The sequence below is a fragment of the Aliikangiella coralliicola genome (assembly GCF_007004725.1).
Lineage (GTDB): Bacteria > Pseudomonadota > Gammaproteobacteria > Enterobacterales > Kangiellaceae > Aliikangiella > Aliikangiella coralliicola.
Genome location: NZ_ML660166.1, coordinates 173,015 through 230,685, shown reverse-complemented (window position 1 = coordinate 230,685; position 57,671 = coordinate 173,015). Strand labels below are relative to the sequence as shown.

48 protein-coding genes and 5 tRNA genes (2 of these 53 running past the window's edge) are annotated in these 57,671 nt (G+C 42.0%); 30 read left to right on the top strand and 23 right to left on the bottom strand.

Annotated features, from left to right (window positions below):
• Positions 1 to 361, bottom strand: partial view of a DUF2058 domain-containing protein gene (locus FLL46_RS16490; protein WP_142932432.1) — the 5' portion only. It extends 176 nt beyond the left edge of the window; the window shows 361 of its 537 coding nt (coding positions 1-361); its start codon is at positions 359 to 361; the stop codon falls past the left edge of the window.
• A 276-nt stretch (positions 362 to 637) separates the two neighbouring features.
• Complete coding sequence (gene ald, locus FLL46_RS16485; RefSeq protein ID WP_142932431.1) at positions 638 to 1,756, bottom strand: alanine dehydrogenase; 1,119 nt, start codon at positions 1,754 to 1,756, stop codon at positions 638 to 640.
• Between the two features lie 172 nt (positions 1,757 to 1,928).
• Here ald and lrp point away from each other — a divergent pair, with 172 nt between their 5' ends.
• The 6 genes from lrp to serS all read left to right on the top strand — a co-directional run bounded on the left by lrp (position 1,929) and on the right by serS (position 9,027).
• Complete coding sequence (lrp, locus tag FLL46_RS16480) at positions 1,929 to 2,393, top strand: leucine-responsive transcriptional regulator Lrp (RefSeq protein WP_142932430.1); 465 nt, start codon at positions 1,929 to 1,931, stop codon at positions 2,391 to 2,393.
• 180 nt (positions 2,394 to 2,573) lie between these two features.
• A complete protein-coding gene (locus tag FLL46_RS16475) occupies positions 2,574 to 4,877 on the top strand; it encodes a DNA translocase FtsK (RefSeq protein WP_142932429.1) in 2,304 nt (767 codons plus the stop codon).
• A 109-nt stretch (positions 4,878 to 4,986) separates the two neighbouring features.
• Positions 4,987 to 5,715: an outer membrane lipoprotein periplasmic chaperone LolA gene (gene lolA, locus FLL46_RS16470; protein WP_142932428.1), complete on the top strand. Its 729-nt coding sequence runs from the start codon at positions 4,987 to 4,989 to the stop codon at positions 5,713 to 5,715.
• Between the two features lie 99 nt (positions 5,716 to 5,814).
• Positions 5,815 to 7,188, top strand: a complete 1,374-nt coding sequence (locus FLL46_RS16465) for a replication-associated recombination protein A (RefSeq protein ID WP_210418729.1) — start codon at positions 5,815 to 5,817, stop codon at positions 7,186 to 7,188.
• Between the two features lie 58 nt (positions 7,189 to 7,246).
• Positions 7,247 to 7,648: a fluoride efflux transporter CrcB gene (gene crcB, locus FLL46_RS16460; protein ID WP_142932427.1), complete on the top strand. Its 402-nt coding sequence runs from the start codon at positions 7,247 to 7,249 to the stop codon at positions 7,646 to 7,648.
• 95 nt (positions 7,649 to 7,743) lie between these two features.
• Positions 7,744 to 9,027: a serine--tRNA ligase gene (serS, locus tag FLL46_RS16455; RefSeq protein WP_142932426.1), complete on the top strand. Its 1,284-nt coding sequence runs from the start codon at positions 7,744 to 7,746 to the stop codon at positions 9,025 to 9,027.
• Positions 9,028 to 9,107: 80 nt separating this feature from the next.
• Here the strand turns inward: serS and FLL46_RS16450 are convergent, their stop codons facing one another.
• From FLL46_RS16450 to tusD, 5 genes are all read right to left on the bottom strand, one after another.
• Positions 9,108 to 9,710 (bottom strand): MlaC/ttg2D family ABC transporter substrate-binding protein, encoded by a 603-nt coding sequence (locus tag FLL46_RS16450; RefSeq protein ID WP_168204199.1) that lies wholly within the window; start codon positions 9,708 to 9,710, stop codon positions 9,108 to 9,110.
• 240 nt (positions 9,711 to 9,950) lie between these two features.
• Positions 9,951 to 10,277: a TusE/DsrC/DsvC family sulfur relay protein gene (locus FLL46_RS16445; protein ID WP_142932424.1), complete on the bottom strand. Its 327-nt coding sequence runs from the start codon at positions 10,275 to 10,277 to the stop codon at positions 9,951 to 9,953.
• A 2-nt stretch (positions 10,278 to 10,279) separates the two neighbouring features.
• Positions 10,280 to 10,573, bottom strand: a complete 294-nt coding sequence (locus FLL46_RS16440) for a DsrH/TusB family sulfur metabolism protein (RefSeq protein WP_142932423.1) — start codon at positions 10,571 to 10,573, stop codon at positions 10,280 to 10,282.
• Complete coding sequence (tusC, locus tag FLL46_RS16435; RefSeq protein WP_142932422.1) at positions 10,573 to 10,941, bottom strand: sulfurtransferase complex subunit TusC; 369 nt, start codon at positions 10,939 to 10,941, stop codon at positions 10,573 to 10,575. Before tusC ends, FLL46_RS16440 begins: the two co-directional genes overlap by 1 nt.
• Positions 10,942 to 11,008: 67 nt before the next feature.
• The gene (gene tusD / locus FLL46_RS16430; protein ID WP_142932421.1) at positions 11,009 to 11,407 is read right to left on the bottom strand and encodes a sulfurtransferase complex subunit TusD; all 399 of its coding nucleotides are present in this window, start codon (positions 11,405 to 11,407) and stop codon (positions 11,009 to 11,011) included.
• A gap of 237 nt (positions 11,408 to 11,644) precedes the next feature.
• On the opposite strand from tusD, the gene gdhA reads away from it, so the two are divergent.
• Positions 11,645 to 12,991: an NADP-specific glutamate dehydrogenase gene (gdhA, locus tag FLL46_RS16425; protein ID WP_142932420.1), complete on the top strand. Its 1,347-nt coding sequence runs from the start codon at positions 11,645 to 11,647 to the stop codon at positions 12,989 to 12,991.
• A gap of 96 nt (positions 12,992 to 13,087) precedes the next feature.
• Here gdhA and FLL46_RS16420 read toward each other — a convergent pair whose 3' ends face one another.
• A complete protein-coding gene (locus FLL46_RS16420) occupies positions 13,088 to 13,771 on the bottom strand; it encodes a Bax inhibitor-1/YccA family protein (RefSeq protein WP_142932419.1) in 684 nt (227 codons plus the stop codon).
• Positions 13,772 to 14,015: 244 nt separating this feature from the next.
• On the opposite strand from FLL46_RS16420, the gene FLL46_RS16415 reads away from it, so the two are divergent.
• A tRNA-Ser gene (locus FLL46_RS16415) sits at positions 14,016 to 14,106 on the top strand.
• Between the two features lie 164 nt (positions 14,107 to 14,270).
• Here the strand turns inward: FLL46_RS16415 and FLL46_RS16410 are convergent.
• Complete coding sequence (locus tag FLL46_RS16410) at positions 14,271 to 14,450, bottom strand: hypothetical protein (protein ID WP_142932418.1); 180 nt, start codon at positions 14,448 to 14,450, stop codon at positions 14,271 to 14,273.
• Positions 14,451 to 14,853: 403 nt separating this feature from the next.
• Here FLL46_RS16410 and FLL46_RS16405 point away from each other — a divergent pair, with 403 nt between their 5' ends.
• The 4 genes from FLL46_RS16405 to FLL46_RS16390 all read left to right on the top strand — a co-directional run bounded on the left by FLL46_RS16405 (position 14,854) and on the right by FLL46_RS16390 (position 21,100).
• Entirely contained in the window at positions 14,854 to 16,707 is a 1,854-nt protein-coding gene (locus tag FLL46_RS16405) for a bifunctional diguanylate cyclase/phosphodiesterase (protein WP_142932417.1), read from the top strand.
• A 158-nt stretch (positions 16,708 to 16,865) separates the two neighbouring features.
• Positions 16,866 to 18,665, top strand: coding sequence for an assimilatory sulfite reductase (NADPH) flavoprotein subunit (locus FLL46_RS16400; protein ID WP_168204198.1), 1,800 nt, complete (start codon positions 16,866 to 16,868; stop codon positions 18,663 to 18,665).
• A 2-nt stretch (positions 18,666 to 18,667) separates the two neighbouring features.
• Positions 18,668 to 20,371, top strand: coding sequence for an assimilatory sulfite reductase (NADPH) hemoprotein subunit (gene cysI, locus FLL46_RS16395; RefSeq protein ID WP_142932415.1), 1,704 nt, complete (start codon positions 18,668 to 18,670; stop codon positions 20,369 to 20,371).
• A gap of 9 nt (positions 20,372 to 20,380) precedes the next feature.
• Positions 20,381 to 21,100, top strand: coding sequence for a phosphoadenylyl-sulfate reductase (locus FLL46_RS16390; RefSeq protein ID WP_246119334.1), 720 nt, complete (start codon positions 20,381 to 20,383; stop codon positions 21,098 to 21,100).
• Positions 21,101 to 21,199: 99 nt separating this feature from the next.
• On the opposite strand, the gene amrA is transcribed toward FLL46_RS16390, so the two are convergent.
• Together amrA and amrB are read right to left on the bottom strand one after the other, a co-directional pair.
• Complete coding sequence (gene amrA / locus FLL46_RS16385) at positions 21,200 to 21,766, bottom strand: AmmeMemoRadiSam system protein A (RefSeq protein WP_168204197.1); 567 nt, start codon at positions 21,764 to 21,766, stop codon at positions 21,200 to 21,202.
• A complete protein-coding gene (gene amrB, locus FLL46_RS16380; RefSeq protein WP_142932412.1) occupies positions 21,753 to 22,598 on the bottom strand; it encodes an AmmeMemoRadiSam system protein B in 846 nt (281 codons plus the stop codon). Before amrB ends, amrA begins: the two co-directional genes overlap by 14 nt.
• A gap of 518 nt (positions 22,599 to 23,116) precedes the next feature.
• On the opposite strand from amrB, the gene amrS reads away from it, so the two are divergent.
• The 5 genes from amrS to fadJ all read left to right on the top strand — a co-directional run bounded on the left by amrS (position 23,117) and on the right by fadJ (position 30,721).
• Complete coding sequence (gene amrS, locus FLL46_RS16375) at positions 23,117 to 24,190, top strand: AmmeMemoRadiSam system radical SAM enzyme (RefSeq protein ID WP_210418728.1); 1,074 nt, start codon at positions 23,117 to 23,119, stop codon at positions 24,188 to 24,190.
• Between the two features lie 426 nt (positions 24,191 to 24,616).
• Positions 24,617 to 25,399: a glutamate 5-kinase gene (gene proB, locus FLL46_RS16370; protein WP_142932410.1), complete on the top strand. Its 783-nt coding sequence runs from the start codon at positions 24,617 to 24,619 to the stop codon at positions 25,397 to 25,399.
• Between the two features lie 72 nt (positions 25,400 to 25,471).
• Complete coding sequence (locus FLL46_RS16365; RefSeq protein ID WP_142932409.1) at positions 25,472 to 26,737, top strand: glutamate-5-semialdehyde dehydrogenase; 1,266 nt, start codon at positions 25,472 to 25,474, stop codon at positions 26,735 to 26,737.
• Positions 26,738 to 27,044: 307 nt separating this feature from the next.
• Positions 27,045 to 28,535 (top strand): acetyl-CoA C-acyltransferase FadI, encoded by a 1,491-nt coding sequence (gene fadI, locus FLL46_RS16360; RefSeq protein WP_142932408.1) that lies wholly within the window; start codon positions 27,045 to 27,047, stop codon positions 28,533 to 28,535.
• Positions 28,535 to 30,721, top strand: a complete 2,187-nt coding sequence (gene fadJ / locus FLL46_RS16355; RefSeq protein ID WP_142932407.1) for a fatty acid oxidation complex subunit alpha FadJ — start codon at positions 28,535 to 28,537, stop codon at positions 30,719 to 30,721. Before fadI ends, fadJ begins: the two co-directional genes overlap by 1 nt.
• A gap of 137 nt (positions 30,722 to 30,858) precedes the next feature.
• Here the strand turns inward: fadJ and FLL46_RS16350 are convergent, their stop codons facing one another.
• Together FLL46_RS16350 and FLL46_RS16345 are read right to left on the bottom strand one after the other, a co-directional pair.
• The gene (locus FLL46_RS16350; protein WP_142932406.1) at positions 30,859 to 31,749 is read right to left on the bottom strand and encodes a GGDEF domain-containing protein; all 891 of its coding nucleotides are present in this window, start codon (positions 31,747 to 31,749) and stop codon (positions 30,859 to 30,861) included.
• Between the two features lie 400 nt (positions 31,750 to 32,149).
• Complete coding sequence (locus FLL46_RS16345) at positions 32,150 to 32,893, bottom strand: YciK family oxidoreductase (protein ID WP_142932405.1); 744 nt, start codon at positions 32,891 to 32,893, stop codon at positions 32,150 to 32,152.
• Between the two features lie 661 nt (positions 32,894 to 33,554).
• Here FLL46_RS16345 and uvrY point away from each other — a divergent pair.
• From uvrY to FLL46_RS16310, 7 genes are all read left to right on the top strand, one after another.
• On the top strand, positions 33,555 to 34,199 hold the full coding sequence (gene uvrY, locus FLL46_RS16340) for a UvrY/SirA/GacA family response regulator transcription factor (RefSeq protein WP_142932404.1): 645 nt from the start codon (positions 33,555 to 33,557) through the stop codon (positions 34,197 to 34,199).
• A 178-nt stretch (positions 34,200 to 34,377) separates the two neighbouring features.
• The gene (gene uvrC, locus FLL46_RS16335; RefSeq protein WP_142932403.1) at positions 34,378 to 36,195 is read left to right on the top strand and encodes an excinuclease ABC subunit UvrC; all 1,818 of its coding nucleotides are present in this window, start codon (positions 34,378 to 34,380) and stop codon (positions 36,193 to 36,195) included.
• 135 nt (positions 36,196 to 36,330) lie between these two features.
• Positions 36,331 to 36,936 carry a CDP-diacylglycerol--glycerol-3-phosphate 3-phosphatidyltransferase gene (gene pgsA / locus FLL46_RS16330; RefSeq protein ID WP_142932402.1) on the top strand — a complete coding sequence of 202 codons (606 nt, stop codon included), beginning with the start codon at positions 36,331 to 36,333 and terminating at the stop codon, positions 36,934 to 36,936.
• 103 nt (positions 36,937 to 37,039) lie between these two features.
• A tRNA-Gly gene (locus tag FLL46_RS16325) sits at positions 37,040 to 37,115 on the top strand.
• A 209-nt stretch (positions 37,116 to 37,324) separates the two neighbouring features.
• A tRNA-Cys gene (locus tag FLL46_RS16320) sits at positions 37,325 to 37,398 on the top strand.
• 168 nt (positions 37,399 to 37,566) lie between these two features.
• Positions 37,567 to 37,653, top strand: a tRNA-Leu gene (locus tag FLL46_RS16315).
• A 43-nt stretch (positions 37,654 to 37,696) separates the two neighbouring features.
• Positions 37,697 to 37,772 (top strand) — tRNA-Gly (locus tag FLL46_RS16310).
• Positions 37,773 to 37,957: 185 nt separating this feature from the next.
• Here the strand turns inward: FLL46_RS16310 and FLL46_RS16305 are convergent.
• The 5 genes from FLL46_RS16305 to FLL46_RS16285 form a co-directional block, all read right to left on the bottom strand.
• Entirely contained in the window at positions 37,958 to 38,644 is a 687-nt protein-coding gene (locus FLL46_RS16305; protein ID WP_142932401.1) for a glutathione S-transferase family protein, read from the bottom strand.
• Positions 38,645 to 38,648: 4 nt separating this feature from the next.
• Positions 38,649 to 39,194, bottom strand: coding sequence for a thioredoxin family protein (locus FLL46_RS16300; protein ID WP_142932400.1), 546 nt, complete (start codon positions 39,192 to 39,194; stop codon positions 38,649 to 38,651).
• Between the two features lie 25 nt (positions 39,195 to 39,219).
• Positions 39,220 to 39,954 (bottom strand): SDR family oxidoreductase, encoded by a 735-nt coding sequence (locus FLL46_RS16295; RefSeq protein WP_142932399.1) that lies wholly within the window; start codon positions 39,952 to 39,954, stop codon positions 39,220 to 39,222.
• A 156-nt stretch (positions 39,955 to 40,110) separates the two neighbouring features.
• Complete coding sequence (locus FLL46_RS16290; protein ID WP_142932398.1) at positions 40,111 to 40,677, bottom strand: carboxymuconolactone decarboxylase family protein; 567 nt, start codon at positions 40,675 to 40,677, stop codon at positions 40,111 to 40,113.
• Positions 40,678 to 41,014: 337 nt separating this feature from the next.
• Entirely contained in the window at positions 41,015 to 41,596 is a 582-nt protein-coding gene (locus FLL46_RS16285) for a TetR/AcrR family transcriptional regulator (RefSeq protein WP_142932397.1), read from the bottom strand.
• A 235-nt stretch (positions 41,597 to 41,831) separates the two neighbouring features.
• Here FLL46_RS16285 and FLL46_RS16280 point away from each other — a divergent pair, with 235 nt between their 5' ends.
• Both FLL46_RS16280 and FLL46_RS16275 read left to right on the top strand, forming a co-directional pair.
• On the top strand, positions 41,832 to 43,433 hold the full coding sequence (locus FLL46_RS16280) for a tetratricopeptide repeat protein (protein ID WP_142932396.1): 1,602 nt from the start codon (positions 41,832 to 41,834) through the stop codon (positions 43,431 to 43,433).
• Between the two features lie 67 nt (positions 43,434 to 43,500).
• Entirely contained in the window at positions 43,501 to 44,094 is a 594-nt protein-coding gene (locus FLL46_RS16275) for a hypothetical protein (protein WP_142932395.1), read from the top strand.
• Positions 44,095 to 44,142: 48 nt separating this feature from the next.
• On the opposite strand, the gene FLL46_RS16270 is transcribed toward FLL46_RS16275, so the two are convergent.
• Positions 44,143 to 45,042, bottom strand: coding sequence for a hypothetical protein (locus FLL46_RS16270; protein ID WP_142932394.1), 900 nt, complete (start codon positions 45,040 to 45,042; stop codon positions 44,143 to 44,145).
• Positions 45,043 to 45,432: 390 nt separating this feature from the next.
• Here FLL46_RS16270 and FLL46_RS16265 point away from each other — a divergent pair, with 390 nt between their 5' ends.
• A complete protein-coding gene (locus FLL46_RS16265) occupies positions 45,433 to 45,879 on the top strand; it encodes a hypothetical protein (RefSeq protein ID WP_142932393.1) in 447 nt (148 codons plus the stop codon).
• A gap of 180 nt (positions 45,880 to 46,059) precedes the next feature.
• Here the strand turns inward: FLL46_RS16265 and FLL46_RS16260 are convergent, their stop codons facing one another.
• Positions 46,060 to 48,228, bottom strand: a complete 2,169-nt coding sequence (locus FLL46_RS16260) for a tetratricopeptide repeat protein (RefSeq protein WP_142932392.1) — start codon at positions 48,226 to 48,228, stop codon at positions 46,060 to 46,062.
• Positions 48,229 to 48,464: 236 nt separating this feature from the next.
• Positions 48,465 to 49,007: a hypothetical protein gene (locus tag FLL46_RS16255; RefSeq protein WP_142932391.1), complete on the bottom strand. Its 543-nt coding sequence runs from the start codon at positions 49,005 to 49,007 to the stop codon at positions 48,465 to 48,467.
• Positions 49,008 to 49,347: 340 nt separating this feature from the next.
• Between FLL46_RS16255 and prfC the strand changes: the two genes are divergently transcribed.
• The 3 genes from prfC to tfpB all read left to right on the top strand — a co-directional run bounded on the left by prfC (position 49,348) and on the right by tfpB (position 53,927).
• Complete coding sequence (gene prfC, locus FLL46_RS16250; RefSeq protein WP_142932390.1) at positions 49,348 to 50,919, top strand: peptide chain release factor 3; 1,572 nt, start codon at positions 49,348 to 49,350, stop codon at positions 50,917 to 50,919.
• Between the two features lie 321 nt (positions 50,920 to 51,240).
• On the top strand, positions 51,241 to 52,020 hold the full coding sequence (locus FLL46_RS16245; protein ID WP_142932389.1) for a TatD family hydrolase: 780 nt from the start codon (positions 51,241 to 51,243) through the stop codon (positions 52,018 to 52,020).
• 137 nt (positions 52,021 to 52,157) lie between these two features.
• The gene (gene tfpB, locus FLL46_RS16240) at positions 52,158 to 53,927 is read left to right on the top strand and encodes a type IV pilus assembly ATPase TfpB (protein ID WP_142932388.1); all 1,770 of its coding nucleotides are present in this window, start codon (positions 52,158 to 52,160) and stop codon (positions 53,925 to 53,927) included.
• A 468-nt stretch (positions 53,928 to 54,395) separates the two neighbouring features.
• Here tfpB and FLL46_RS16235 read toward each other — a convergent pair whose 3' ends face one another.
• Both FLL46_RS16235 and FLL46_RS16230 read right to left on the bottom strand, forming a co-directional pair.
• Positions 54,396 to 57,224, bottom strand: a complete 2,829-nt coding sequence (locus FLL46_RS16235; RefSeq protein ID WP_142932387.1) for a valine--tRNA ligase — start codon at positions 57,222 to 57,224, stop codon at positions 54,396 to 54,398.
• A 53-nt stretch (positions 57,225 to 57,277) separates the two neighbouring features.
• A protein-coding gene (locus tag FLL46_RS16230) for a DNA polymerase III subunit chi (RefSeq protein ID WP_142932386.1) crosses the window boundary here: on the bottom strand, positions 57,278 to 57,671 show its 3' portion. The gene runs 32 nt beyond the window's last position; only the last 394 of its 426 coding nucleotides appear in the window; its start codon lies beyond the right edge, outside the window; it ends in the stop codon at positions 57,278 to 57,280.

Sequence of the window (57,671 nt, the reverse complement as noted above, 5' to 3'; positions counted from 1 at the left end):
CATTGGTTAGATATCGATGAACTTCATTGGATACTTCCAGCTTCTTTATCGAGCCACAGTCTGAAAAGTTAAACGAAACAACGGGTTTGCCTGTGACTTGCTGATTAACTTCAATCAATTGTTTTATTTGCGCCACAATCGCTTTTTCTTCAGCTTTCGCATTCTTTTCCTGATTTAACTGTCGCGCGCGTTCAGCTTGTTCAGCAAGTGCTTTTTCTGCCTCAAGCTTATTTTCGTCAACCTGTTCAATTTTGTGTTTTCGATTAATTTTATTTTGTTTACGTTTGGCGCTATTGACCTTGTTGACTTTATCTTTGCTGGTAAGGCCGGCTTTAAGTAATTGTTCTTGAAGAGACGACATAGAAAGACCTTAAGTTTGATTCTCAATTCTAAAAATATAAGCGATTAGCGAACAGTTAACAAATTCGATCCGCTGGACTGCTGCTAACATGGGGGCATGATAGTCGAATTTCAATTACTAATTCGCCTACTCGAATTTTTTCGTTGATTATTATGTCTACTGAATTAGAAAAGCATGTCTACAGAATTAGAAAAGCCCCAATGATGGGGCTTTATTGCGCTTAGCTATTGGCTTTCAGATTAACGAGAAAGCTTGTGCAAATGAGTTTTGATAGGCTTACACATTAAGGGCATCAGCAGGCTCAACATATTCGAAGCCAAGATTATCAGCGACACTTTTACAGGTGACCATTCCTTTATGGACATTTAAGCCGTTTAACAAGTGAGCATCATCCTCTAACGCGGTTTTGTAGCCTTTGTTTGCGATATTGATAATGAAAGGAAGTGTCGCATTGTTCAGTGCAAATGTTGAAGTTCTTGGCACAGCGCCCGGCATGTTAGCAACACAGTAGTGAACGACATCGTCAACAATGTAAGTTGGTTCCGCGTGTGTTGTTGCTTTTGAGGTTTCAAAACAACCGCCCTGATCAATAGCAACGTCGACGACTGCTGAGCCTGGTTTCATTTTCTTGATCATCTCAGCAGTCACTAATTTAGGAGCTGCTGCACCCGGAATCAGAACGCCACCAATCACTAAATCGGCTGAAAGCACATGTTTTTCCAGCGCATCTTTGCTCGAAAATACTGTCTCTAACTGAGCGCCAAACTGAGCATCAAGACGACGAAGTACATCAATTGAGCGATCCAGGATCACGACGTTCGCGCCCATCCCAATAGCCATTTGAGCTGCATTACTCCCAACAACGCCACCACCGATAATGACAACTTTAGCGGGCGATACGCCGGGTACACCACCAAGAAGCATGCCACGACCTGATTTTGATTTTTCCAGGCATTGGGCACCGGCTTGAATTGACATACGTCCTGCAACTTCAGACATCGGCGCTAATAATGGCAGACTTCCTTGATTGCTGGTGACGGTTTCATAGGCAATACAAATTGACTTGCTTTTAATCAGATCTTCAGTTTGTGGTAAATCAGGTGCCAAATGAAGGTAAGTAAATAGAATTTGATCTTCGCGCAGTTTGGCGCGTTCTTCTGCTAAAGGCTCTTTAACCTTAACAATCATTTCCGCTTCAGCGAAAATTTTGTCAGCTGAATCTCTGATTTCCGCACCTGCAGCGATGTAATCTTCATCACTGAACCCGATACCAACGCCGGCATTGGTTTCAATAATTACCTGGTGGCCATGGCTAACCACTTCGCGGACGCTAGCTGGAACCATACCGACACGATATTCGTGGTTTTTTATCTCTTTTGGTACACCGATCAACATGAAAACACCTCCAAAACGGATTTAATTCTGCTATTTATTTAGCTGTAAAATTTTGTGCTAGTATAGCGTCACTTTTGTAGAATAACTTGCTTATATTTGGCTTGTTGCAGTAGAATTAACTAAATAATTTAACTTTAATGGTTTAATATACCGATCATGAAAGCTGGGTCCTATGGAACTTGACCGTATCGATAGATCAATCTTACGCGAATTACAGAAAGACGGACGTATGGCTAACGTGGAGCTTTCCCGGCGAGTCGGCCTTAGCGCGACACCTTGTTTAGAAAGAGTGAAGCGTTTGGAGAAGAAAGGGTATATAAAAGGGTATACTGCGTTGGTGGCACCTGAGAAGTTAAAAGCGGCGCTTTTAGTGTTCGTTGAAATCAGGCTTACCCGAACGTCACCAGACGTTTTTGAGGACTTTAAAAAATCTGTTATTGATTTACCTCAGGTGTTAGAGTGCCACCTTGTATCGGGCGATTTCGACTACCTGGTAAAAGCTCGCGTGGCTGACATGGTCGCCTATCGTAATTTGTTAGGCGAAACCCTGTTAACATTGCCCGGCGTCAGTGGCTCTCGGACCTATGTAGTGATGGAAGAAGTCAAAGAAAGCGGAATCATTGAGATACCCGCTTAGAAATTGCGTTGAGTGGGCAAGTTTAGATTTAGCGCTACTTATATTAGAACCGTTTTTTACTATCAATTATAGAAGAGTCGGTATTCATAAAGATTCTTCGAAAGGGTATTTTTCAGTGATTATTTTTGCTGAAGCTTCTTTAAGTCAATATCGGGATTATTTAAGGGTTATTAGATTTCAATGAGTAAAAATAACGATCATCAACAAGTCGTTAATATTTTGATGGTACGCGTCAAAGAGGGTGGCTTCATCTTGCTGATCGCCCTGGCATTATTTCTTTTTATTTCGCTTTGGAGCTTTTCATCGCAGGATCCCGGCTGGACCAAGGCCGGAGACGTTATTGAAATTCAAAATGCATCGGGTCGTGCGGGCGCCTGGTTTGCGAGCTTTTTCCTTCATTTGTTCGGTTATCTAGCGTTTTTGTTTCCATTTATGGTGATCTATTCCGGTTATCTGCTTTTTCGAGAAAGAAAAAATACACTACCCAATAGTTTTGCGTTTTGGTCTTTTCGATTATTCGGCTTAATTTTTACATTACTTTTAGGTGCTGCGATCTCTTCGCTACATTTTGCCGAGCCGCAAATGGCGGATGCTTATTTATCGGGTGGCGTACTAGGCAAGTTGCTTGGGGATTTGTTAGTTAGCTGGTTTAATTCTGTTGGAGCAACGCTCATCTTGTTAGCCGCATTTTTTGCTTCAATGACCTTATTTACGGGTATTTCCTGGTTTCAGCTAATGGACTGGGTTGGCAAAATGACGCTCGATGGAATTGCCTGGATTTCACAAAAAAGTATGGAATTGCTTGATCGGATTAAAGACAAACGAACTCAAAAGGAAATCAAGCAACAAAGAGAAGCCGTATTTAAGCAAGAAAAAGTCAAAATTGAAAAGCGGGCGCCAGTTCAAATTAGCCAGGAAGTTAAGCGAATTGAACCGAGTGTGAGAACAGAGAAAGAGAAGCAGGTGAGCCTGTTTGATGATACGCCGGTAGAAGGCGAATTGCCGCCGGTTAGGTTGCTTGATGAGCCAAAACCTCATACGAATAGCATGTCTAACGAAGCCCTGGAGGCGCTATCACGCTTAGTTGAGTTAAAGCTAGCGGACTTTAAGGTTGAGGCACAGGTAGTAGCGGTTCATCCTGGACCGGTTATTACCCGGTTTGAACTCGACCTTGCTGCAGGTGTTAAAGTTGCCAGAATTACCAATCTGGCCAAAGATTTATCCAGAGCCCTTTCAACCACAAGTGTCAGGGTCGTGGAAGTGATTCCAGGAAAGCCCTATATTGGAATCGAGGTGCCAAATGAGAATCGAGAAATAGTCAGGCTTAAAGAAGTCATCGCCAGTCGTGCATTTGATGATTCACGTTCAAATTTGAGTATGGCGCTTGGTAAGGATATTTCAGGTGCGCCTACTGTCATCGATTTAATAAAAATGCCGCATTTACTCGTTGCTGGTACGACAGGCTCGGGAAAATCTGTTGGCTTGAACGCGATGATCGTGAGTATTTTATATAAGTCGACACCAGAAGATGTACGCCTGATTATGATCGATCCGAAGATGCTCGAATTATCCGTTTATGAAGGTATTCCTCATTTGTTAACGCCGGTCGTTACCGATATGAAGGAAGCGGCAAACTCGCTTCGCTGGGCGGTCGCCGAAATGGAGCGCCGTTATCGATTAATGTCCGCTCTTGGCGTGAGGAATCTGGCAGGGTTTAATCGTAAAGTTAACGATGCCATCAAGCGCGGAGAGCCTATTAGAGATCCATTGTGGCAACCTCAGGATTCGATGGATGAGCAAGCGCCAGAACTTGAGCCATTGCCTAAGATTGTCATTGTTATCGACGAGTTGGCCGATATGATGATGATTGTCGGTAAAAAGGTTGAAGAGTTAATTGCGCGTATAGCACAGAAAGCAAGGGCTGCTGGTATCCATCTGTTGTTGGCGACGCAGCGTCCGTCGGTTGATGTTATTACGGGATTGATTAAGGCGAATATTCCGTCTCGAATTGCGTTCCAGGTATCATCGAAAATTGATTCTCGAACCATTCTCGATCAGGTCGGGGCAGAGCAGTTGTTGGGTCAGGGGGATATGTTGTACCTACCTGGAGGCACAAGTATTCCAACTCGTGTTCATGGCGCATTTGTTGATGATGATGAAGTACACCGCATTGTGGGTGATTGGAAGAAACGAGGCGAGCCTGTTTATGAAGACTCTATTACTTCCGGTGCTTCTGATGTTGAGATCCCGGGAATGCCTGGCGCTGCTGATGAAGGCGGTGAAAAAGATGAACTTTATGATCACGCCGTACAAATTGTTACCGAAACGCGCAAGGCATCAATATCTGGTGTACAACGTCGCTTGAAAATAGGCTATAACCGGGCGGCGCGTATGATTGAAGAAATGGAAGCTGCGGGCATTGTCAGCGAGATGCAATCAAATGGCTCCAGAGAGGTCTTAGCGCCACCTCCACCACCTGCTTAACAATAGCCGATGAGCTTGAAATTCATTTTTCATTCAGCAGCGAATGATAAAATTGGAATGATTATAATAGTTTTGTCGAATTGAAAAATTCGCAATTTGGGAATAAGACATGTTGAAAAAAATAGTAGTACCCGTTTTACTGGCTGTTAGCCTGACATCGTTAAATTGTTACGCTGCAGATGATTCTGATTCGGTCCTAAAAAGCGAAAAAGAAGACGTGAAAAAAGGCGCTAAAAAAGAAAGCTCTTCGGTACAGAAATTTGCTGAAAATATTGAAAATCTGCGTACCTACCAAGCCGATTTTGAACAACGTGTGCAAAATGAAAACGGCAAAGAAATTGATTTTTCATCCGGCCGGTTTTCTATTCAGCGACCCAATCATTTTCGATGGGAAGTGAAACTCAATTTTGAACAGTTGATCGTTGCAGACGGCGACCACGTATTTACCTATGATCCTGAGTTGGAGCAGGTTACTGTGCAAAATCAAAGTAAGCTTCTCGCTGATTCTCCGTTGTTGTTGATGACCAGTGATGCTGAAGCTTTAGCGGAAGCATTTAATATTACTACCGTAGACTTGGCAGATAAGCCTGATAGCGAATTATTTCAGTTAACGCCTAAAAAAGAAGGCAATATTTTTGATTCTGTGCATATTTTATTTGAGAAAAATAAAATAGCTGAGTTACTGATGGCTGATACACTGGGTCAGAAAACAAGCGTTAAGTTTTCCAATATACAAGTGAATCAAAAGTTAGATTCGGCACAATTTAGTTTTGTCATTCCTGAAGGTGTTGATGTTATCGATTCTCGCGAAGTGCCATTAGAAAACGGTTCGGAGTAAAAATGGTTCGAAATAAAATCATTCACGATAGAGTGATAAGTTAAAGTAAAGAACGACTGAAAAAACGCGAATAAGTCTAACCACGAAGAAGCATGATTAATGCAAGATCTTTTTAATGACGAACCACAACCAACGAGTGACGCCGCTACTCAAAATGATTTGATGCTGCCGTTGGCCGCGCGAATGCGGCCGACGGCATTGAAAGATTATGCCGGTCAATCCCACCTGTTCGACCCGGATAAACCGCTTTACCAGGCAATTGCCCAGGGAAAGCTACATTCAATGTTATTTTGGGGGCCGCCGGGAACCGGGAAAACCACGTTAGCTAGAATGATCGCTGCTCAATGTGATTGTCATTTTATTTCGATTTCTGCGGTGCTTGGGAGCGTTAAAGATATTCGAGCGGCTGTGGAACAAGCACTGCTTCATCAAAAAATCGGTAAGAAGACTTTACTGTTTGTCGACGAAGTCCATCGTTTTAATAAGTCGCAACAAGATGCTTTTTTACCTTACGTTGAAGACGGTACTTTTATCTTTATTGGAGCAACAACAGAAAACCCATCCTTTGAAGTTAACAACGCTTTGTTGTCACGTGCACGGGTTTACGTCCTAAAATCTCTCGATGATAAAGCGCTAAAAGATATTCTCAATCGCGCGATAACGGAACCAGAGAAAGGGCTCGGTAAACTCAAGCTTAATGTGACAGACGCAGCTAAAGATCTTTTAATTAATATTGCCGACGGTGACGCCAGGCGATTATTAAACTTGTTAGAAATGGCGAGTGATCTTTCTGATGTTGGCGGGCAAGAAGGGAATGCAAGCGAAACCGATGAATCAACTAGAACGATCGATGAAAAGTTAGTTGCGGATATTGTCGGTGAAAATATTCGGCGCTTCGACAAAGGTGGTGAAGCATTTTACGATCAAATTTCAGCATTGCATAAATCCGTTCGCGGCTCAAATCCAGACGCGGCACTCTATTGGTTTTGCCGAATGTTAGACGGCGGTTGTGATCCTCTGTATATCGCCAGACGAGTCGTTAGAATGGCGAGTGAAGATATTGGTAATGCCGACCCCAGGGGTCTGCAGTTGGCGATAAACGCTTGGGATGTTCAGCAAAGACTGGGCAGTCCCGAGGGAGAGTTGGCCGTTGCTCAAGCTGTGGTTTATTTGGCGGTTGCGCCGAAAAGTAACGCTGTTTACAAGGCTTTTAAAAACTGTTTAGCAGAGGTCAAGGCCGAAGCTAGCTTCGAGGTTCCGCTGCATCTAAGAAATGCACCGACTAAATTAATGAAGGAGCTGGACTACGGAACTGCCTACCAATATGACCATGATGAGCCAGACGCATTTGCCGTGTCCCAAAAGCACTTTCCTGCCGAAAAAGGAGAAACGGAATACTATCACCCGGTTGACCGTGGCATGGAAAAGCAAATTGCAGAAAAATTAAACCGGCTGAGAAGTCTAAAGGAATGATCGTATTTTCGCTTCCGGGTATTGACCGTCAATTATCATCTAAGGTGTCAATTTGGAAATGCTTATAACAAAACTCGCACCGACGTTGTTTGTTGCCCTTGGTGGAGCATTAGGGGCAAGCGCGCGTTTTTGGGTTCGAGAATATCTACCTGCGATTACCGGCACCGAATTTCCTTTTAGCACTTTAGTTGTGAATGTTGTTGGGTGTTTTTTAGCTGGATTGGTTTACATGTGGCTTGAAAGTAGTGACGCTCACTGGAATGTAGGGAAATTATTGTTCTTTTTTGTTGGATTTCTCGGTGCCTTTACAACTTTCTCAGCCTTTGCGTTAGACAGTCTATTGCTGTTTAACCAGGGAGAATCTCTGAAATTGTTTGTCAATGTCCTCGCTAATTGCCTTTTATGCTTAATTTGTGTATTTGTCGGCGCTTGGCTTGGTGGTAGAATAGCCACCGGCTGAGTTATCAAACGCACAATATCTGGTGATTCGCCGCTGAGAAACTGGAATATCAGTTAACTAAACCAATAATTAAATATCGCAATCTGGATTTATCAATGATCGACCCGAAACTTTTTAGAACCGACCTGGACGCAGTCGTCGCCAACCTGGCAAAGCGTGGAATGGAGTTTGACAGAAAAGCTTATCTAGAGCTGGAAGAGAGCCGCAAGTCACTTCAGGTGAAAACCGAAGAGTTACAAAACGAGAGAAAGACTCGCTCCAAGTCGATCGGTAAGGCCAAGGCCGCTGGTGAGGATATTCAGCCGCTATTAGATGAAGTGGCCAGTTTAGGAAATGAGCTCGATGAGACCAAAAAATCATTTGAAGAAGTTCAGCACAAGCTGGACGATTTGTTTTTAGGTTTGCCCAACCTTCTTTCTGACGAAGTGCCTGAGGGAAAAAACGAAGACGATAATGTGGAAGTGAGAAAGTGGGGAGAAATTCCGACGTTTGATTTTGAGCCCAAAGATCATACCGAAATTGGTGAAGGAGTCGGTGGCATCGATTTTGCCGCTTCAGCAAAATTAAGTGGTTCTCGATTCGTAGTAATGCGCTCTGCTGTTGCTAAGCTTCACCGCGCGTTAATTCAATTAATGCTGGATACTCACACTGAGCAACACGGCTATCAGGAAACTTACGTGCCTTACCTGGTCAATCCAGAATGTTTACTTGGGACATCTCAATTACCTAAGTTCGCTGAAGATTTATTCACGGTTCAAGGAACCACACAGGACGATAAACCCCTTTATATGATTCCAACAGCTGAAGTTCCTTTGACAAATCTGGTACGCGAAGAAATTGTTGATGCTAAAGATTTGCCGATTAAATTGACCGGCCATACACCTTGTTTCAGAAGTGAAGCGGGGTCCTACGGTAAGGATGTTAAAGGCTTAATTCGTCAACATCAGTTTGAGAAAGTTGAGCTGGTGCAAATTGTTCATCCGCAAAAATCAATGCAGGCATTAGATGAACTAACGGGCCATGCAGAAAAAATACTGCAGTTATTAGAGTTACCATACCGAACAGTGATTTTGTGTAGTGGCGATATTGGCTTCGGTGCTACTAAAACCTACGATATTGAGGTTTGGCTACCGGCGCAAAATACTTACCGAGAAATTTCTTCTTGTAGCAATATGGGAGATTTTCAGGCACGTCGAATGCAAGCTCGTTTTCGTAACCCTGAAACTAATAAACCTGAGTTGGTGCACACGTTGAATGGCTCTGGTTTGGCAGTAGGAAGAACGCTTGTTGCGATTCTTGAGAATTATCAAATGGCTGACGGAAAGATCAAGGTGCCTGAGGCATTAAGACCTTATATGAAAGAAGATGTTATCGGTTAAGCCTGCTTGGCTATGTTAACCAGGCTATTTTCATCAAGAATAAAAAAACCGCTGAAAAGCGGTTTTTTTATAGCGCAATATTAATTCTTCGCTTTAGGAGGCGCATTGAGTTCTTCAATGAACTTGTCCATTCCGATTTCTTTAATTCTTGGCTTAAACTGATTTTTGTAGCTTTTACGCATATCTGTTCCTGCAACTATGATATTGGTGATTAACCAGTTACCTGACTTTTTGGTTAAGTGGTAGTGAATGTCTAAAGGTTCTGAATCAGATTGTTTCATCGCACTTTTTACGCGAGCATTTCCTGTTCTTTTGCTAATTTCTGCTTTTTGGAACACGAAAGCTTGACCATCATAAAGCGATAAGCCCTTAGCATATTTGTTAATCACGCGACTTATGTAACCATTTTTAAATAACTCTTTTTGTTCGTCTGAAAGTGTTTTCCAGGTTTTCTTGCCTAGTGTTCCGCGTGAAAAAGCTTCTTTGTCAATAATTGGCAACAGATGCGTACGAACCAGGTTTTCGGCAAGTTTAGAGTCAGTTTTTAAAGCTTCTTTGTTCTGCTCAATAACAGAAATCATTTTATTGGCTACACCCTTCAAATAGTCTGAAGGATCTGTGTCAGCAAAAGCAATGCTGTTAAATCCCAATAAAATAATCAGTGAGCCGATCAATTTTTTCATTTCTTTTATTCTCCAATAGTACTTGGGGTTGTTATCCATATGGACGCTATTTTATCAAAATAGTTACGTATTAGGTTAAGGCTTAGAGGGATTATTATCTATTTTTTATGAATTTAAACTGAATTATTAGCAATATTGAGACATTTTAACAGCTTAGCGGAATCATTGTTTACTGTGAGAGATTATAGCAGCCCATTTGTGATTTCCCATAAATGACTCGCAAATTTGTTAAAAAACTGCTCAGGTGCACCGTGCTGGTTTCGGTAATCCTGCGATTTTGGTCGCTTGCTTGGCTGGACCTTCGGGGAACAGTATTTGTAAATAGAGGCTACCGCTTTTTTCCGGTGGCAATACTTTGGCTAAATACTTAACCAGGGGACGTATCGAAGGGCTAGTATTAAACTCTTGGTAAAATTGACGCACATAACGGATTACCTCCCAATGATCGTCACTGAGTTCAATATCCTCGAGTTTAGCAATAATGGCGGCGATTGATTCGTCCCATTGCTGAGGATCTTGCAGATAACCTTCTGCGTCAGTCTTAATTGTATTGGGCAAATCGGTCATAGTTACCAGCTTATCGTCTGCTTTGCATTCGCGATTAAGTTAACCATTTGGGCATCATTAATCTGTGAAATAAAAGAAGGGATTTGAGAGGCTATCCCTCTAAGTTGACAGTCAGCGACTAGCGCATAACTTGGAATGTTTTCCTGTTTTAAAAACTCAGCAACACCTTGTTCGAGCAGGCTAGCAACTGACTCGCCAATAAATAGAAGCGGCTCCTGAGTCGAAACATAGCGGCTAAAAGCGGATTTTAAGCTATCAGGGCTTATCGCCTGTGAAATTAAATGCAGATTTGCCATTAGAAAATGACCGTTTGGTTAGCTGAATGACAGAGTGTTTTTATATCAGATGAAGGTAAGCAATCTACATGGCTTAGCAAATGTTTTTCTGTCAGGTGAAATTTCTCTAAACTTTCTGATTCAACGTAGATTTTATCAATGTCATAAAACTCTATGGCGTTCAGTTGTTTATCATGTAGTTTGTCGTCAATACAATTGCTATCTTGAGATTTGATTAAATGAAAAATACCTTGCTCAACGAAAATCAAGTTAACCTGCTGGTCGAAAGCCGCACACACTAATGCTAAATCGATACCTTCTTTCCCATCAATGGCACTGAATGGCGGCGACTTAATAATGATGCAGGTCGTTATCTGTTCATTTGTCATGCTTTAGTTTTTTCCATTCAGCAGTGTCTGTGTTGATTTCTTAGTGCTACTTTTACTGCGTCGATCATTATTTGAATTGTACAATTTTAGTTTTCGCTTCCGAAAGTTTGGCGGCAAACTGTCCTAATCCCAAAATGGAGAACGCAGGGTGTATTGAATGATGCTCCAGGGCATTTAGACTAGCCTCATTAGCGTCAATAACCCCTCGACGATTGGCAGCCGCTACGCAAACTTGTAGTTCTACGTTGTGTTCGGCTGAGAGCGTTGCCCACTTTTGCGTGAGCTGAGCTTCATCAGAAGGCTTTATAATGTAGCCGTTAGCTACATGAACTGCTTCCTGGTAAAAAAATACACTACTAATCGAGTGGTTATTTTCGATTACTGCATTGGCGAACCTTAATGCAGACAGGTGGGCTTGGGAGTTAGTCGGTGAGCCCGTAACAAGGATAGTAAAAGAAACTGACATAGTGATTAGTCAATTGGCACGTTGCGGCTCATTCTGCTGCATGACCTAACTTAAATCAAGTTTTTAATAAATATGGCTATTTTTTAACTGGTCTAATCTCTTTAAGCATACTGGATAGAGATAATCGCGCAGTAGCAGGATTGCCTGCTCAATAATAATAAATTTAAGTTTTGACGACACTACTGGTTTTACAAGATAGAGCTAGTTTAACGACACAATATCCAAAGAGACACAACAATGACTAAACACGAGTTAGACCTCAATTCGTTTATCGAAGAGGTTAAGCGTCGCAACCCAGGCGAAACTGAATTTCACCAGGCGGTTCAGGAAGTTGCGGAAGATATTATTCCCTTTATTAATGAGCATCCTCACTATAACCAGGCTTCAATTCTTGAACGAATGATTGAGCCGGATAGAATCGTTTCTTTTCGAGTGAGTTGGGAAGACGATGAAGGGCGCATTCAGGTCAACAGAGGTTACCGGGTTCAGTATAATAGTGCGATCGGCCCTTACAAAGGTGGGTTAAGATTTCACCCTTCAGTTAACCAAAGTATTCTTAAATTTTTGGGTTTTGAACAGGTTTTTAAAAATAGCCTCACTACACTCCCAATGGGAGGCGGAAAGGGCGGCGCTGACTTTGACCCTAAGGGCAAATCTGATAGGGAAGTCATGCGTTTTTGCCAGTCCTTTATGACTGAGCTACACAAACATATTGGTCCAAATCGTGATATTCCTGCTGGTGATATTGGTGTTGGCGCCAGAGAAATTGGTTATCTTTTCGGTCAGTACAAGCGTCTGGAAAATGAGTTTACTGGCACTTTGACTGGTAAGTCACTTGAGTTCGGTGGAAGTTTGATTCGCACCGAAGCGACTGGTTACGGCGCGGTGTACTTTTTGGATTTGATGCTACAGCATAGAGACGACTCGATTAAAGGCAAGACAGCGGTTATTTCCGGTTCAGGTAATGTTGCACAATATGCGGCGGAAAAGGTTATTCAGCTAGGTGGGAAAGTGGTGACAATGTCGGATTCGTCAGGGTTCATCCACGATCCAGAAGGGATTGATGCAGAAAAGCTAGCGTATATTATTGAGCTTAAGACGGTTCAACGGGGACGAATTAGCGAATACGCTGAAAAATATGGCTGCGAGTTTTATGCCGGCGAGAAGCCATGGAATATAGCCTGCGACATTGCATTACCTTGCGCTACTCAGAATGAAATTAACGTTGATGACGCGAAAAATCTGGTTGCCAATGGTGTTATCGCGATCGCTGAAGGGGCAAATATGCCAACGGTGATCGAAGCTATTCATGTGTTCCACGACAATAAAATCCTTTATGCACCTGGTAAAGCCTCTAATGCTGGTGGTGTGGCTGTATCTGGATTAGAAATGTCTCAAAACAGTCAGCGCATTTCATGGACGCGAGAAGAGTTAGACGAGCGACTAAAAAATATCATGTCTGGAATTCATCAGCAGTGCATGAAATATGGTGACGAAGGGGATTATGTCGATTACGTTAAAGGCGCTAACGTGGCAGGTTTCGTAAAAGTCGCCAACGCGATGCTCGCTTATGGCGTTGTATAAACGATTTAATAAAATCCGGTTTCTCGTCAAATTAATTGATGCATAAAAAAGCCCATCTTGAGATGGGCTTTTTTTAATACTCTTACTAACTAAATCTTAATCATCACCAGATAGTGCTGACAATAGGTTCAGTAAGTGCATAAACAACACGTAGATATTCATGTACATGGATACAGTTGCAAGCACGTAGTTAGTTTCTTCACCTCTGATAATGCTACTCGTGTCGTACAAAATAAAGGCAGACATCAAAATAACACAAATTGCTGAAATCGCTAACGAGAAGCCAGAGATGTGCAGTCCGAAGAACGCGCTACCGATGTAGTAAAAAATAATGGCGAAAAATACGACGGTAACTCCAGTAAATAAGAAGCCGCGCATAAAAGTAAAATCTTTCTTTGTTTTCAAAACATAGCCAGAAAGCGCGAAAAAGATTAACCCTGTTCCTGCAAGTGCTTGTACCACAATATTGGCGCCGCCTGTTGAGACGTAGTAATTAATTATTGGTCCCGCATAAAAACCGAGGAATCCAGTAAATACGAATGTCATCACTATACCCATAGCGCTATTCGCTGTTTTATGGATTAGAAATGTCATTCCAAATAAGCCAATCAGGTAAGCCCAGAAAGGAATAAAGCCTACGTTCAAGGCCATGGCAACTCCAGCCATTGCCCCACTAAATAATAAGGTTGCTGATAACAACAAATAGGTGTTCTTGAGAACCTTATTAACCTCAATCGATTGACCGCGCGTTCTTTCGATTACCGGCGAATTTGATTGCATTGATAAACTCCTGTTTTAACAGATAACTAAGCGTATATGACTTAAATATAACTAGGTCGTTAGACTTATATTAATAGTAAGGGTTCAACATAATGATCCCAAGTGTTCTGGTCAAGTATTTTTACCCAATTTGTAACAAGATTTGGCTAAATATTAAGCTATCATAAAAAAACTACAATTTTTTTTCAAAATAGGCTTTTCCCCTGTGAAATAATCCGGTAGTATGCGCCCCTCAACGCTCAACGGAGGGATGGCAGAGCGGTTGAATGCACCGGTCTTGAAAACCGGCATGGGTTAATAGCCCATCTAGGGTTCGAATCCCTATCCCTCCGCCATATTTGCATTGTTTTCAATGCGTTAAAATCGAAAGCCTCAGAGAGTATCTCTGGGGCTTTTTTCGTTGCGTGATACTTTTTTCATTGAGATTCTTCATTTTAATCTCCAGAGTTTCTAGACTCTTTATTTGATAAAAATGTCACCAGCGTTTTTCCCCGATTCTTTATCCCATCCAGAACCCTTTTCGATGAGATATACCAAGCGTTTTTCTGCATTTGCTACAAAAATATAAATAGCGCACACCAAACGTACTTTTGATTTTATTCGCCAATATTTTACTAATACTCTGTTCACAGTGTGGGCAAATCGGTTTTTCGGTTGCTTCTTCAATTATTTCAATCATTTAGCTGCTTCCTTTATGGTTTGGCTTTACTCGTCTGTTAAACGGTTAGGTTTGCAAAATATTTCCTGAATACGCAATAATCTATAGATTTAGGAGCGTTGAGTCGTGTTGAGCGATCGCAGGCCTGTTTTTATCGCTAGGGTCATAATGAGGGACATTGGTCCGGCACCGTTGTTTTTTGGAGAACTAGTATATTTTAAGCTGTTTCCCCCTTATCTCACTTAAACAAATCCCACGAATTTATTCATTGCCTGAGTTTTGTTATACTAATTAGTAATAAACTCACTGCGCTCTGTGTCTATTAAGCTATATATCTAACGACGAAATGGAATCTATCCTGGTTGTGGCTTAAAGTAACCTTCTGCAGTAAGTAAATCGTGTATTAAATGGAGAGGTCGATTGCATGGAACGTCCTGGTAGTATCAAAAGCTCGTCTGTGTCCCAATTAAATCATCAACAAGCCAACCAACTACTCAAAGTACAAAAAGATATTCTAGAAGTTGTCGTGCGCCAAAATAATTATCAGCACGCACTAGAGCAACTTTGTATCTCGGCTGAAAAAATTCTTCAAAACTCGGCCGCGAGTATTATGCTTTACAACCAGTCTCGGACTCAGTTGCTCGTTAGGGCTGCCCCAAGTCTTCCTCAAGACGCAGTGGATCAATTAAATGGTATGGTGCCTGGAAAAAAACAAGGTTCTTGCGGCACCGCAGTTTACGAACAAACCCCACAGTTTGTAATTAACACCGAGGAAGATTTGAGATGGGAGGGATTACGAGATTTTGCCAGAGAGTTTAAAGTCATCGCTTGTTGGTCTATTCCAATTCGTGACTCTAATGAAAATGTCATTGGATCTTTTGCGCTGTCAATGTTTGAAAAAAGAGAAGCCAATGAGTTTTATCGATTGTTACTTGAAACTGCCGCCAATTTAGCAAGCATTGTGTTGCTGCGGGAGAAGGAAGAAGAAAAGCTTCAGCAAGCAGCGCACTACGATAATTTGACCGGGCTACCCAACCGTAAGAATTTTTACGAACGCTTAGAGCATGCAATTGATCTCTGTTCGCGTAAAGATACTTCACTAGCAATTTTATTTATCGATTTAGATAATTTTAAACAGGTTAATGATAATCGCGGTCATGAAGCAGGCGATAAAGTCTTGCAGTCTGTTGCTCAGAAGATGGAATCTTGCTTACGCAAAGAAGATTCTCTTGCTCGGTTTGGCGGAGATGAGTTTGTGTTACTTGTCGAAGATTTTGGTGAAACCACCGAACTTTCTCACATCGCAGAAAAGATTTTAAATGCCGTTGAGAAGGAGAGTTATGGCCATTCTCACTGGGCTATATCGGCCAGCATAGGGATTAGTATCTATCCTCAAGATTCTCTTAATGCCGCGCAATTAATGCAATATGCTGACAAAGCAATGTACAAGGCGAAATTTGAAGGAAAGAACAAATATTTGTTTTTTAAGTCGTCTTTAAGCGACTTTATTCAATCTCGACAAAAGCTGGCTGTAGAGCTATCAAATGCTGTAAACAGTGGTGAAATTAAAGCTTATTATCAACCAATATTTGAGCTGGATACCGAGCGTTTGGTCGGCGTTGAAGTTTTAGCCAGATGGCAGCATCCCGTTCGGGGCGTGATTGGTCCGGAGGAATTTATTCCCATTGCCGAGGAAACAGGGTTAATACCCAAAATTGGGGGAATAGTGACGGAACAAGCGCTGACTCAGTGCATGAGTTGGTGGTCGCAGGGTATTCCTGAATTTAAGTTGTCCATTAATTTATCAGCCAGGCAGCTTAATGCAGGCGCCGGTGATGAACTTTCTCGGATGCTCAGCGAAACAGGTTTTCCGGCTAAAAACCTTGATGTCGAAATAACCGAATCGGCAGCGATGGAAAAATCGGCGCGTGTCGTCCGTGAAATTGGTCATATCGGACGCCTGGGAGTAGGCGTTTCCATTGATGATTATGGTACTGGTAGCTCGTCGATTGCCCATTTAAATAAGTTACCGGTTTCAACGATCAAAATTGACCGATCTTTTGTTGATGAAATTACAACAACCAACCAACTAAATTCGACCGCACAAACCATTGTAGCAATGGGTCATAGTATGGGGATTTCTGTGATTGCCGAAGGGGTTGAGAATGACGAACAGCGAGAGTATCTAAAAAAGTTGAATTGTGATTGTGCCCAGGGATATCATTTTTGTAAACCCTTGTCGCAAGACGAGTTTCGGGCATTCTTGAAGGCTAGCTAAAAGCGCGTTAAAGACAGGAATCTTGTTTTCTATTAAGAGTGACGGAAAAGTTAATCATTACATTACCAGTGGTTATTACCCAATAGCCGATAATTAGTGGTCGAAATTAGCTGACAGGCTCAAAATTCTGTTCAATTATCATTAATTGAATAGATATTGTGAATAAAAAAGTTGACCTTCCTCACAATGCACTGCCATTAAACCCCGATCTCCTTGAGACGGTGCAGAAGTTCGATAGTAAAGAACTCTACTGGTTAAGTGGTTATTGCTCTGGGCTCGCAGATGCCAAGCACACAGGTGTCGAGTCGAGCATTTTGCCAACCGCTGCTGCTGTTTCACAAGCGCCCGTCGCGCTAAAAACAGTGGTTCTTTACGCTTCTCAATCCGGTAATGCGCAAGACTTGGCAGAATTGCTGCACCAAAATCTGGGCCAAAAAGGCATCGATGCCGAATTAGCATCAGTGGCAGATTTCAAAAGCAACAAGCTCAAAGAGCAACAGGTCATTTTGATGATCGCTTCAACACACGGTGAAGGCGAGCCACCTGATGATGCAATTGACTTCCACGAGTATGTACTTGGCAAACGAGCACCTAAGTTAGAAGGTGTACGACACGCCGTTCTTAGCCTGGGTGATTCTAGCTACGAATTCTTCTGCCAAACCGGTAAAGATTTCGACCAGGCATTTAGCAAGCTCGGCTCTCAATCCTTAGTTGAGCGGGTTGATTGTGATTTAGATTATGATGCGCCAGCTGCAGAATGGATTGCAAAAGTTGTTGATGAAGTTGCGCTACTTTCAGATTTTGCGCCAACAGCCGATGTTCAAAACATTACAACAGCGAACCCTGCCTGTGAGTGGACTAAAGCCAATCCTTTTACTGCGACAGTTCTCGAAAATCAGAAAATTACCGGCCGTGGTTCGATAAAACACATTAATCATCTCGAGTTATCTTTGGAAGGCTCTGGCATAAACTATTTACCAGGAGATTCTCTGGGCGTTTGGGCGAAGAATAATGCCGAGGTGGTTTCCGAGATCTTGACACTAACCGAGTTAACGGGTGATGAGCAGATTGCTCTCAAAGAGGGCACTAAAACACTGGTTCAGGCACTTACTGAGAACCTCGAAATTTCTTTGGTTAATAAAGAATTTGTGTCGCAATATGCCGAACTCACTAATTCAGATGCGTTACGAGAGATCGTTGCTGAAAATTATTTGAATTTTATCAAAAACAACCAGTTGGTTGATGTGATTCGGTTTTCACCGAAAAAACTGGAAGCGCAACAATTGGTGGATTTACTCAAGCCGATTAAACCAAGAATGTATTCTATCGCGTCGAGTTTACAAGCGGCTCCTGAAGAAGTTCATTTAACCGTCGGGTTGCAACAATCTGAAAATGACAATGGAACTCGCTATGGAACGGCAAGCCACTTCTTGATTGAAGCCCTTCAGGAAGATGATGAAGTGTTAGTTTTTGTTGATGAGAACCGCCACTTTAAACTTCCAGAAAACGATCAGCCAGTTATTATGATAGGTCCAGGTACTGGGATTGCACCTTTCCGAGCATTCTTACAAGAACGCCAAGAAATATCTTCAAGCGGAGAAAACTGGCTTTTCTTCGGCAACCCTAATTTCAATACTGACTTTTTATACCAGGTTGAATTACAGAATTATCTTAAGGACGGATTACTCACTCACTTAAGCGTTGCTTTTTCACGCGATCAATCTGAGAAAGTTTATGTTCAACATCGTTTGTTAGAAAACGCAGAATCCCTGTGGCAGTGGATTAATGAAAAGCAAGCTTATATTTATGTTTGTGGTGACATGAGTCGAATGGCTAAAGATGTTGAGAGTGCGTTAATCACTATTGCGAAAGAGCAGGGTGGCAAGTCACAAGAAGACGCTGAAGTGTTTATCAAGGCGCTTAAGAAAGAAAAGCGATATCAAAGAGATGTATATTAATCATGGCAATTGAACAAACAAAATATGATCCGTCAACGCATTCAGATGTTGAAAGAATTAAAGTAGAAAGTGATTATCTGCGCGGAACCATTACGCCTAGCTTAAAGAATCCTGTGACAGGTTCGGTTGCTGATGATGATTTAATGTTGATTAAATTTCACGGTATTTATCAGCAAGATGATCGTGACCTGCGTAACGAGCGACGCAAACAGAAACTGGAACCACTGTATTCATTTATGATCCGTGCTCGCGTTCCTGGTGGTGTGGCAACTTCTGAACAATATATTCAAATGGCTAATCTCGCGACTCAGTATTCTAGCGGTAGTTTGCGTTTGACAACACGACAGGCCTATCAGTGGCATGGAGTATTTAAGCGCAATTTAAAAACTACTATTGCTGGTATTAATCAGTCAATGCTGGATACCATTGCAGCATGTGGCGATGTGAATCGAAACGTGATGAGTAACCCTTTACCACAGACTTCCGCCGTTCATGCTGAAGTGTTTGATTGGGCAAAAAAAATCAGTGAGCATCTGCTTCCTAAAACCAAAGCCTATCATGAAATTTGGTTAGATGGAGAGAAAGTTGAGTCGTCTCAAGAGCCAATTTATGGCGAAACTTATTTGCCACGAAAATTCAAAACGGCAATTGCGATACCTCCCTACAATGATGTTGATGTTTATGCCAACGATTTAGGTTTTATTGCCATTATCGAAGATGAAAAGCTTATTGGATTTAACGTGACAATTGGTGGTGGCATGGGGAGTTCCCATGGAGATGAAACAACCTATCCGAGAGTCGCTGACGTGATTGGATTCTGCACATTGGATCAAGTACTAGATATTTCTGAAAACGTTGTGAAAGTGCAACGAGATTTTGGAAATCGAGAAGTGCGTAAGCACGCGCGGCTGAAATATACGGTCGATACACTTGGTTTAGAAGGTTTCAAGCAAAAGCTATCTGCTTATGTAGGCTATGAGTTGGCTGAAGCTAAACCGTTTGAATTTGTTCACAATGGTGATCGCTATGGTTGGATGCAAGATGAAAAAGGTAATTGGCACCTGACTTTATATATCCATAGTGGCCGTATTGTCGATACAGACGAGAAAAAGCTTTTCACTGGTTTACTTGAAATTGCAAAAATTCATGACGGGCAATTTCGAATATCACCTAACCAGAATATGATTATCAGTGATATCAAACCTGAAACAAAACCAAAAGTAGAAGCGCTATTGAAGAAGTTTGAAATCAGTATTGGTGAAACAGAGTCGCCGACTCGATTGAACTCAATTGCCTGTGTGGCTTTTCCGACCTGTTCTTTGGCGATGTCAGAAGCAGAGCGCTACTTACCGACTTTCATCGACAAACTAGAAGTGCTTTTGGACAAATACTCAATTAAATCTTTACCAATCAATGTACGCATGACCGGCTGCCCTAATGGCTGTGGGCGACCATTTTTAGGTGAGATTGGCATGGTTGGTAAAGCACCCGGAAAATACAATTTGTATCTTGGTGCCAGTCATACGGGGCATCGATTAAACAAACTTTATCGCGAAAATATCAACGAGCAACAGATTTTGTCGGAATTGGAACCAATCTTAAAAGATTATTCTGAAGAACGAAATCAAGAGGAGCATTTTGGCGATTTTGTTATTCGTAAAAACTATGTAAAAGCTGTTAATAATGGGCTTGATTTTCACTCTTAGGAGATGACAATGTTAGATTCTGTGTGGAACGAAAAAGAGGTTCTGGATGCGAATCACCTATTAGAAAAACTACCTGCTCAACAACGAGTTGAGTGGGCTATTCAGAACTTGCCGGCAGAATTTGCGTTATCATCGAGTTTTGGCGTTCAATCTGCAGTGAGTCTTCATATGGTGACTCGAGTTAAACCTGACATTCCAGTTATCGTGGTTGATACCGGGTATCTTTTTCCCGAAACCTACCAGTTTATCGAAGATTTGACCGAAAGGTTAAACCTGAATTTAAAAGTTTACCGCTCTCAGATGAGTAGTGCCTGGCAGGAAGCTCGCTTTGGCAAGTTATGGGAAAAAGGGCTCGATGGACTGAAGCAGTACAATACCATGAATAAGGTTGAACCGATGGAAATCGGACTGCGCGAACTGAATGTTAAGACCTGGTTTGCTGGTTTGATGAGATCTCAGTCCGAAAGTCGAAAAGATCTTCCGGTGGTGCAGAAAATCAGAGGGAGAATAAAAGTTCATCCGTTAATTGATTGGAATAATCGAATTGTTCACCAATATCTTAAGCAACATGATCTGCCATACCATCCTTTATGGGAAAAAGGTTATGTTTCTATTGGTGATATTCATAGTACAGTGCCATTAAGTTTAGGTATGACTGAAGAACAAACTCGATTTGGCGGTTTAAAAAGAGAATGTGGTTTGCACGAAGATTCTCTTTCTAGTCTTTAGTTTGATGTCAGTTTTAAGCTTGGGTAAAACTGGCTATAGATAATACTGCGAAAAAAAACTTGCTTAAAACGCTTTGCATTAAAGCAAAACTCTTCTGTTTCAATCAATTGTGATGGTGGTATAGCGGGAGAGTTTCATTTCATTACTCCAGAAATTTTCTGCTAATCCTGCTTTTAATTTTAACTCCTTAATAAAAGTTTTGGGATCCTTTAAGCTTTCCCACACCGCCGGAAGAAATGTCGCATTGTGGTTTTGATATTGGAGAATAATTCCATCCTTACCGGCTTCTAATTGGCTAATTAAATCTTTTTCATCTTTTACAACCATCATTTCTTTTGGTGAGAGTACCGAAACGGATATGTGCAACATAGGTTCTTCAATGTGATTAACCGGTGGAAAGCGGTTATCTCGAAATGCTGCGGCAAATGCATGCTCTGCAACGTCTTGTATCAATGGTTGATATGGCGTTAATGTGCCGACACATCCGCGCAATTTGTTGGTTTCTTTTAAGGTGACGAATGTCGCTGTATTTTGTTGTAACCGAGACGAATAATTCCCAAGTTCAAGTATCGGTACTTCCTTGTAAGTTAAACCATATTGAATCGCATGCCTGGCCGTTGACAAAATGACTTGTTTATCTTTAAGTGTGAGTTTAGTAGATGGCATAAGAGGCATACCCCACAACTCTTGACTTGTCGCCGGCGGTATCTCCTGAGTTACATTGAGCAAGAGTTGAAACCTGCATTGATTTTTCCTGCGCCACTTTTAAAAGTCCCTGGATGGGCGTACTGCCACATGCCATTTCATGATTCAGCGATTGATAGTCGAGGTTGTTAATATATTCTGTCGTTTTTCGGTCGGTTTCTCTGGCTGTATGATAATCAAGAAAATGACTGAGATCTGAGCTAATTAAAAAGATTGTTTCGGCGCCTTCCCAAAGGTACTCGATGATTTCCGAAACCTGTTCTGTTGAAGCACCACCCACTGCAATGGGAATGAGTTTTATTTTGTCAAATATGCGCTGAATAAACGGAATTTGGACTTCTAACGAATGTTCCTCTTGATGCGCCAAATCCGAAATCTGAATTTGAACGAATTGGGTAAGCTCCTGTAGCTTTTGTTTATCCAAAGGAATTTCTCCCAATGGTGTGGAGAAATACTCAACTGACGGAATCGCCAGGCCCTCAATCCACACTCGATGACATGGGCCTAGCAGCACTATGCGGCTAATTTTGTTTTTCCTTGCCCTTAACATAGAATAGGCATAAGCCGCTATCTTGCCTGAATATTGATAACCGGCATGTGGAACAATCAAGGCTTTGGAAGAATGCTTATCGGGTGAAAGAACATGCTTTTGTGGTGCAGACTCAGGTTGATAATCGCCATTTTCCGAAAAAACAGAGGCACTTTCATCTAATAATTGATCGACATACTGAGCAAGAATGTCCCCATCTGCCGGATAGAAACTACCAGCAACCGCGGCTTTCCTTACTCTCATAATCAACCTCACTTTGCTTGAAATAAGCAGGTGTTATCAACATGATTGTCTAGAAGCATATTGTTCTAGAGGTGCATGGGCCTAGATGCACATTGGCATAGAGACATGCTAGAGCACTTGTTTAATTATGTGCGAAAAAAACGGATATTCAAAATTATATTTGAATATTGTTTCTTTGTTGCGGGAAAACTTGCCATTGTTGGCAACAAGAAAGGGCGTCATTGGTTGATGTGGCCTTTTTTGATATTGCTGCTTTTAAAGATAATCTATCACTTTACCTGGCCCATGATCATTCTCCTGTAGTATTTAATTAAAGAAAAATCCTAAAAGAAAACTTCAACTAGCATTAACCAATTTTAATCGATTGTAAGAGCGATCGTTTTGACTGAGAACAACCGAAATAATTGATAAGTGGCATGAATTATGCCGCTTATAGCTTTGTTTAATATCGGGGAAAATATCACTCGAAATCAATAGAATTACTTGCAAAAATTTAAAATATCTCCATGCTAGTTATTATGGAAAACTTCAATCATGCAACTGACTACTGGCACTTGTTAGATGACGGTAGAGTTCAATGTGATCTTTGTCCTCGCTATTGCAAATTGAAAGAGGGGCAGCGAGGTTTGTGTTTTGTCCGTCGCAACCATAATCATCAGATTGAACTCACTTCTTATGGCCGGTCAAGCGGGTTTTGTGTTGATCCGATAGAGAAAAAACCGTTGAATCATTTTCTTCCCGGTACACCGGTTTTATCTTTCGGCACTGCAGGTTGCAACCTTGCATGTAAATTTTGTCAAAATTGGGATATTAGTAAGTCACGAGAAATCGATAAATTATCTTCAGTAGCAACGCCGGAAAAAATTGCTTCAGTTGCAAGTCAGTCTGGCTGTCGTAGTGTGGCTTTTACCTACAATGATCCCGTTATATTTCATGAGTATGCCATCGACGTTGCACAAGCTTGCCGAGAAAAAAACATTCACAGTGTAGCTGTGACTGCAGGATATATTTGCGAACAACCAAGAGAAATTTTTTACCGTTACATGGATGCTGCAAATGTCGACCTGAAAGCTTTCACTGAAAAATTTTATTACAAACTCACTGGTGCCCATTTGCAGCCGGTACTAGATACACTGATTTATTTAAAGACCCAAACTGATGTGTGGTTTGAAATAACCAATTTGTTGATTCCTGGCAAAAATGATTCCGAACAAGAGATCGAGGCGATGACGCAATGGGTTATTGAAAACCTCGGGCCGAATGTTCCTATGCACTTCACCGCGTTCCACCCCGATTGGAAAATGAAGGACATTCCTCACACGCCGGCTGACACGCTGGTTATGGCCAGAAATATCGCGATAAAAAATGGCGTTCACTATGTATATACTGGAAACATCCATGATAAGTCGGGCCAGAGTACATACTGCCATCACTGTAACCAAATTTTAATTGGTAGAGACTGGTATCAATTAAGCGACTGGAATATTAAAGGCGGCAATCATTGTTGTAATTGCAATCAAGTTGTCGCTGGTGTTTTCGAAGCCGAAGCTGGCAATTGGGGGGCGCACCGATTACCGGTAAGAATGACTTAGTTTTAATTGTGCCCGATTTTGAACTCAAGTCATTGAACTTAAATTTTGATTAGTTTGATATTCGTTTGTTTATTTGAAGCTTTATTACTTTTTTATATGGTATTAATGGACTGCCAACTTGAATTTTAAAAAAAATTCAGTAGCATGAGAGAGGTAAAACGATATTGTTGTAAAATCGTATCGTTGTAAAAACTTATTTGTTGCCCAAAAGTGACCTCTAAACAAAGTGAAAGATTTTGGCAACCTGAGAATTTTTATGTTCATTTGCAACAAGAAACAATTCATTAGTATTCCTTCCTTTAATCCCCTTGTGGGTTAGTTCATCTATTGCTTGTCAAAATTGTTTGATAGTTGACTGTTCAATTATCGAATTTATAAATGCGATTGCGAGAGCAATCGACTCAAATTACTAATCTGAGAATTAAGATGAATCAACTTAAGTCTTCATGGCGAAGAGTCGTGATCAAAGTGGGAAGTGCGCTAGTTGCACCAGAAGGAAAAGGATGCAGCACGAAATATTTATTAGCATTGGCTGATTTTATTCACCATTGCCACAATCAAAATAAACAAGTTGTTATCGTATCGTCGGGGAGTGTGGCTGCCGGTGCGGGACTAACAAATCATGATCTTTCTGAGCCGCTGTCAATTCCACAGAAACAAGCGCTGGCTGCAATTGGTCAGTCTCATGTCATGCAACATTGGCAAAAGTTATTTGATGATACTTGCGCGCAAATATTGTTAACGCGTTCTGATCTCGAAGGCGATAAACGTGTGGTTAACGCGAGAAACACGTTAGAAACTTTATTCAAAATGGATGCGATACCTATCATCAACGAAAATGATTCGGTAGTCGTTGATGAACTAGTTGTCGGAGACAATGATAATCTGGCAGCGCGCGTGGCGGTGATGTGTGATGCTGACCTGTTACTCATTTGTAGTGATGTGAATGGACTTTACGATAAGAACCCTAAGCAGTTTGACGATGCGAAGTTATTGGCAACAGTTGACACAATCGATGAACGTATTCTGGGTTTTGCTGACGTCACTAATAACCCCATTGCAACAGGCGGAATGCACACAAAATTACAGGCTGCACAATTAGCAACCGGGGCAGGAATTGACACAATCATTATCAATGGCCGCGAAGCAAAATCATTTGAAAGATTAAAAAACGAAACAATTTCTGGCACTTTGTTTATTGGCCGTTAGTGTTTTAATCATCAGGATGTTTGAATCTTTTGTTTTAACTGAGATAGAAAAATTATCATTCGGGTAAGTAACATGAATCAATTAGTTAATATAGAGCAAGTTCAGCTGCAGTGTAAAAAAACTCAATCAGCAGCAAAATTATTAGGTGTGAGTTCTGAACAAAAGAAAAATGAAATATTAAAAAGCATGTCAGATTTAATCGAAAAGAATCGTCTTGCTATTCTCGAGGCAAATAAGATTGATTTAGAACGTGCCGAGCAATCTGGTTTGAGTCGAGCAATGATTGATCGCTTAACGATTAATGAAACGACAATTCGCCAGATGCAACAAGCGCTCAATCAGGTGGCGAATTTAGCTGATCCTTTAACTTCAAGCTACCCGGAGGTTGTTCAACCGAGTGGCATCAAAGTGACAAAGAAACGAATTCCGCTGGGTGTTATTTTGATGATTTATGAATCGCGTCCAAATGTGACGGTGGAAGCCGCAGCGCTCGCGCTAAAGAGTGGTAATGGTATTATTCTGCGGGGCGGAAAGGAAGCTTTTGAGTCTAATCAAGCCATTGCGCAATGTTGGCGAGAAGCGCTCATAGACAATGAAATGAGTGCAGACACTGTTAATGTGTTGAACTCCACTGACCGTCAATTGTTAGATCAACTATTAAAATTGGACCAACATATCGAGGTGGTTATACCTCGCGGCGGGGAGGGACTGATTCGACATGTGGTCGCTAACAGTCACATACCGGTGATTAAACACTATAAAGGCGTTTGCCATTTGTACGTTGATGAAATGGCCGACCTTAATATGGCAATTGATATCCTAATTAATGGAAAAACTCAACGACCAGGCGTTTGTAATGCGCTGGAAGGGCTCGTGGTTCATCAGGTCATCGCCAAGCAGTTTTTACAACAGGCTTTTCAAGCCCTTCATTTAAAAGATGTGCAGATGTTTGGGTGTGCAGAAACGATTGAAATTTTGCCGTCCATCGATAAAGCGAGAGAAGAAGAATTTTTAGCGGAATTTCTCGATCTGAAAATTTCCTGTAAAGTAGTTAAGAATATTGATCAGGCAATTGATTTTATCGACCAATATGGCTCGGGACACACCGAAGTGATCGTCACTGATTCGCAACAAAATGCTGATAAGTTTGTTAACCGGGTTGACGCCTCGGTGGTGATGGTCAATGCTTCTTCACGATTTTCGGACGGCGGTGAATTAGGTTTGGGCGCAGAAATTGGTATATCCACGTCAAAAATACATGCTTATGGTCCGATGGGGCTGGAGTCCTTAACCAGCGAAAAGTTTGTTGTCAGGGGCAATGGTGAGGTAAGAAGTTAACCATGAAGGCCATCTCGCATCACGTCATGTTGTGAATGGCAGGACTGTTATTGGTGTAACTCGAAACAGTGATTATTGCCGTTTTAAAGTTAAATTCAAACAAACGTTTGAATAAATTGGTCGGATCAGTTAAATTCTGCTGCAACCTTCAACTTCAACAGGGTCTTGTTTGTACTAGTTTAATACTTGTGTATTAAGTCACTATTTGTTTCTACCAGATTGATCCGTGAGCTATAGTCAGTAAGCTATAGTCAGAATAGTGGCGAGAAACTGACGTACCTGAAAGATCGACCGAGCGAGAGCAAGTATGAGTGAAACTCCAGAAAATAAGCAAAATTCTGATAAAACTTCGGCTGCTGCAGACAATGCCGCTGAAAACGCGACTAAGACTGTAACTGATAAGACCGTTACTGAAAATAAAAGTCAACAGGATAGCGAAGTTGGTGCTGAGGCTAAAGCTGAGAAAAAGACCAGTCGCGCTAAAACCACTTCACGCAAAAAGCGTGCTTCTGTCAGTCAAGGCGAACGTGTCGCTGTTGTCGCCGGATTAAGAACGCCATTTGCCCGCCAGCTGACTCACTTCAAAAGCACCAACGCGATTGATATGGGCAAAATGGTCGTTTCTGAAATGTTGGCAAGAACAGAGATCGATTTATCATTGATTGAACGCGTCGTGTTTGGTCAGGTTTTGATTCAACCTGAAGCACCTAATATCGCGCGCGAAATTGTATTGGGCTCAGGGATGGATGTCAGTACCGACGCTTACAGTGTTTCACGAGCTTGCGCAACTAGTTTTCAATCTGCAGCTAGCATTGCCGAGTCGATAATGGCTGGCAGTATTTCAATTGGTGTCGCGGGTGGGGCGGACACATCCTCGGTTGTACCTATTGGTGTTGGTAAGAAACTGGCATCTATCCTGGTTTCCCTGTCAAAAGCCAAAACCATGGGGCAACGATTAAAGCTACTGAGCAAATTGCGTCCGAAAGATCTTGCACCTGTGCCACCTTCGGTTAAGGAATATTCTACCGGCTTAACCATGGGGCAAAACGCAGAGCAGATGGCAAGAGACCATGATATTGCTCGTGAGCAGCAAGATGAACTGGCCCACCGTTCACACACATTAGCTGCTGCCGCATGGGAATCGGGCGTATTAAATGATGAAGTCATGACCGCTTATGTTGAACCTTTTAAACAAGCGCTGACTCGAGACAATACCGTACGATTTGATTCTAAACTTGAATCTTATAAAAAACTACGTCCGGCCTTTGATAAAAAACATGGCACCTTAACCGCCGCCAATAGTACCGGTTTAACCGATGGTGCCGCGTCATTGTTGTTGATGAGTGAGTCGCGGGCGAAAGAACTCGGCTACAAGCCTCTGGGTTATATTCGCAGCTATGCTTTCGCCGCAATTGATGCCACTCATGATATGTTGATGGGGCCGTCATACGCGACCCCCCTCGCGTTAGATAGAGCGGGGCTGAGTCTGTCTGATCTCACTCTGGTCGACATGCATGAAGCTTTTGCCGCACAAACACTTTGTAATGTGAAAGCGTTTGGCAGCAAGCAATTTGCCAAAGAAAAACTGAATCGTTCGAGTGCGATTGGTGAAATTGATATGGATAAGTTTAATGTGCTCGGTGGATCGCTCGCTTACGGTCATCCATTTGCAGCGACAGGGGCAAGAATGATCACACAAACTTTAAGGGAACTTAACCGACGCGGTGGCGGTTTAGGGTTGACGACTGCCTGCGCGGCAGGTGGACTAGGCGCCGCTATGATTTTGGAGGCTGAATAATGAACGCTAATAAGAAATCAGCATTTTCTTTACAGGTTTCCGATAACGGAATTGGATGGATAACCATTGATGTTCCCGGCGAGTCTCAAAATACTTTAAGAGGTGAATTTGTTGATGAAATCACCGCATTATTTGATGAAATTGAAAGTAACTCCGGGATAAAAGCACTGATTTTAACTAGCGGAAAAGACGACAATTTTGTTGCCGGTGCCGACATTGCCATGTTGGAATCCATTAAAACGGCACAAGAAGCAACTGAGTTAGCCTTAACGGGGCATAAAGTCTTTTCTCGCCTCGAAAATATGAATATGCCCGTTGTTGCGGCTATTCATGGCGCATGTCTTGGTGGCGGTTTAGAGTTAACGCTGGCGTGTAGCCATCGGGTTTGTACCGATGACCGAAGCACTAAATTGGGGTTGCCTGAAGTTCAACTAGGCGTGCTTCCCGGTGGCGGTGGAACACAAAGATTGCCGCGATTAGTCGGTATTGCTTCGGCGCTTGATATGATGCTCACCGGACGGCAGCTAGTCGCTAAGCAAGCGAAAAAGCTGGGCTTGGTTGATGAAGTCGTTCCATTAGCGAATTTGCGCAAAGCTGCGGAAAAAATTGCTATTCGCCAAATTGGCAGAAAACGCCGCAAAATTAGCGAATTAAAACTTGAGTTGAAACCATCTTCACTACTAAAGCTACCTGAGTTGCAAAAGTTAGTGTTAGAAACATCGAGTTTTGGACGTAACATTATTTTTGACAAAGCACTGCAAACCGTCAACAAGAAAACCCATGGAAACTATCCTTCGCCGCCGAAAATTATTGAATGCGTCAAAGTTGGTATGGAAGAAGGGTTTGAAGCGGGTATGGCGACCGAAGCAAAATTATTTGGTGAATTAGTCGTATCGCCCGAGTCAGAGCAGCTGATGAATATCTTTTTCGCGACCACAGAATTGAAAAAAGACAGTGGCGTTGAGAGCGATGCTAAGCCCCAAAATATTGCTAGAGTCGGCGTACTCGGCGGTGGTCTTATGGGAGCTGGAATTGCCTTTGTGACAGCAGATAAAGCTGGCAAACCTGTTCGAATTAAAGATATGAATAGTGAAGGGATTAACCACGCACTTAAATATTGTTGGGAAATTTATCGCAAACGAATAAAACGAAAACGTATTTCAATTAATCACGCGAGTAAACGCTTTGCTGCGATTAGTGGCACCACAGACTATAGCGGTTTTAAACGCGTTAATTTAGTGGTCGAAGCCGTTTTCGAAGACTTGGATCTTAAACAAAAAATGGTCAAAGAGATTGAAGAAAATTGTCATGAAGACGTTATTTTTGCGACCAACACTTCTTCGATTCCAATTAGCGATATTGCCAGTGCCAGTCAAAGACCGGAAAGAGTTGTCGGCCTGCATTACTTTTCCCCCGTCGATAAAATGCCGTTGCTGGAAATTATCAAAAGCGATAAAACATCTGATGAAGTCATTGCAACTTGTGTAGAGTTTGGTCGCCAACAAGGCAAAACGGTTATTGTTGTTCGTGATGGTGCAGGGTTTTATGTGAATCGAATATTGGCGCCTTACATGAATGAAGCCGGGCAACTAGTTGCAGAGAGTGTCGCTGTTGATCGTCTTGACAAAGCGCTGGTTAATGCAGGATTTCCAGTTGGCCCGATGACTTTATTGGATGAAGTGGGAATTGACGTCGCCACCAAAGTTGCGCCCATTCTGGAAGAAGCTTTTGGCAGTCGTATGGCACCGCCGGCGATGTTTGACAAGCTCAAGTCTGATGATCGAAAAGGGCGAAAAAATGGGCGTGGTTTTTATCGTTACGACGTTAAGGGTAGCAAACCCGTTGATGAAAGCATTTATCTTGCCCTGGGGATCCAGCCGGGTAACACCATGGACGACTCTACGATTGTGCAGCGATGTTTATTAATGATGGTGAATGAAGCAGTACGTTGTTTGGAAGATGGCATTATTCGCAATGTGCGAGACGGCGATATCGGCGCAATTTTTGGTATTGGGTTTCCTCCATTTTTGGGCGGACCATTCCGTTATATTGATTCGATTGGCGCGCAGGAAATTGTTAAGCAAATGGAGATGCTGGAAAAAATACACGGCGAGCGATTTAAACCAGCTCAATTGTTAGTTGAAAAAGCGGAAGCCGGAGAGAAGTTTTATCCATCGAAAGATTAAAAATTATTGAACCGAAAATTGGTTAATAAAGAAATTCTTTGAGGCATATTTTGCATAAAAGAAAAGGCGAACATGATGTTCGCCTTTCTCTTTTTACTGACTTTTTATTTTGACTAATTCGCCTGAATTCAGGTGAATTAAGGACGAACTACAACACGATCTCGACCTTCATCTTTTGCCTGGTAAAGAGCCTTGTCGGCGTGATACAAAGTGTCGCTGACATCTTTTAAATTATTTGCTGAAGAAATACCAACAGAAGCGGTTACCGAAATATTTTTGTTTGAATTAATGGTGACTTGTTTGATTGCCCTACGAATTCGTTCAGCAATAAATTTGGCACCATCCAACTCTGTGTTAGACAAAAGAACAACAAATTCTTCTCCGCCGTAACGGAACACTTCGTCTGAACGTCTGACTGTGTTACGTATTTTTTGCGCGACAGCTTTCAAAACTGAGTCTCCAACAATATGACCGTAAGTGTCATTAATATTTTTAAAATGATCAATATCAATCACCATGAGCGAAAAGCCGGTTAAGTGCCGTTTGAATGAGCAGATCTCTCGGTCTAATGCTTCATCGAAAGCTGCCCGGTTACTAATTTGAGTGAGTGGATCCCTGTGCGCTTCAGCAACCGCTTTTTGATATAAAAGTGCATTTCGTAGTGGATAAATTAACAGGCTTAACAATCGTTCCATCAGATCCGTTTCTATAATTGAAAATGGTTTAGCGCGTGTGCATTCGATCTCACCTAGTAACTCATTTTCTAATTCAAGTTGATAACGGCACCGATGAACTTTAGTTTCACCTGTCTGATAATTTAAAAGTCGGTTTTCATTTTTATAACGGACAGAATCGCAAGGGATAAGGCGAGCTGTTTCGTGACAAAATGCTTGTAGTAATGGAGTCAACTCAATCGTTTGCTGAAGTTGTAGCGCTAAGTGAGTGATATCAAGTGAATCAGTTTGATTCTCTGTTGCAGCACGATAACGCTCGATACCAATAACTTTTGAAGATGATGTTGTTTTCATTTTTCGCCTCTACTGCTGAGCCAGGAGTTAACCTTTAACGCTCTTACCTCTGGGAGTTGCTCAATTACTCATAAAATTTAATAATCACTTAAGCAATGAGTGTGCCAAAAAATAAAAATCTATATAAATCAGATGGATAAGTCTTTTCATTAAAGTAGAGTCAAAACTATGCTAAAAAGTTGACGCTCTATTTTTATTGAAAATCAAAGAGTTAAGTTGAATTAAGCGATACAGAATAAAAATCCGTCAAAAATGTGGCAATTTCTTGCCGCTTTTGACAATAGCGAGCTATTTGATAGGCGATTATCAGCAATCTATGTCAGAAGATGTAAACGAAGCGCCTGCGCAGAAATTCGTTATCTACGCAGGTTTTAAGGGCTTTTAGGGATGAATCGCTGGTTTATTTTGGCTGAGCGTCAATAGACTGTCCATTTATTGTACCGCTATCATCTCCCATCAAATATAAATAAGTCGGCGTGATTTGTTCCGGCGTTTTCAATTGGTATTTGTCTTCTGCGGGGTAGGCTTTGGCTCTCATTTTTGTCCGAGTTGCGCCTGGGTTGATTGCATTAACCCGAATATTAGAACCATCTAACTCGTCGGCCATTACCTGGGTAAGCCCTTCAATAGCAAATTTTGAGACAGCATACGGGCCCCAAAAGGCTCTTCCTGTCTTTCCTACGCCAGATGACGTCATAATGATAGATGCGCTCGGTGATTGCCTCAGTAATGGCATACAGGCGTTTGTTAACAGATAAACGGCATTAAGATTCACCTGGATAATCTGATTCCAGGTTTCCGCTGAGGTAAATTCTATCGGAGCCAGTTCGCTAATCATTCCTGCATTGTGCAAGATACCGTCTAATCTACCCAGCTCAGACTGGATCGTTTCCGCCAGGCTTTTAAATTGTTCCGCAGAAGCGGTAAGCAAATTGAGCGGTAAAATAGCTGGTTTAGGTGAGCCATCGGCGATAATTTCATCATAAACGGCCTCAAGTTTTGGAATATCTCGCCCGTGTAAAACAACGGTTGCACCGACTTTGGCGTACTCTCGCGCAACGGCTTTGCCAATTCCGTCACTCGCGCCGGTTACTAAAATCACACGATCTTTTAACAAATTATTTGCAGGTTGGTAATCTTGCATCAACAATCCTATTTTGAATCTTTGAATTCTAACGAACCTATTTTAACCCCAGCTCGGGATAATAAAAGCTATCCAGCACAATCATTTTTGCGTCTCTCCGCGTTAAACTTGCTACCAATAGCGGGCTATTACCACGCAAGTTCGCCTTGATAGCCACAAAAATGATTGCACTGGCCAACATGAGACATTAATTGCTAAGTTAAAAAGTAATCTGTTTTTTGTAACGGATTGATTGTTAACATTTTCTAGCTTTTCTTATCCCGAGCTGGGGTTAATTTAAGTCTTAAAAACTCAACGAGCAAAGATTAAAGGCTGATTAATAATTAAACAGATTGAGTTCAAAGACACATTCGTTAACTAAGTTTGGGATAATTTTACCAGCGTTGATTAGAAATATCGTTATCTAATTACCACTATTATGCCAGAATAAAATTTAGAGACTACTTGCAGTGTTTATCTGATTGACTAAGATCTCAATAGAGCAATCGTGTAAAGCGTAAGATACGCCCAAACTAATTGCAGATGCAGGATTCAGCAAGTAGTTTGGGTATATAATCAACAGGACTTGCCGAATATTACCTTAATATTTGCGCGGTGCCGATAAAGTGGTAAGCTTTTAAAATTAAAGCGGCGAAAACTAGCCGCGACATGGAGGGGAACATTGATTAAAGTACTTATTGTGGATGATCATGAGTTGATCAGAAGCGGAATTAGCCGCTTGTTAGCCGATCACGAAAAAATAAATGTGATAGGTGAAGCTTCAAGCGGTGAAGAAGGCATTACCAAGTCTAGAGAATTGCGGCCTGATGTGGTTTTAATGGACGCGAATATGCCCGGAATTGGCGGTCTGGAGGCAACTCGACGACTGCTCAGGTTTGATCCTGATATTAAAGTGATAGCGGTTACTGTACATGGTGACGAGCCTTACCCAACTCGCTTTATGCAGGCCGGCGCTGCTGGCTATATTACCAAGGGAGCCGATATTGAAGAAATGGTGATTGCGATCAGGCAAGTTGCCAGTGGAAAACGCTATCTCGCGCCGGATATTGCCCAACAGATGGCATTGAATGCTGTTAATCCTGATGAAGGCAGCCCATTTGATGATTTATCTGATCGGGAAATGCAAGTCATGTTGATGATAACTCGGGGCCAGAAAGTGCAAGATATATCGGAGCAGCTTTTTCTGAGTCCGAAAACAGTCAATAGCTATCGGTATCGATTGTTTGAAAAGCTAAAAATAGAGAATGATGTTGAACTCACTCATTTAGCAATTCGCCACGGTATTATTGAATCTGAAAAGCTTTAACTGAACTCGATTTTATTCGTGGTTTTAATTGTACTGGTTGTAATTGTACTGGTTTTAATTGTAATAGTTGTAAAAGGAGTTGGTTGCGAGGGAGTACGTTGCCGTTGATTAAAAACGGTTGTTTGAAGTGATTATTACCGAAGTTTATGAAGATGGTTAATTAAAAGGCAAGCCTACTATTTCTGCAGAAAGTTTCGATTATAAATTATTCCTGAAAAATCTCACCCAACTACCTGGAATTTATCAAATGATAAACCAGGCGGGTGAGATTATTTATGTTGGAAAAGCAAAAAACCTGAAGAAGCGCGTTTCAAGCTACTTTCAAAAACAGGATCACACGCCGAAAACCAGGGTAATGGTTTCGCAAATTCATGACGTTCAAATCGTAGTCACTGAAAGTGAGAATGAAGCGCTTATTCTTGAAAACCAGTTCATCAAGAAATATCGCCCGCGGTACAACGTCGTTTTTCGCGATGACAAAAGTTATCCCTATATTTTGCTCTCAGATGAGGACTACCCTCGACTGAGTATCCATCGTGGCCGGCAGACTAAAAAAGGCGACTACTTTGGGCCATTCACCGGTGCCACTGCCGCAAGATATAGTATTTCTCTGATGCAAAAACTGTTTTTAATTCGGCAGTGCGAAAACAGCGTTTTTAAGTACCGGTCCAGGCCTTGTTTGCAATACCAAATTAAAAGATGCAGTGGTTCTTGTGTTGATAAAATCAGTCAACGGGACTACTTAAAAGATGTTGAACTCGTCAGATTATTCTATAAAGGTAAAAATCATGACGTTTTAAAAGTACTGACAGAGAGAATGCAACTGGCTTCTGAAAAACTGGAGTTTGAAACTGCGGCACAAATTCGGGATCAAATCATTCAGTTAAGACGTGTTCTTGAAAAGCAGTCGGCTCAGGGAAGCGATACTGATATCGACATAATAGCGACTGGGATGATTGAAAAAACAGTCGGAATTTTTGTCTTGCATATTCGCAATGGGCTAGTGCAGGGAAGTCGTAATTTTTTCCCAAAAGTGCCGGGAGATACCAGCGTCGAAGAGGTGATTGAATCGTTTATCGGCCATTTTTACACAGCCAGCCAAAATGAATTACCAGCAGAAATTATCACTAATCACCCGTTGGCCGAGGCTGAAGAGTTGGCGGGATTAATCGGCGAGAATCGCGGTAGCAAAGTTCGCCTTGCTCATAAAGTTAAAACCAGTCGAGCAGCCTGGCTTGATATGGCCAATCGCAATCTGAATGAGATGATTAGCGCGAAGTTAGCAACAAAAAATCACACACAAAAACGCATGCAGTGTTTAATGGATGAACTTGCGTTAGATAAACTACCTATGCGAATGGAATGTTTTGATATTAGCCACTTTCAAGGGGAGCAAACAGTTGCTTCATGTGTTGTTTTTGAGCAAGGCCAGGCCAAAAAATCTGATTATCGACGGTTTAATATCAAGGATGTTGCAGCGGGAGATGATTATGCCGCGATTGAACAAGCTGTTAGACGGCGATTTCAGCGTTTGGTCAGAGAAGAAGCCAAGTTACCTGATTTACTGATAATTGACGGTGGTAAGGGGCAGTTGAATCAGGCACAAAAAGTCATTGAAGAGCTTAATCTTGACGAGGTCACTTTAATTAGCGTGGCGAAGGGGAGTGAACGCAAAGTTGGTATGGAGCAAATATTTTTTCCTTCCGAAGCCATTGCCAGACGATTAAATGATGACTCTCCTGGGTTACATCTAATTCAGGCCATTCGAGATGAAGCGCACAGATTCGCCATAACCGGCCATCGAGGTAAGCGTGATAAGCAACGAAAAACCTCGATACTTGAAGGGATCCCAGGAGTTGGGGCTAAGCGGCGGCGCGCGATTATTCAGCACTTTGGTGGATTGCAAGAAGTAAAGCGAGCAGGCGTGAGTGATCTTAAACAGGTTGATGGGATCAGTCAGAGTCTGGCGCAGTCTATTTACGATCATCTACATTAGTTTGCACGTTCGATATAATAAAACGGTTCTTCAAGCGCCAAGCTCGAAGCTTGTCACAAGAATCTCGAAATAAAGATGACTTCTGTGTCGCCGGTGTTAAAATGGCAAACATCAAACAGTCGTTTAAGCGTTAGCATGAATATAGCGAACCTCCTTACATCTTTTAGAATCATCTGCATTCCCTTGCTGGTCTTTTTTTTCTACTTGCCAGTTACCTGGGGGCAGACCACTGCGGCTTTAATTTTTGCAGTCGTTGGCTGGACTGACTGGTTTGATGGGTGGGTTGCGCGAAAGTTTGATATGCAGTCGCCACTGGGCGAGTTTCTTGATCCGGTGGCTGATAAGCTAATGGTTGCTGCGTCTTTGGTATTGTTGGTAGAGCAGCATGCAACTATCTGGATTGCGGCGCCTGCGTTGGTTATTATCAGCCGTGAAATCACCGTTTCAGCACTGAGAGAGTGGATGGCTGAATACGGTGAAAGGTCTGCAATCAAAGTCGTATTTATCGCCAAAGTAAAAACATTAATGCAGCTGTCTGCGATTTTCTTTTTGTTATTAGCGGGTGGTGAGCCCGAAGTGACATCAATTTTAGAGCATAGCTGGTTGTATATTTGGGGCTATATTTTCTTGTATGTCGCAGTTGGCTTAACATTGTGGTCAATGTATATCTATATGAAAGTAACATGGCCATTGTTGGTTTCGGCAAAGTTTGAAAAACAGCCAGAATCCAGTGAAAATTGATTATTAAATCAGCAGCTTGCGGGCAGAATAAAAAAGTTTGGGTTCATACAATAATCTTGCTTGACAGAACCTAATCTTGCTGTAAAATGCCTGTCCACTTGAGGCGGGAATAGCTCAGCTGGTAGAGCACGACCTTGCCAAGGTCGGGGTCGCGAGTTCGAATCTCGTTTCCCGCTCCAATTTTGTTTTAAGTAAAAATTCTAAATTGTCGTTTTGGATTTAGCGTGCGACTCCGGAATTTTTATTAATTTGGGGTAGCGATCCGGTGTGCCGGCCCAGCCGAATCACGTTTCCCGCTCCAAATTTTAAACCTCAACTGCATTAACCTGCTTTGAGGTTTTTTTACGCTAAGTGTTGGAATTATTGATACTTTGCGGTTTCAAGTTATGGCTGAGTGGCAGAGTGGTTATGCAGCGGACTGCAACTCCGTGTACGCCGGTTCGATTCCGACCTCAGCCTCCACTTTCCTTTCATAGGAAAATGATAAGACGTCTGCCCGGGTGGCGAAATTGGTAGACGATGTGCAGGACGCACAAGTGTCACGAAGGACAGGAGTCCGAGAGTGACCGCAAGGGACTTGCGAAAATGATGAATTTTTGTTTTAGATGTTATTAAGTAATGCCCCCCAATGCCCGGGTGGCGAAATTGGTAGACGCAAGGGACTTAAAATCCCTCGAGAGAAATCTCGTGCCGGTTCGACTCCGGCCCCGGGCACCATGATTATCCAAATTTAAAGAGATTTTGCTTCTCTTTATATCTAGCGGGAATAGCTCAGCTGGTAGAGCACGACCTTGCCAAGGTCGGGGTCGCGAGTTCGAATCTCGTTTCCCGCTCCAATTTCACTTTAAGTAAAAATTCTAAATTGTCGTTTTGGATTTAGCGACTGACCCCGGTATTTTTATTAATTCGGAGTAGCGAGCCGGTGTGCCGGCCCAGTCTAATCTCGTTTCCCGCTCCAATTTCACTTTACGTAAAAAAACTAAGTTGTCGTTTGGGATTTACCATACGACCACCAGCAATATTACCGTGAAACGATGTTTTGGATTGCTGATGCTTTTTCCTTGTCATTTTCGGTTGGCTTATTGTAATTCGTTGGATCTGGTACAGCTGCACCACGTTTTAAAGCTGGTCGAGTTTCCAATTGGTTGAGCCACCTTTGTAGATGCGGCAACTCGCTAATGTCGACACCCGCCCAATTATGAATGCGTGTCCAACTCCAATTAGCAATGTCGGCTATCGAAAAGTTTCCCGCTAAAAACTCGTTATCACTGAGTTGAGTATTCAAAACTTGGTAAAGTCGGCGCGTTTCATTTTGGTAGCGCTCAATAGCAGCAGGTATTTTTTCTGGAAAGTATCGATAAAACACATTCGCTTGCCCCTGCATCGGCCCGAGTCCACCCATTTGAAACATCAGCCACTGAATCACCCGTGAACGTCCTTTAACATCTGTTGGTAAAAGTTGTCCTGTCTTTTCTGCGAGGTAAATCATGATTGCACCTGATTCAAATATGGCAAAGCTATCTGCGCCATGATCCACAATGGCCGGGATACGGCCGTTGGGATTAATAGCGGTATAACTTGGGTCTTTTTGAATACCAGTGTTAATATCAATCGGCTTCAAGTTGTAGGGCAATGCGAGCTCTTCTAGCGTCGCAGAAACTTTCCAGCCGTTGGGCGTTGCCCAGGTATATAAATCAATATTAGCCATGTGCTTATCTCCACTTAATTGAGCATCCCATGCTCGCGATTTGTTGTTTCGGACCCTGTCCAGTTGCAGCGATTTGTTTCATCGCATTAACCAGTTCTTTGGTTCTATTGGTCGGATTACCCATAGCCGCATCGTCAATACGGCCTCGATATTGCAGTGCTCCATCTTTATTAAAACCAAAAAAGTCAGGTGTGCAGACCGCCTTATATGCGCGACCAACAGATTGATCTTCATCCACTAAATATGGAAAGGTAAATCCATGTTGGTGCGCAAACTTTTTCATAAAAGGTGGGCTGTCGATTTCCAGGTAGCGATAGTCGTTTGACATAACTGCTAGCACATTGATACCTTCCGCCTGAAGTTCTTTCATATCGTTGGAAAAACGCTCAGCAATGGCTTGTACGTAGGGGCAGTGATTACAAATAAACGCGATCAAAAGACCTTTGTCTCCGAGCTGTTCGGACATGGTGTAGCGTTTTCCGTCCGAATCTTTCAAAGTGAAATCAGGCGCCTTCCAGCCAAAATCACAAACAGGTGTGTCAAGTAACATCGTATTAATCCTCTCTAGCAATAAATTAGTGGGCGATTTCCAGCACATTCTTCGCGTAAGGACTGTAAACTTTCGCGACTTCTTGCGCCATTGGATCGGGATAGACAAAAAAGTCGTTAGATTTGAGCGCAGCAAGAATACCGTCTGCGACCAGGCTCGGTGGCGGAGCACCTTCACCCATGCCTGCAGAATCTGCCATATCCGTTTTGAGTGGACCTGCGATAACACTAATGACTTGCGTTCCTTGGGCCGCCCAGGCTTCGCGTAGCCCTTGAGTCACAGAATAAGCTGCGGCTTTGGATGCAGAGTAGCCAGTGAATGGCAAAAAGTTTTTGATCGACGCTAGTGAATTCATTTGCACAAAAGCACCGCCTCCGTTGTTTTTTAGAATAGGACCGAATGCTTGTGCAAGGCGGATCAGAGGATAAACATTCCCTTCCATTTGGTATTTCAGCCCCTCAATGGCATTGTCATCTAGTGGTGAAGACAATTGCACAACTCCCGCATTTGAAACCACCATGTTGACATCGGTTGCAATTTTAATTGCGTTATCAATGGTGTCTTTACGTGAAAGTTCAAATTCGACAGGTACAATACGATCACCGTATTTTTCCTGTAGTGCCGCAACAGATTCCAGATTTCGAACGGCGGTGTAAACTTTCTTTGCACCGGCTTCTAGCAAGCCTTCTGTAATCGCTTTCCCGACGCCTCTGTTTGCGCCGGTTGTGAATGCGATAATCTTATTTATTTCAATAGTCATGTTAAATTCCTCAATTTTTAGTTAGCGCAGATTGCATTCATGGCTAAGTTAGTAAAAAACAAAATGAGCTTTCCTTTTCTTTAGTTGATCAACTTGGCCACGTATCTTTTCACTGAAACAAGAAGATTCGTTGTGGCCATGTAGACGAACTAAGAATTAGGCGACGTCTCTACTCTTTGGAGTCCAGGCATTAGGTGCAAATGCATCGTCTACCGTCGTTTCTGCAATATGATTTGTGTAGTTAGATATCACTTTGAGACTCGTGCCAAGAATCACTTCAAGAACGTTTTGTTGGGTATATCCAGCATCGATAAATGCGCTGACCTGAGTTTCTGTAGGCCAACCTCGACTCTTATTAATAACCTCCGCAAATTGGCGTAGTGCTTCGAGTTTTGCATCGGCAATTGGCGTGTTGTTACGCAAAGCTTTAATAACATCTTTTTTAACTCCGGCCATTTGGGAAATCGAAGTGTGCGCTGCCATGCAATAGACACAACCGTTTAAGCGGTTGTTTGTCATTAGAATTATCTGGCGCTCTGTTTCGGAAAAACTGGTTTTGTCAAAAATGCCTGCAAGTGCCAGATAACCGTCTAGTAAAGAAGGCGCTTCAGCCATGGTACCGAGAAGGTTAGGAACAAAACTATAAGCACTTTTAGCATTTCGTAAGTTTTGCTTTGAGGCTTCAGGTGCGGATTCAATGGTATGGGTTGTGAAAGTTGTCATTAGTTGTTCTCCAATAATACAGTGTTAATAAAATGTTTAAACCGATTGGTACAAATGAAGGCCTAAAAATAACGGTTTTCCGCTGTAATGGCTTGTTTGTACCGTTTGGTTTAAATAATATTAGATTGTTTGTACCGATTGGTCAATTCTTTTTTAACTTAAAATGAGCGATTATTTTTTTATTCAATTAAATCAAAAAGCTAGAATCAAAAAAGTTTGCAGAAGTTTGCGTAAAAATGCGGAGAAACCGTTTGGCTTCTCCGTCGGTATAGATATTAGAGATGATAAACAGTTATTTTGTCTCGACTTAAATTAAGTTAATACGAAAAGGAGGGTCTTAATGAATTAGATCAATCGCTTGCTTTTTAATTGCCATTAAACTGGTTTTGTCGAATACTCCCCGCGCTAGTACGCGAAGACCGACAAGCAGTGCTAAGAGGCCTTTAGCGCAAATACCGGGGTCAATTGTCTTGGGAATCGCACCTGTTTGGATCCCTGATTTTATCTGTCTCTCAAAAAAAGATTCTGAGCCTTTCAATCCTTTTTTAACCGTTTTTTGGGTATCTATGTCATGGTTAGGCAAATCCAGAGCAGTATTAACCAAAAAACATCCCTTTTTATCTTTGTCTGTCAAACTTTGTTCGATAAGTGCATCGAAGAGCTTATTTATTGCCAGTACTGGATCTTCTAGAGATTCTAATTCGGCGAGAATATCGCGCCTTTGTTCACGCTCATATTTGAGCAAACTTTGAGTGAAAAGTTTCTTTTTACTCCCAAAAGCATTATAAAAACTCCCTTTATTAATGCCGATGGCTTGAAGCAAATCAGCAAGTGAAGTTGCTTCGTATCCCTTCGCCCAAAATACTTCGGTGGCGCGATCGACGGCATCATCAATATTAAAGTTTTTTTCCCATGGCACGTTAAATACTCCAAAAATGGTATATGCTATTAGTTTATACCAATCGGTCAATAAGTCAACGCTATGCTCACCTTAAAGGTTTAACCCTTTGTGTGGGGTTGCATTTGAAGTTATCTGATAGAGTGGGCTGTCAGCAATGGTTAAACCAAAAATAGATTTTAATTTGGGCCAAATGAATTAGTGTGATAGTTTTAACCTCAAATGGAAAGTCGAAAAGTAAACAAGGAATTCTGTGATGAGGAAGCTGATTATAGCCGGGTGCGTTTTTTGGGGGATTTTATCGGAAATTGCATTGGCCGAAGTGTATCGATGGGTCGATGAAAATGGAAAAGTTCACTATAGTGACAAGGCACCTGAAAACGCTGCAGCAGTAAAAAGCAACTTAACTGTCAATTCTGAACGCCGCTCTCAAATTCATAACAATCAGAAAAAGCCGTCGCTTCAAAAAGCTAACTTTAGTGTTTTAAAAATCAAGCGATTATTTCAACGAAAAGATTTCAATCAAATTAATGAGGTTTTAGAGGCTTACCAGAACCAGGCCGAAGTTGATATTACGACAGAAAATAAACTCTTTTCCGCTTACTCTGCTTTTGAGTTGAATAGTCAAACCAGTCAGGACATATTTTCCCGTTGGCTAGTAGCCACACCTAATCGTTATCAACCTTATCTCGCTCGTGCGGCATTTTATTATTATCAAGGGTGGAAAGCACGAGGTTCGAAATGGGCGAAAGATACTAAAAGTTCTCAATTCCGCTCGATGAATAACTACTTTTCCAAAGCTAAATCTGATATCAAAAAAGCGATCAAATTAAACCCAAAAATAGTCGTTCCTTACTGCTATTTGATTGGAATGGCCAAGGCTCAGGGAAGTCAACACTCTGCCGATTCTGCATTGCGTGAAGCATTAAAGATTAGTCCTGCTACTTACATTGTTAGAACTCACTACATGGACACACTGTTACCTCGCTGGGGCGGGTCATATACAAAAATGCAAGCATTTTGGGAGTCGGCAAAACCTTTTGCCATAAAAAACAAAAAAATTAGCCTACTTGAAGGTTTACCTATTTATGAAGCGGCCAATATTCAAATGTCAAAAGGTAACCATCAGATGGCTGAATCACTTTACGATGAGGCACTTCAGTTTGGCGATAACGAGCGAGTCTATTACAAGCGAGGCAAAAACTTTTACCGCATGAAGAACTTTGAGCAAGCTTTGGTTGATTTTAGCCGAGCGATTGAGTTGAACTCAGATGAAGGCGAGTATTACTATTGGCGCTCCAAAACTTACCATAAGTTGAACCGATTTGGTAAAGCCGTATTTGATATTGAAAAGGCTAGTCAATTGGCGGTACATGATGACAGGGTACAAAAATACCATGACTGGCTCGTTTCCCAAATTCAAGTCCGTGGTGCTGTTACGAAAAATGAGCAGGAAATAAAAGATGAAATGAGTACGCTAATTCAGGCGATTAACCAGGAACCCAATGATAGTCGGCTTTACTTTAGAAAGGCTAAACTTTTATTGGCGCAAAATAAAAAACAAATGGCGATCAGGGACTTAAAAAAAGCGATTAAATTGAATCCAGAGGAAATCCGTTATTATTTGTTAATGGACGATATATTGTTTAAGAAAAGAGAATTTAATAAAATTATTGAGTACTGGGAGCAATATATTGCGCTGAAGCCTTTTGACAGTAGAGCATATCTGGAACGTGCAGGAACTTACTATCACCAACATGATTTTGATGCTGCCATGAAAGATGCACAAAAATCAGCCGACTTGGGGAATGAAAAAGCGAAGCGCTTTTACCAAAAACTAAAACAAATGAATAAGTAACTTGCACTCAGGTTAATTAAATAGTTTTGAAGATTTAACACGAAAATTAAGGAATAAGGAGCTTTTTTTGATAACACGTTTTTCTATTATTTTACTATGTATTTTATGTTCATCGAATCTTGCTGGCGCCGAAAAAGTACCTCAACAAGGAAGCTCTGAACAAGCAACTCCAGAACAAGAAAATCAGGAAAAACAACAAGAAGAAAATAAGTCTGATTCACTTTGGCAACAAATCAGTTCAGCAACGGCGGATGCTTCTAAAAAAGTTGGTGACATTACCACTAATCTTGCGGGCGATGCTAATGAGCAATACAAGGCCTTTGAAGGTTATACCGAACAAGTGTTTTCAGATTTTGTTAATAGTATTGACGCTAATGTAAAAACATTGGAAAAGTTGGGGTATGTGGTCACTGATCTTTATATTGGTGTTGAACTGATCCCTTCCGTAACTTTGAGACTCAGGCGCGTAAAAGAAGTTTCTGAAACTGAACAAACGTCAATATTACAAGAAACCGGCGGAAATGCGGTACTTTCTTACGCGGTAGAAAAATTGAATCAAGCTTACACTAAAGAAGTCGCTGGCTACCGCATCAAAGCGGTACGTCTTAGTCTCGGTTTACCACCGAATACATCAATTCACTTTGAAAAAATAGTGGAGTAACCTTGCTTCAAAAAGTTGCATTAAACCAAGTTTGATAACTGTTGATGTTTACAAGGCTAATTTGGGCGTGCGATCTTCGTTTAACTCGATGGTAATGTCTGCGTAACTCGGCATAGTTTCTAAATTGTGGCGAGTTAACCGCTCAAAGTACATCATAAAATTTTTTAATTGCTCATCGTTCATAGTTCGTGAAAGGTTTTTGTTGGTTTGTTTTAACTTCTTGATGAGTTTTTGTTCCTGCTCCTGACGCCATTGGAATACACAGGAGTAATCAGGGGCTTTTAGAAAAATTAAAAAGTCGATGTAACTGAAGAGTTGACGGTAGCTTTGTTTAAGTTCCTGATTAACCCTTTTTCGCCAAACCATTTGCCCGTCTTGCTTTGCTTCCAGTGAGTTTATTGCAGTGGCAAGTTGGCTTTCCTTCTGGGCGATAGTTCCAACACACCAGCCTTCAAAAATAACAATATCGGGTAGGGCGGTTAGTTTTCCCCATTGTTGTTCTGGTAGTTGTTCATCGCTGGCTTTGTCAAATCGAGGGAGCAAAACTTCTCGACAAGATTGATCTGCCAATAAATTAAAAAGACTCAATCCGAGATTAATATCGTGAGTACCGGGAACGCCGCGGGTGGCAAATAGCGGATGAGTGCTTTTTGCCATTTGTTGTCGATTGAGTCGTGTTTTGTAAAGATCATCGATAGATAGTTGAACCGTATTCAAAGAGAATTGCTTGGTTAAAATTTCGCACATTAGTGAGGCGAGCGTTGATTTACCCGAGCCCTGGGCACCATTGAGCCCGATAAACATCGGCTTTTTTCCAAGTGAAAAATAGCGCTCAACAATGCTATTTAGTAAAGGCGCATAGGTATTTTTATAGTTTGTGATAAAAGGTTCCGGCGCAATATGATGTGCCTGGCAAAATTTTGAGATATCGAGTTGTTGAGGTTTCAATCTACTTTTCTATTAGTCGCACAGGTGTTTTTAGTCGCAGCGCTAAATCACTGCGAGCCACTGCCTTTACTGGGGTTGGTAAATTTTACCCGGTTTTTACCCGGTAAAACAATTAACTTTGACGGGGGCTCAAGTTATGCTTGATTTTGTTATTACTGGTAGTTTCGTCATTGTTAATTCTGCTCTGGATTTGAAGATCGAGGGATAATCGGTGCAAGTTTTAATGATGATGAAGCAATATAAGATTGTAACGGTAGAAGGTGACAAAAGATGATTCACTATGAAAATGATCGTAATAGTAAGGTCTGTCAGAAAAATCGAGCTGACAAGCAGACCATAAATTCGAACTGCTTTGAGATATTCGTTAGATTCAAGCGGGTGTTGACGTTGATGATAACGCTCATCATATTTCCGAGTGTCGCTATTGCCCATGAAGAGGCAATGGAAAGCGACTGGTGTGGTGGCGGAGAGATTACTATTCTTGGTTATTTTAAGCTGAACGCTGCGTTACTAAAGAATTTTAAGGGTGAAGATAATGCGGTGTGCTCCCAACTGAGAAGCTGTGGTCAGTTCGATGACGACGACTATGGTATTAGCAGGAGAACGGCACTGAATATCTGTCGATCTTTCAGCGAGGCTGAATTGGAGGTTCGCACCATTGGAGACCATGAAACCGTGAGGCCAATATTTTATGCACCGGCGAGCATCAAAAATAGCGAGCTCAATCACCATGTGTTGTATTCAATTAGCCAGGGAGTCGAGTTTTCTTGCGGAATGTGCGCAATGCCTGACGTTGTGCGACGAGAAGCGGTTAGTAAGGAGTTTAGTAAAGAGTAATGATGAATCAGTTTAAGGCTCCTTTAGCAGGGCCTTTGAATACTGAACTCAAGACGAAACTCTGCCAGAACTGTTCTAGAATATTTGTTCTAACGGACTGTTTTAACAGACCTTTTTTAACAACTCTTTTCTAATAGAGCTGTTCTGGCAATTTTGTTCTGAGCGGACATTAAATGGATATTAAATAAGTGCCTCGGCGCGAATATGTTGTGAAACCAGGTTAAGTTTTTTGGTGAGGGACTGTTTTGTGCCACTTTCTAACTCACATTCCGCGAGAACAAAGTGAGCGGTGCGGAGAACTTCGCGCCAGCGGGGCTTTTTGGGTAATAATTTTAACGACATATACCTGTCCATCGAACGGGTCCTTAGACGACCATCGTCGATTGAAACTCGCCATATGCCGCTTTTCTCCGCTAACTCAATTCGGGTTGAGCGGGTAGAAATTTCCCAGGCTTCGACACTGGATAGCATGAGGTCGACCAACTGTTGGTGAAATCCGGCGGCAGGAATGAGCGCGGTTATCGGTATCATCTCTGAATCACTTACCGAATCTGAAATTATCAATATGGTGACAGGCTCTTCTCGATTAACCGAGGTGACACACATTTCAAATTCATAAGGGGCGTTGTTGAGAGAAAATTTCACCTCTCTGAAAATTCGATGGTTAAGTTCTGTTTCACTATTCCACTCTTTCCAGAACTCTTCGTTTTCATCGGTAATCAAACTAGACAGGGTTATCTCGTTAAATTTTTCCAGCGGAACTTTGAATAATTCTGCAGCGGCATCATTTGTAAACACGACCTTTTGTTTATTGTTGATGATCAAAATAGCTTGTTTTAGTTGTCCAAATGCGGTTGTTAGCGAGTTGTGTGACACACCAAGCTTCACAAATTGATTGCGATGCCAGGCAATTTCTTTTTCTAACTCGTCCTTTAATTTTTGGCGCTTATGTCTTTGCCAGAAAATAAAAAGTCCGGTTACGATAATTAATATTGCTAGTGACAGGGAGAGAAGCGCCGTGCGACTTTTCTGGTTGGTCAGTTCGAGCTGATTGATCTGGTTTTCTTTGTTGAGTAACTTAATTTCTTTTTGTTGTTGGTCATATTCAAATTCGGCACGAGTTCTTGCCAGTAAACTATCAAAGTTTTCTTGAAAGGATGACAGTTTGGAAAGTGTAAACTTGCGCTGATAACCTAATGCCTTTTCCCATTGCTCATATTGTGTCGAACTATCGACTAGCGCCTGCAATATTTTTAGCTCGTTACTCTTATCGTTTTGATTTTGGGCGAAGGTTAGCCCAGTTAACAGCATGGCTTCAGCTTGCTGAAAAGATCCTTTTTGACTGAGTAGTTTCCCCAAGTTTAATTTTAGCGCTGTCGACTGATCAGAAGTACCCAGTTTAAGTTCAATCAGTTCAGCCTCAGTGAGATATTTTTCGGCGCTTACTAAGTCTTTTTTTATTAATGCGGCGTTACCGAGTAAAATCATCAAGCGTAAACTTGCGTGTTGATTATTCACCTGTTTAAAGTGAGCTAAAGATTCCTGGTATAGTTGAATTGCTTTATCAATTTCCTTTTGATTGATCTTTATTAGCCCAAGGTTCTCTCGTGTATGAGCTTCACTGTTTTTGTCGCTTATTTGATGATAAATTGCGATTGCGCGAGTGTAATAATGTTCGGCCTGATCCCAGGCATCTAACTTGCGAAAAACGGAACCAAGATTGTTTAAAGTCACAGCGATGCTTTTCGGAGAGGCAAATTTCTCTTTCAGTTCGAGGCTGTCGCGGTAGGCTTGAAGAGCTAATGGGTATTGAGTCATTGCCAGGTGAGCAGTGCCCAGATCAGATAACGCTTTAGCTAACAATATTTCATTGCCGTTGTTGCGGGCTAAATTGACAGCTTGTTGAAATACGTGCAGTGCTTTGGGTAGCGAGCCTTGTCGATAAAGTAGAATGCCTTTTCGCCGTAGGAATTTTAGTTTTTGTTCCGCGTGTAGAAAATCAAGAAACGCGACATCTATATATTTTTCTATTTCACTCGCTTGAGTGAAGTTACCCTGCCTTGTGTATAGGTCCATTAATTTTAAATGAATATCTGCGAGTTGCGAATTAACTTCCCTGGAGTTAGGCGTTGTCGTGTTGAATGCTTCTGATTGAGTCGCGTTGGAAGGCACTTTTTTATTGGCAATATTTTCTAAAAGCAGGTTGCAGATTTTGATTTGCTCAATCGGTTCTTGTTGGCTTTTAAGACAGGCGGCAGTATCTATTTGAGCTGCACTCACGGGCGGGAACGCAAAAAAAGCACCAATAATTAAAACTAGATAAGGTATGGTTTTTGAAATAAACGTCATGAATAATTCATTTGGACCTAACGTGAAGGCGTCTTACATTACGCATTTCACTGGTGTATTTCAACTGCAATGGCGGGCGGGGAGCGTAGGTGATGTGCTGGTTATTTAAATTATTCCAGGTTTAAGTTCAACTTTTTGAGATAATTCAATGCTTGATGACAGTTAATGCTGAGTGTTTAAAAAGCGGTTGCGCTCAACAAAATGGTTGGCTGCAACCGCCCTAGCTTTTCGATGAATTATTTTCTGGTTTCTCCACCATTGCCGCTATTTGAGTCGTCTGTGGCTTTGACTCGATATCTTTCCATATTCTCTAACCCCTCGAAAGGCTTAACGCCAATTTCCGGACCTTCAGGATCTGCCAATTTTTCAAAATCCAGGACGCTGACCATCGGTGGAATGGTGTAACATTTTTCTAGCTTAAATTTGACTCCCTGGCTAGTAAAGTAATATCCAGGGCCAACCATATTGGTGTAGGTGTAAGGCGCGTAAGGTTTGACCCTGACCTGTCCTGAGCCTGGTACGCTGTAACCACCGAAACCGCCACCGCCACCGGCAAATGTATTCGCATAATTATGTGTCGCAGTAAAAGTGACATAGCGCTCTGGATCATAAACGCCACCAGGAACCGTGCCGGTAAAATTTGCCAAAATTTGACTTTGGTTCCAGGTGACATCGGCTATTTGTAAAATCGTGCCACGATGGCACCAGGGAACCGCTTGCGCTGCGGTTGAAAGTAAAGCCGTACCCAGTGCAATTGAGATAAGTCGTTTTTTCATCATTGTGTCCTTTTAGTTGGCGGATTAAAAAATTGAAAATCAAATTTCAGAAAGCCGACTATAGGTTTGTTCCGTTTTCTTCCAAACTGGTTTTGCGGGCAAATTGGGTCAATCTAAAACACCCCACTTTTTCCCAGTTGAGGCAACCTGTTGTTTTATATGCGAAAAATTGGCTGGTTCAGCGCTGAATTGTTTTGACACTGGCAAAATAACCGCTAATCTAGGATAATCGCGCCTTTGTTTTAGATTGACGGTTCACATATCGGTACCTGGCCAGGCTATTGAGTGGTGTGAATCGGCAAGTAACAATCGATATGATTGAACCCAGCGACAGGAATTACCAGTGAGCGCAGAATCTGAATTAAGACGCACCTTTGCCATTATTTCTCACCCGGATGCCGGTAAAACGACGATTACCGAAAAGTTACTTTTGCTCGGCCAAAAAATTCAAGAAGCCGGTACGGTAAAAGGTAAAAAGTCAGGTAAACACGCCACTTCTGACTGGATGGAAATGGAAAAGCAACGGGGAATTTCTGTGACCACTTCGGTGATGCAATTTCCTTACAATGGCCGTGTGGTTAATTTACTCGATACACCTGGCCATGAAGACTTCTCCGAAGACACCTATCGCACCCTGACGGCGGTTGACTCTGCGTTAATGGTTATCGACAGCAGTAAAGGTGTCGAAGAAAGAACCATTAAATTGATGGAAGTTTGTCGGCTAAGAGACACCCCAATTGTCACCTTCATGAATAAGCTCGATCGAGATATTAAAGATCCGATTGAACTCATGGATGAAGTGGAAGAGGTGCTGAATATCAAATGTGCCCCGGTCACCTGGCCGATTGGTATGGGGAAACAATTTAAGGGCGTTTATCATATTCTTGAAGATAAAGTTTATTTTTATAAAACCGGGCAGGGCCATATTATTCAGGATGAGGATATTCTCGATGGGTTAGACAATCCTGAACTCGATGAACGGATTGGATCTTTAGCTCAGGACCTTCGAGATGAATTAGAGTTAGTGCTCGGTGCAAGTCATGAGTTTGAACTGGAAGCCTTTTTGAAAGGTGAATTAACACCGGTGTTTTACGGTACTGCACTCGGTAATTTTGGCGTCACTCAAATGTTGAATCACTTTGTTGAATGGGCGCCAGCTCCCTTGAGTCGAATGACTGATGTGCGTGAAGTCAAATCATCGGAAGATAAATTTAGCGGCTTTATTTTTAAGATCCAGGCCAACATGGACCCACAACATCGCGATAGAATCGCGTTTATGCGCATTTGCTCGGGTAACTATCAGAAAGGAATGAAAATGAAGCATGTGCGCCTTAACAGAGATGTTCAGGTAGCGAACGCGGTAACATTTCTCGCCGGTGACCGTTCTAACCTGGAAAATGCGTATGCCGGTGACATTATTGGTTTACACAACCATGGCACAATTCAAATTGGCGATACCTTTACTTCTGGTGAAGTTTTTAAATTTTCCGGAATTCCTAATTTTGCGCCTGAGTTATTCCGTAGTGTGCGTTTAAAAGATCCGTTAAAGAATAAGGCATTACTCAAAGGGCTGATCCAGTTGTCAGAAGAGGGGGCAACGCAGGTGTTCCGACCTTTTAACTCCAATGAATTAATTTTAGGGGCGGTGGGTATCCTTCAGTTTGATGTGGTTGCTCATCGGTTAAAGGACGAATATAAGGTCAATTGTATTTTTGAATCTGTATCAGTTAATACGGCCCGCTGGGTTGAATGTGATGATGAAAAAATGTTGGAAGAGTTTAAGAATAAAGCGGGCGTTAACCTGGCACTTGACGGCGGCGATAATCTTACTTATTTGGCCCCAACACGGGTAAATCTCAATTTAACTGAAGAGCGTTGGCCGGATATTCGCTTTAACCAGACGAGGGAGCACTAAGAAGACCACATCCATCAAGATCTGGTTTTCTCATAACATTATTGTTTTTTGGGTGGCTTTACATCTAGCCATTTATTGATTGGTTACCGGTCTGACTAAGACTAAGGAAATTAGAAAATATTGAATTACCGGTCTATTGTAATTGTCTATGGTTAAATATTTAATATTATTCACTTAATTGTCAGAATTAACTAAAATTAATTGATAGTTACATTTAGATTGCATACAAAACTAATATACGAGTTGCTTAATTTTAGGGGTGAGTATAAAGTTGGTACCCTAAAAAAATTATAAACCTATGAGATATTTTGTTGGAAGTTCATGCCAAATCAGGTCAAGCTTTTTGATTCTCACTGCCATCTAGATATGCCTCAATTTAAGGGGAAGGTCAGCACACTTGTTGAAAAGTGTGAAGAAACCGGTATCGGTGGCATTCTTATTCCAGGCGTTACCCGAGAAGGTTGGCTGAGGATACGCCAAATCACTGCTCGCGTCGAAATTTGCCACACTGCGCTTGGTTTACACCCCATGTTTATCGACCAGCACGAAGAAACTCACCTTCATGATTTAGAAATGGCATTGTCAGTTGGGCCAATTGCCGCCATTGGGGAAATCGGCCTTGACTACTACAAAGCTGGCGTCAATCGTGATTTGCAATTGAGATACTTCACGGCTCAGGTTGATATCGCCAAGGACGCGCGTTTGCCGATTGTTCTTCACGTTCGAAAAGCGCACGATCAGGTGTTACAAATTCTTAAGAAAAGTCATTTCGCTTTGGGCGGAATTGTGCATGCTTTTAATGGCAGTGAAAATCAGGCTGAGCGATATGTCGAACTCGGATTTAAGTTGGGTTTCGGCGGTGCAATGACTTTTCCTAGAGCAGCGAAACTGCATAAGTTAGCGAAAAATCTGCCGCTCGAATCAATCGTTCTGGAAACTGACGCGCCTGATATGAAGCCCGTTACTTGTAAACAGGCGTACAACACACCGTTGCATCTGTTTGATAATTTTCGCTCATTGATATCCATGCGCGAGGAGCCTGCGGCAGTTATCGCCAAACAAACGACACAAAACGTGCATACCGTGCTCAATCTTGATTAGTAGTGCAGCCTGTCAACATCCAGGTCAACTTTTCTAACTTTAAATAGTGGTTTTTAAAGATTCCTGTGAACCATTCTGTTTGCTATTTAAAATCAATGCATTAGACTTATATTGTTCACCTAAAACTAACTTAACTCATGCAAACAACAATCTCTCGTAAAACAGATCTGGTCAGTTTTCTCAGCCTTTTAGAGAAAAAGGGAGTTCTAAATACAGAACAAGCCAAAAAGGCCTTGGCTAAGCTACGCGCGAAAAAACACTCGGGACATCCTGTTAACCAGGTTGCGTCGCTGAAATTGAAGTCGAATGCCAATCGGAATAAAGTTTTAACGGCCGAGTTTTTAACCGAATGGTTTGCCGCGCAAAATAAAATGCCTTATGTCAGGCTTGACCCGCTAAAAATTAATGTGGATGCAGTGACTTCGGTGATGTCTAAGGCGTTTGCTATCCGTCACAATATTCTGGCCTGCGAAGTATCCGATAAAGAGGTGACTATTGCCGTTATTGACCCCCTTGAAAGTAGCTGGGAGGCAGGACTCACTCATATTTTACGCAAGCCGATCAAACGAGTGTTTGCCAACCCGGAAACCATCGCCAGACTGCAAAACGAATTCTATAATTTAAGTCGCTCCATGAAAGGAGCGTCAGGTGAGTCTTTACAAAACACCAAAATATCAAATCTGGAGCAATTACTCGAGGTTGGTAAAGTTGGCGATATTGATGCCAACGATCAACATGTTGTACAAATTGTTGACTGGTTATTACAGTATGCTTTTTCCGAAAGAGCGAGTGATATTCATATTGAGCCGCGCAGAGAAACGGCGAATATTCGGCTTAGAATTGACGGCGTCTTACATAAAGTTTATGAAATGCCCGCGAATATTTCTGCGGCTGTTACTGCCCGGTTTAAAATTTTGGGAAGAATGGACGTAGCAGAAAGACGTAAACCATTAGATGGGCGAATAAAAACTAAAACGCCCAATGGTCTCGAAATTGAATTGCGTTTATCGACGCTACCAACTGCTTTTGGTGAAAAACTGGTGGCGCGTATTTTTGACCCCACTGTTTTGCTTCGAGATTTCAATGAGCTTGGTCTTGATAACAATACCGAAAAACATTGGTTACAAATGGCAAAACAACCAACTGGAATTGTGTTGTTAACCGGTCCAACGGGTTCTGGAAAAACGACAACGCTTTACACGACGCTAAAATTAATCGCGTCGCCGGAAGTGAATGTTTGTACCATTGAAGATCCCATTGAAATGGTTGAGCCGGCGTTTAATCAAATGCAGGTTCATCACGATATCGATGTTGATTTTGCCAGCGGTGTACGCGCATTGTTACGACAAGACCCTGACATTATTATGATTGGGGAAATACGAGATAAAGAAACGGCTGAGATGGCCATTCAGGCGTCATTAACCGGTCACCTGGTTATCTCTACATTACATACCAATGATGCCTCTTCGGCGATTACTCGATTACAGGATATCGGTGTACCGCCTTACCTGATTAATGCAACATTGTTAGGGGTGATGGCACAACGATTAGTGAGAACCCTTTGCCCACATTGTAAGCAAGCAATTGAACCTGATAAGACCGCCTGGGAAGAATTAACTGTTGGTTTCGATTTGCCGTTACCCAAGTTGATGTTTTTACCCAACGGGTGTGACGAATGTCGACATTCCGGGTACACCGGGCGAGTTGGTATTTATGAGCTTCTGGAAGTTGATAGTAATATTAGAACTTTAGTGACTCAAGAATGTGAAGTGGCGCCATTACGTAAACAAGCTTTAGAAAATGGAATGAGTTTGTTACGTGTGAGTGGGGCGCGCAAAGTAGCTGAGGGCAAAACAACCATCGCTGAAGTTATGCGAGTGGCATCGCCGGCGATGGAAGAACTCTAGTTGCTTTTTCGCGAGCTTCAATAATTATCCCGCAATTAAAAACAGGCGCGCTGACTGCGCCTGTTTTGAGAAAGTCAAACTCTAAATTTTCCAATTCTATTTTATGCCTTAATGTCATCAGACAGCGACGGGCATTCAACTCGCAAAGTTTCACTCAGCCAGGTTATGTGCTGAAACCAATCAGGTTTTGGCTCCCTCTCACTCAGGGAGAGGGTTGGGGAGAGGGAAATTCAACTTACAAAGTTTGACTCAGCTTGGTTATGCGCTGAAACTAATCAGGTTTTGGCTCCCTCTCACTAAGGGAGAGGGTTGGGGAGAGGGAAATTCAACTTACAAATTTTGAATCAGCTTGGTTATGCGCTGAAACCTATCAACCTCTCCCTGGCCCTCTCCTTCTAGGAGAGGGGAAGAAGTTTGCGACAGCTTTGCAATGATAGACGACTGTCGGCAGAAGGGGGGGAAATTTAATTACAAACTTTCCAGCTGATTTTTCTGATCTTTTAATTTGGCTAGTGAGATTTCCGCCTGAGCCAATTTTTCTTTCTCTTTTGCAACAACTTCCGCTGGCGCTCGCTCAACAAAATTAGCATTGCCAAGTTTTCCAGAAAGCCTTTTGTTTTCCTTTTCAAGTTTCTCAATTTCCTTATTCAAGCGACCAACTTCAGCGGCTACGTCAATCAAGCCAGCCAATGGTACCAGCACTTCCATTTCGCCTGCTAATGCAGTTGCTGATGGTGGTGCTTGCTCGCTGACCTCGTCAATTGATTCCAGCTTGGCCAATGCAGAAAGAAAGCCTCTGTATTCCTGTAAACAACGGCGATCATTTTCGTTTGCATTTTTAAGCAAAACATTCACCGGTTTCGCCGGCGAAACGTTAAGCTCACCGCGAATATTACGAACACCAACAATCAGTTTTTGTAACCATTCGAGATCATCAATCGCTTTTTGATCGCGTAGCGACTCATTGAACTCGGGGAAAGAAGCGACCATAATCGAATCTGACGAAGCGTTCACCATCGGCTTAAGTCGCTGCCAGATTTCCTCTGTAATAAAAGGCATCATTGGGTGAAGTAAACGCATGGTAGTTTCAAGCACGTTAATCAATGTGTGGCGAGTTCCGCGTTTTTGCTCTGCACTGTAGTTATCGTTGTAAAGAATCGGCTTTGATAACTCAAGATACCAGTCACAATAATCGCTTCGACTGAATTCATAAAGTGTTTGAGTCGCAAGGTCAAAACGATACTCTTTTATTTGCTTTTCAAAAGTGACAATTGCATCTTGTAATTTACTGATGATCCATCGATCAGCAATACTGAGTTCAAAGTCGGTGTTGTCTTTACCGCAATCTTCACCTTCGGTATTCATCAAGACGTAACGAGCCGCATTCCATAATTTATTACAGTAATTTCGGTAGCCTTCTACTCGACCCAGGTCAAAGTTAATGTCACGACTGGTTGAAGCTAATGCGCAGAAAGTGGTGCGAAGTGCATCGGTACCATAGGCTTCGATCCCGTCGGCAAATTGCTTGCGAGTACGTTTTTCGATTTGCTCGGCAATTTTTGGGTTCATCATGCCACTGGTTCGTTTTGCAACTAACGAATTCAGATCGATACCGTCAATCAAATCAATAGGATCGAGCACATTTCCCTTCGACTTAGACATTTTGTTGCCGTGTTCGTCTTTGATCAAACCAGTAATATAAATTTCTTTGAAGGGAACTTTACCGGTAAATTTCATCGTCATCATTATCATTCTGGCAACCCAGAAAAAGATAATGTCAAAACCAGTGACTAATACACTCGATGGTACAAATTTTTCGAGTTCGGGTGTTTCTTCCGGCCAGCCCATTGTGGCAAATGGCCATAGCGCTGAAGAGAACCAGGTATCGAGAACGTCGTTGTCTTGTTTAAGAGAGACTGACTGGTCCAGATTATTTTCCTGTCGCACTTCTGACTCACTTCTGCCGACATAAACATTCCCTTGATCGTCATACCAGGCTGGAATTCGATGTCCCCACCAAAGTTGGCGACTGATACACCAGTCTTGAATATTTTCCATCCAGTGGTAATAGGTTTTATCCCAGTTTTCCGGAATAAATTTAATTTCACCTTGCTTAACAGCGTCGATGGCCGGTTTAGCCAGAGATTCAACCGCGACATACCACTGGTCAGTTAACAAAGGTTCAATAACGTCGCCACTGCGATCACCACGCGGTACTTTCAAAGCATGATCGTCGATTTTTTCTAATAAACCTAAGGAATCAAATTCTTCAATAATAAGCTTACGTGCGTCAAACCGATCAAGCCCCGCATACTTTTGTGGTAATTGATTATCGTAGTTTTCAATCGGCTTTCCGCCAAACTCAAAAACTTCTGCTTGCGCCAGAATTTTGGCTTGAGGCGACATGATGTTAACTAATGGTAAGTTGTGCCTTTTTCCAACTTCGTAGTCATTAAAGTCGTGTGCCGGTGTAATTTTAACGCAGCCCGTTCCAAACTCTCGGTCGACGTAATCGTCGGCAACTACCGGAATTTTTCGATTAACCAGCGGAAGAATAACGAACTGACCAATTAGATTTTTATATCTCTCATCTTCTGGATGTACCGCAACTGCCGTGTCACCTAACATGGTTTCAGGTCTTGTTGTCGCTACGATAAGATGATCTTTTCCGTCGGCTGTTTTTACACCGTCGGCGAGTGGATAACGGAAGTGCCATAGTGAGCCTTTTTCATCATGATTTTCAACTTCTAAATCAGAAATAGCCGATTGAAATTTGGGGTCCCAATTCACTAATCGTTTTCCACGATAAATAATACCTTCCTGGTGAAGTTTGATAAAAACTTCCTGTACCGCATTGGATAGATCGTCATCCATAGTAAATGCTTCTCTGGCCCAGTCGGGTGAGTCACCTAAGCGGCGCATTTGTTGCGAAATAGTTCCGCCTGAGGTTTCTTTCCACTGCCAGACTTTTTCAATAAATTCTTCTCGACTAAAGTCGGTACGCTTTTTTCCTTCGGCATTTAACAATCTTTCTACAACCATTTGGGTTGCAATGCCTGCATGGTCGGTACCACACTGCCAAAGTGTATCGTCGCCTTTCATTCGATGATAGCGGGTAAGTGCATCCATAATGGTATGCTGAAACGCGTGTCCCATATGTAAGCTACCGGTGACATTGGGTGGCGGAATTAATATACAGTAAGGGTCGCCCTGACCAGATGCTTTAAAGTATTCTTTATTTTCCCAGGTGTCATACCACTTTTGTTCAATATTCTGGGGAGTGTAGGATTTGTCCATGGTATTAAAAACTCAATTAATGGTTCAGGTTTAACGGAATAGGTTTTATTTCACTAGATTTTTCGGTGATTTAACGGGTAGCCGCGCTCGCGATAAAATCGAAATCGTTGCCTGGCTTTTTCTTTGCTTTCTTCATCGCCATAGGCGTATTCAAACACCCAATGAAATTGACTAAAAAATAAGGGAACCTGCTCGGCCAGGTTAATTAGCACATCTGGCTGAACCGATGGTTCTTGTCCAAAACCAATTTCAATTGGCGGAATTGTATCTGGATCTTCGTTAGCTAATTGATGAGGTAAAAAACTTTTTTTATCCTGCGTCCATAAAAGCTCGTCAATCTTCTCTGCTTGATTGCGATTATTCGCATGTACAAACACTTTTTGCCCTTTTCGGTAGGCACGTTTAATGACCTCACATAAGTGTTTATAAGGTGTTTGATGTTCTTCA

Coding starts and splice junctions, on each gene's coding strand:
- ald (WP_142932431.1), bottom strand. CDS start 1,756: ATGTTGATCGGTGTACCAAAAGAGATAAAAAACCACGAATATCGTGTC.
- lrp (WP_142932430.1), top strand. CDS start 1,929: ATGGAACTTGACCGTATCGATAGATCAATCTTACGCGAATTACAGAAA.
- FLL46_RS16475 (WP_142932429.1), top strand. CDS start 2,574: ATGAGTAAAAATAACGATCATCAACAAGTCGTTAATATTTTGATGGTA.
- lolA (WP_142932428.1), top strand. CDS start 4,987: ATGTTGAAAAAAATAGTAGTACCCGTTTTACTGGCTGTTAGCCTGACA.
- FLL46_RS16465 (WP_210418729.1), top strand. CDS start 5,815: ATGCAAGATCTTTTTAATGACGAACCACAACCAACGAGTGACGCCGCT.
- crcB (WP_142932427.1), top strand. CDS start 7,247: ATGCTTATAACAAAACTCGCACCGACGTTGTTTGTTGCCCTTGGTGGA.
- serS (WP_142932426.1), top strand. CDS start 7,744: ATGATCGACCCGAAACTTTTTAGAACCGACCTGGACGCAGTCGTCGCC.
- FLL46_RS16450 (WP_168204199.1), bottom strand. CDS start 9,710: ATGAAAAAATTGATCGGCTCACTGATTATTTTATTGGGATTTAACAGC.
- FLL46_RS16445 (WP_142932424.1), bottom strand. CDS start 10,277: ATGACCGATTTGCCCAATACAATTAAGACTGACGCAGAAGGTTATCTG.
- FLL46_RS16440 (WP_142932423.1), bottom strand. CDS start 10,573: ATGGCAAATCTGCATTTAATTTCACAGGCGATAAGCCCTGATAGCTTA.
- tusC (WP_142932422.1), bottom strand. CDS start 10,941: ATGACAAATGAACAGATAACGACCTGCATCATTATTAAGTCGCCGCCA.
- tusD (WP_142932421.1), bottom strand. CDS start 11,407: ATGTCAGTTTCTTTTACTATCCTTGTTACGGGCTCACCGACTAACTCC.
- gdhA (WP_142932420.1), top strand. CDS start 11,645: ATGACTAAACACGAGTTAGACCTCAATTCGTTTATCGAAGAGGTTAAG.
- FLL46_RS16420 (WP_142932419.1), bottom strand. CDS start 13,771: ATGCAATCAAATTCGCCGGTAATCGAAAGAACGCGCGGTCAATCGATT.
- FLL46_RS16410 (WP_142932418.1), bottom strand. CDS start 14,450: ATGATTGAAATAATTGAAGAAGCAACCGAAAAACCGATTTGCCCACAC.
- FLL46_RS16405 (WP_142932417.1), top strand. CDS start 14,854: ATGGAACGTCCTGGTAGTATCAAAAGCTCGTCTGTGTCCCAATTAAAT.
- cysI (WP_142932415.1), top strand. CDS start 18,668: ATGGCAATTGAACAAACAAAATATGATCCGTCAACGCATTCAGATGTT.
- FLL46_RS16390 (WP_246119334.1), top strand. CDS start 20,381: ATGTTAGATTCTGTGTGGAACGAAAAAGAGGTTCTGGATGCGAATCAC.
- amrA (WP_168204197.1), bottom strand. CDS start 21,766: ATGCCATCTACTAAACTCACACTTAAAGATAAACAAGTCATTTTGTCA.
- amrB (WP_142932412.1), bottom strand. CDS start 22,598: ATGAGAGTAAGGAAAGCCGCGGTTGCTGGTAGTTTCTATCCGGCAGAT.
- amrS (WP_210418728.1), top strand. CDS start 23,117: ATGGAAAACTTCAATCATGCAACTGACTACTGGCACTTGTTAGATGAC.
- proB (WP_142932410.1), top strand. CDS start 24,617: ATGAATCAACTTAAGTCTTCATGGCGAAGAGTCGTGATCAAAGTGGGA.
- FLL46_RS16365 (WP_142932409.1), top strand. CDS start 25,472: ATGAATCAATTAGTTAATATAGAGCAAGTTCAGCTGCAGTGTAAAAAA.
- fadI (WP_142932408.1), top strand. CDS start 27,045: ATGAGTGAAACTCCAGAAAATAAGCAAAATTCTGATAAAACTTCGGCT.
- fadJ (WP_142932407.1), top strand. CDS start 28,535: ATGAACGCTAATAAGAAATCAGCATTTTCTTTACAGGTTTCCGATAAC.
- FLL46_RS16350 (WP_142932406.1), bottom strand. CDS start 31,749: ATGAAAACAACATCATCTTCAAAAGTTATTGGTATCGAGCGTTATCGT.
- FLL46_RS16345 (WP_142932405.1), bottom strand. CDS start 32,893: ATGCAAGATTACCAACCTGCAAATAATTTGTTAAAAGATCGTGTGATT.
- pgsA (WP_142932402.1), top strand. CDS start 36,331: ATGAATATAGCGAACCTCCTTACATCTTTTAGAATCATCTGCATTCCC.
- FLL46_RS16305 (WP_142932401.1), bottom strand. CDS start 38,644: ATGGCTAATATTGATTTATATACCTGGGCAACGCCCAACGGCTGGAAA.
- FLL46_RS16300 (WP_142932400.1), bottom strand. CDS start 39,194: ATGTTACTTGACACACCTGTTTGTGATTTTGGCTGGAAGGCGCCTGAT.
- FLL46_RS16295 (WP_142932399.1), bottom strand. CDS start 39,954: ATGACTATTGAAATAAATAAGATTATCGCATTCACAACCGGCGCAAAC.
- FLL46_RS16290 (WP_142932398.1), bottom strand. CDS start 40,677: ATGACAACTTTCACAACCCATACCATTGAATCCGCACCTGAAGCCTCA.
- FLL46_RS16280 (WP_142932396.1), top strand. CDS start 41,832: ATGAGGAAGCTGATTATAGCCGGGTGCGTTTTTTGGGGGATTTTATCG.
- FLL46_RS16265 (WP_142932393.1), top strand. CDS start 45,433: ATGATAACGCTCATCATATTTCCGAGTGTCGCTATTGCCCATGAAGAG.
- FLL46_RS16260 (WP_142932392.1), bottom strand. CDS start 48,228: ATGACGTTTATTTCAAAAACCATACCTTATCTAGTTTTAATTATTGGT.
- FLL46_RS16255 (WP_142932391.1), bottom strand. CDS start 49,007: ATGATGAAAAAACGACTTATCTCAATTGCACTGGGTACGGCTTTACTT.
- FLL46_RS16245 (WP_142932389.1), top strand. CDS start 51,241: ATGCCAAATCAGGTCAAGCTTTTTGATTCTCACTGCCATCTAGATATG.
- tfpB (WP_142932388.1), top strand. CDS start 52,158: ATGCAAACAACAATCTCTCGTAAAACAGATCTGGTCAGTTTTCTCAGC.
- FLL46_RS16235 (WP_142932387.1), bottom strand. CDS start 57,224: ATGGACAAATCCTACACTCCCCAGAATATTGAACAAAAGTGGTATGAC.